Consider the following 52837-nt stretch of genomic DNA (forward strand, 5'->3'; position numbering starts at 1 on the left):
CGCCGAACTGTCCCTCGAGATCACTGAACACCTGCGTGGGGAGATCCGCCGCCATGGCCAGCACTGAAACGAAGGCGACAACGGACGACCTCGCGCGGCTGGAGGCCGGACTCGACGCCCTGGATGCCATCGAGGTCCGCCGCTCGCCGGTCAGGGAGATCCTGGTCGAGAAGGCGCTCCCGCCGGTCCTGGCCGTGGCACTGGTGCTCGCCGTGTGGCAGCTCCTCGTCTCCTTGGGCGTGACCGAGGAGAACAAGCTGCCCCCGTTGGCCGCGGTGTGGGACAGCCTGTCCGACATGTGGCTGAAGGGGACGCTGCTGGAGGTCATCTGGACCTCCGTCTCCCGCGGCCTGCTCGGCTTCCTGCTGGCCCTGGCCATCGGCACCCCCCTCGGACTGCTGGTCGCCCGGGTGAAGTTCGTGCGCGCCGCGATCGGCCCGATCCTCCAGGGCCTGCAGTCCCTGCCCTCGGTCGCCTGGGTGCCCCCGGCCGTCCTCTGGTTCGGCCTCAACGACGCCATGATGTACACCGTCATCCTGCTCGGCGCCGTCCCCTCCATCGCCAACGGCCTCGTCTCCGGCATCGACCAGATCCCCCCGCTGTTCCTGCGCGCCGGCCACACCCTCGGCGCCACCGGCCTCAAGGGGGTGTGGCACGTCGTCGTCCCGGCCGCGCTGCCCGGCTACCTCGCCGGTCTCAAGCAGGGCTGGGCCTTCTCCTGGCGCTCCCTCATGGCCGCCGAGATCATCGCCTCCTCCCCCGACCTCGGCCTGGGCCTGGGCCAGCTCCTGGAGAACGGCCGCAACAACATCGACCTCCCCGGCGTCTTCCTCGCCATCATCCTGATCCTCGTCGTCGGCATCGCCATCGACCTGCTCATCTTCAGCCCCCTCGAACGCCACGTACTGCGCAGCCGCGGCCTGCTGCTCAACAGCTGAACGACCGCCCAGTTCGCCGCCTACGTCGACACCACCGGCCGTGTCACGGAGGCCGAGGAGTTCGGCTCCTCCTTCGTCTTCGGCGGCTTCCTCTCCGACGAGGTCCGGAACCCGCCTGCCCAGCGAGGCCGAAAGCCTCCCCAACGTCGTCGACACGGCGGCTCATGCCCAAGCCCGGCAGCCCACCGGCAACATCGACTTCCGCGGGGCCGCGGGCGGCGCCACGCCCTCTTGACAGCGTCCGGACGCGGATCGACACTCCAATCGGCGAATCCTAGTGAACTGGTAGGAAATTACGGTCGCCCGCACCAAGGCGGCACCGCGCAAACCCAGGGAGACGCATGTCCGCCACGTACCCGAAAGCCGTGCCGTCGCCGTCCTTCCAGAGCAGGATCGGCCGCGACGCGCGCAGCGGCTTCCCGGCCGTTCCGCACCGCTACCGCCTCCACCTGACACCGTCCTGTCCGAGCTGTCTGCGGATCGCCGTCACGCACAGCCTGCTGGGCCTGCAGGACGTCCTCCCGATGACATCGCTGCCCGCCGTCCCGGACACATCCGACGGCGGGTACGCGGCGTTGCGTCCGCTGTACGAGGCCAGTTCGCACCTGTACCCAGGACCTGCGCTGGCGCCGGTCCTCAGCGACGGCTGGACCGGACGGATCGTCAGCACGCACGCCCCGGACATCGTCCAGGACCTCACCCGGCGGTTCGGGGTCTCCGGACCGTGCCTGTACCCGGAAGGCGCCGAGGCGCGCATCAAGGAGGTCGGCCGGCTCTGCGAGCACGGCATCAACACGGCGGCGCAACGAGCCGGCCGGTCCGGTGCCGACGCGGCGGAGCGGGACGTCGCGCTCACCACCCTGCTGCGCGGGCTGGGTGCACTGGAACGGCAGCTGGCCGCCGCCGACTACCTGCTGGGCGATCAGCTCAGCGCCGCGGACGTGGAGGTGTGGGTGACGCTGGTGCAGCTGGACACGGTGCACCGCTGGCACCTGGACGCGGCGGCGGTGTACCGCATCACCGACCACCCCCGTCTGTGGTCGTACGCGCGGCGACTGGCGGCTCATCCCGCCTTCGGGCCGCATCTCGACCTGGACGGCATCGCCCGCAGGCACCACGCGCACTGCCGGGGCAGGGAGGCGGCCGGTGCGGCCGTGCGGATCGTGGACTGGGCGCAGTACGCACCGGCCCGGTCGTGAAGGCGACGACCGGGATCCCCTCCGGTGCGGCGGAGAGCGGGGCGAGGCCGACGGCGGCCGCGGAGCCGGCGAGGAAGTGGCGGCGGATGGGCATGAGGTGGGCTTCTCGGGAGGTGTCTTGTCGATCAGGCCGGATCAGGGAGCAAAAGGCAGGACACCGCCGAGTCGTGTACGGAGTCCGATCACGCGGGGGGCACCGGCCCGGCGGCCGTGCACACGATATGCACCATGTGTGACGGCCCTCGTCCGTGATGTCGGCGGAGGATGCCCGCGCGGGTGTCAGGCCGTCGTACCCAGCCAGGGGATCTGGTCGGCGGAGTAGCGGTGTGCGCGGAAGACGGAGTTCTGGGCGCCGGCCGAGGACTCCAGGCCCACGCCGTCGCCGAACGACCGGAACTGCGGGACCACGAACTCCCACACCACGTGCCCGTCGGGGGTGACCTCGAAGAGCCGGCCGAAGGAGCCCTCGGCGATGAAGGTGTTGCCGCCCGGCAGGCGTTGGGCGCTGGACATGTACGGGCTGTAGAAGTTCTGCGGCGGGTTGTCCTGGTAGGACCACACCTCCTTGCCGGTGCGCGGATCCAGCTCCAGCACCCGCGAGTAGGGCACGGAGGTGGTGTCGCGGTAGGTGCCGTTGTCGAAGACGAGGATGTTGCCGCTCGCCAGCTCGTGCGGATGGTGCTGCTGTGCCAGGACGTCGGGGCCGATGTGCCACAGCACGGACCCGTCGGCGCGGTCGACGGCTACGGCGCAGGACGTGCTGCGGAAGCCCAGGACGATGGAACCGTCGGCGGTTTCGTTGACGGTGTTGGCCATGGGCCAGTGCTCCCGGGCGAAGTGCGGGTTGAGCGGGAAGTCCTCGGGGTCGAGGTGCTCGATGGCGGCCCAGCGCCACACCTCCCGCCCGTCCCAGGTCAGTTCGTACACGACGTCGCCGTAGATCACGCCGCCCGGGGCCTCCGAGCCGGGGATGCCGCCCCGGATGCGGGCGGCATCGGCGGGGGCGAGGGGTTCGACCACGGTGATGACGAGGTTGCCGTTGCGCAGCAGCGAGGCGTCGTGGTGGTGGAAGGGGTGCCGGACCTCGCGGACCACCGTGGAGTCGGGGGCCAGTTCCTGGAAGATGCCGCCGTGATACACGTCCCAAATGGGGAAGAGGGTCGGGCCAGCGGTGTCCTTGGCCGCGTAGAAGAGGTTGCCGTTGGGCAGGAGCTGCGCCTGGCGGCCGGGCGGGTGCGGGGAGTTCCAGGTGTGCGCGGTCCGGCCCTCGATGTCGACGAGGTGGATCTCGCCGGCGCTGGTGATCGGGGTGTAGAGGGTGTAGCCGCCGTAGCTGCGCTCGGGGTCGTGGGCGATCAGGCCGACGCCGCGGCGGCGCAGGGTGTTCTGGTCGACGGCCTCGGGGCTCGTGGGGGTCATGGTGATCGGTCTCCTTGTGGGGTGTGGTCAGCGAACGGTGACGGCGGCCGGGTCGACGGCCGTCAGGGGTCCGGGGTTCAGGTACCGCTGCAGCGCCGCGCGGTCGGCGTCGCCGGGCAGCCCCTGGGCGGCCTTGGCCCAGGCGGCCTCCTGCTCCAGCTGGGTCAGCAGGTCGGGTGAGAGGGTCGCTCCGTAGGTGTAGCGGGGCAGGTAGGTGTCGACGTAGCCGGCCTGGAACGCGCCCTTGGACTGGGCCACGACGGCCTGCCGTGCGCGCGCCGGGTGCTCGCCGATCTCGCGCTGGGCGCGCAGTACGGTGCGCAGGACGGCGGCGGTGGTCTCGTCGCTCGTCCTCGGGCCCGCGACCAGCAGGGTCCGAGCGGTGTATCCGGTGAACGCGAGCTCGGCGTAGCGCTCTGCGAGCGCGGTGCGCGCGGCTTCGTAGAAGCTGGGGAAGGTGACGCCGGCGTCGATGTCGCCGCGGGCCAGCGCGGAAGTGACCTGGTTCGGGGCGAGGTTGACGACGGTCACGTCCGCGGCCGTCAGCTGTACGGAGCCCAGCATCCGCGACAGGGCGTACTCGACGTTCGTGCCCTGTGGGACGCCGACCTTGCGGCCCTTCAGGGCGGCGAAGCCGGTGATTGCGCGGTCGGAGCGGGTAAGGAGCCGCCAGTCGGAGAACCGGGACAGGTCGGCGACGATCCGCAGGTCGCGTCCGCCCAGGGCCGCGGTCACGGCGGGCAGGTCTCCGACGACGCCGAGCTGCGCCTGGCCGCCCAGCACGGCGTTGAGGGCGTCGCGTCCGGTGGGCTGGGTGGTCACGGTGGCGTCGATGCCCTCGGCGGACCAGAGCCCGCGTTCCTGGGCGACGTGGAGGGGCGCTCCGCCGAGGTGGTCGCTGCCGACGACGGAGACGGCCGGGCGGCCGCCACCGCGGTCAGCGGAGCCGTTGCCGGAGCAGGCAGGGGCGAGCGTGCAGAGCAGGGCCGCCATGAGCAGGGCGGCGGCCGCGCGGGGTCTGGGTCCGGTCATCAGGGTGCCCTTCCGGGGACGGTGGGAGCAGGTGATCGGTCGGAGCCGAGGTGACGTGCGACGAGCGAGCGCAGGTCCGGGTCGGGGGGCCCGTCGGGGACGGCGTGGTCGGCGAGCACCCGCCCGGGGGTCCCGCCGAGGACGACGACCCGCTGGGCGAGGGCCAGCGCCTCGTCGATGTCGTGGGTGACGAACAGGACGGTGGTGCCGCGGCGCTGCCACAGCTCCCGCAGCAGTCGCTGCATGCGGGTCCGGGTCAGGGCGTCCAGGGCCCCGAACGGCTCGTCCATGAGCAGCACTTCGGGCTGGGCGGCCAGGGCGCGGGCCAGTGCCACGCGTTGCTGCATCCCGCCCGACAGCTGCGCCGGGTACTTGTCCGCGCCGTCGGTCAGGCCGACCTCGGCGAGGGCCTCCAGGGCGCGGCGGCGGCGTTCCGCGCGCGGCAGGCCGAGCCGCTTGAGGGCGAACTCGACGTTGCCGCGTGCGGTGCGCCAGGGGAAGAGCGCGTAGTGCTGGAAGACGACGCCGCGGTCCGGTCCCGGCCCGTGGACGGGCCGGGAGCCCGCTGTCACCCGTCCCGCGGCGGGCGGTACGAAGCCGGCGACGGCGCCGAGAACGGTCGACTTGCCGCATCCGCTGGGCCCGAGCAGGGCGGTGAACGACCCTGCGGGGAGTTCCAGGTCCGTCTTCTCCAGGACCGGGGCGGCTCCGTAGCGGACGGACAGCCCTTCGAGTCGTACGGCGAGGCTCATGACGTCCTCCAGTGCACGAACCGGCGGCCGATCGCGGCGAGTACGAGGTCCACGGCCACGCCGAGCGACCCGAGGACGAGGAGCCCGGCGAACATCCGGTCCACGCGCAGGAACTGGCCGTCCACCTGGAGCCGGTAGGCCAGGCCGCTGTCCGCGCCGCCCAGTTCGGCGGCCACCAGGGCGAGCAGCGCCACCGAGGCCCCGTAGCGCAGCGCGGCGAGGACGGCGGGCGCGGCAGCGGGCAGCAGGACCTCGACGAACCGGCGGTGCAGCGGGGCGCCCAGGGTCCGGGCCGCGCGCAGGTGGGAGACCGGGACCCGGGACACGCCGTCGTGGACGTAGAGCCATACGGCGAGCAGTACGGCGTAGGCGATCAGGAGCCGCTTGGCGGTCTCGCCGATGCCGAACCAGGCGGTCGCGAGCGGCACCAGGGCGATGGCCGGTATCGGGCGGAGGAAGGAGACGACGGGGGTGACGGCGGCGGAGAGCTTCGGCAGGTAGCCGGTCGCGAAGCCGAGTGCGCTGCCGATGAGGGCGCCCAGCGCGAAACCCTGTCCGGCGCGGGCCAGACTGGCGGCGAGATCGGCTGTCAGGGTGCCGCTGCGGGCCCCGTCCGCGAGCGCGGCCAGGGTTTCGGTGGGCGTGGGCAGGAGGGCCGGGGCCACCACGCCGGACCGGGCGAGCAGGTACCAGAGCGCGAGCACGGCGGCTGCCGCGCCCCCGGCCGGGCCCAGTCGGCCCAGAGCCGGGCCCAGTCGGCCGAGGGCCTGGGTCCGGCCGGGCGGTGAAGGGGTGGCGTGCACGGAGCGTCTCCTCGGTCGTCGATAAGTGAGGTCAATAATTGACCACGCTTATGACGGGAGTGTTGCGGCAGTGCGAAACCTCTCCGGGGCCTCCGGCCCTTGATCAGCGATGAGGTACGTTCACCAGCGTGTCTCGACCCGAACCCACGCCCGAGGCGATCGAGGTCGGACGGGTGATCCGGAGCTGCCGCAAGCGAAGCGGCGTCTCCATGGCCGTCCTCGCCGCCCGCTCAGGCCTCTCTCAGCCGTTCCTCAGCCAGCTCGAACGCGGCCTCACCACGCCCAGCCTCAGCTCGATCTACCGGATCGCGGAGGCCCTGGAGGTGAGCCCGGGCGCCTTCCTGAGGCCGCCCGCGCGCCCGGGTGCGGTCAGCCACGAGAGCGACCCGCAGGTGATCCGGGTGGAGGAGTCCGCGGGGCAGGTCGCACAGGCGCTCATCCCCGGCGGGCGCAGCGCGCTGATGGAGGCGTACGAGCACCACTTCGAGCCCGGCCAGGGCGAGCGCGGATGGTTCGAGCACCCGGGTGAGGACTTCCTCTACGTACTGGAGGGCGAGGTGGTCCTGGAGGTCGAGGGCGAGGAGCCGCTGACCCTGCGCGCCGGCCAGAGCGCCCACCACCGCGGCGAAGTCCCGCACCGCTGCCGCCTGTCGGGCCCGTCCCCCGCCCGCACCCTGCTGGTGATCGCGAACGCCTGACTCCGCCGCGGGGCGTGGCCGGGAGTACGGGCCGGGGCACGGTGCGGCTGGGCAGGGCCCGCTCATCACCCGGTCGGCGGCGCAAGGCAGTTGTCACGGGCCCGGGCCGGGGAGGTCGACCACCTGGCGGGCTGCAACGCGACGGACATCCAGTGCCGAAGGGCGGCGTCGACGACCAGGTGCGTTCCTCGTCGAGGCCGCGGAACACGGATCAGGGGCCTCGGGCTGCGGCAGGCCGAGCCGGCTGTGGAGGAGCGTGGCACTGGTCGGCACGCCGTGGCACTGCCGACTCCGGTCGGCAGCACCACGGTTGGCGGGCGCTTCTCAGTCGAGGCAGAACTCGTTGCCCTCGACGTCCTGCATCACGAGGCACGACTCGTTGTGCTCGTCCGCGGTGAGCAGCCGCACGCGTACCGCGCCGAGTGCGACCAGTCGTGCGCATTCGGCCTCGAGGGCGGCCACACGCTCCTCGCCCACGAGCCCGGTCGCGACGCGCACGTCGATGTGCAGGCGGTTCTTGACGGTCTTGCCCTCGGGAACGCGCTGGAAGAACAGCCGCGGGCCCACACCGGTGGGGTCGACGCACGCGAACGCCGAGCCCTGGCGCTCGGGCGGCAGGGCTCGGTCGAAGTCGTCCCAGCCGGCGAACCCCTCCGGTGGCGGCGGTACGACGTATCCCAGTACCTCGCACCAGAAGCGGGCGACGCGCTCGGGCTGTGCGCAGTCGAAGGTGACCTGGAACTTCTTGATCGACGACATCGGGCCATCGTAGGGACGGCCCGGGGCCGGTTGGCGGAGAATTTCCCGGTGACTCCCATATGGCGAAGCGGCGGCGGCTCCGCCCCGCGACCCGGCCGCCGTACGGATCCGTCCGGTGGCGGCCGCGGCCGCCGTGGTGACGGTCGGCGCGGCGCTCGGGCTGCGGGCCGCGGCGGCGGGCGCCGTGGCCGCGTACGGCGGGGACGCGCTCTGCGCTGTGCTGCCGCCGGCCCTCGTGGTGCTGGTCGCGCCGCGGTGGACGCCCCTGCGGGCTGCCGGGACGGCGCCGGCCGTCGGCTGGGCCGTCGAGCTGTTCCGGTCCGCGGTCGGCGCGGCGGGCGGCGGACCCCTGCACATCGCGATGAGCCGGCGGCGCCGGACCCCCGTGGTCGGTGACACTCCTCACACGTGTCGGGGCACGATGCGCCGCCGGGCCCGTATCGGCGGGGTACGGGCCGCCGGACCGGCCGATCGACCGACCGGGCATCCCGGACATATGACCTAGCCTGGATCGGAAATGGGAGATCGGGGGGTCGAGCGCAAAGGAAGAGCGCCTTCATGGGCATCACCAGCATCTCCGCCCGCCGCCTGCGGCGGACGGGATCCGCCGCCACGGCGGCCGTCCTGGGCATCCTGGCCGTGTCCGGTACCCCGGCCCTCGCCGCCACGGACGGCTCGGCGGACAAGGCTGCGGAAACGAAGCCCTCGGGTTCCGCCGCGTCGGCCGGAAACCCGGGAGCCGCCCGGAGCGCCTCGGGCATCCCGCTGGGGATCTCCCGGCTGGCGCAGGGCCCGGGCCGGGACGTCGCGATCACCATCGACGACGGGCCGGACCCCCGCTGGACGCCCCAAGTCCTCCAGGTGCTGCGGAAGAACCACGTCAAGGCCACCTTCTGCATGATCGGGACCAAGGCACAGAAGCACCCGGAGCTCGTGCGCGCGGTCGCCGCCGACGGTCACCGCCTGTGCAACCACTCCGTCGACCACGACGTGACCATGGACCACAAGCCCGTCGCCTTCCAGAAGCAGCAGATCCTCGAGGGCAAGGCCATGATCGAGAAAGCCGCACCCGGGGTGCCGGTCGGCTACTACCGCGCACCGGGCGGCGCCTTCACCCCCGACAGCCGGGCGATAGCGGCGGCGAGCGGGATGCGGCCGCTGGGCTGGAGCGTGGACCCCAAGGACTGGAGCCGTCCCGGTCTGCCGGCGATCATCTCGGCCGTCGAGGAGAAGCTTCCCCGGCAGCCGACCGTCCTCTTCCACGACGGGGGCGGCGACCGCAGCGAGACCGTCGCGGCCCTCAAGGAGTACCTGCCCTGGCTGACCTCGCAGGGCTACCGCTTCACCTTCCCCGTGCGCACCGCCCCGTAGCGGTCTCACAACGGCGGACGCAGGCCGCCCGTGCGGTGCGCGCCGACGGGTCCCGCGCCTCCTCCGGGCGTGGTGGGGTCAGCCCGGGGCGAGCGGGAACTTCACCGCGGCGTCGCGCAGTTCGGCCCGCTGCGCGTCGGTGGGCGCGCAGCGGCCGGTGCCGACCAACAGTGCGTCCCGGTCGGTGAACGACGCGGGGAACGCCGCCCCGGCGATCCGCTCCAGCAGGGCGCGGGAGCGGGCCAGGCCCTCCTCGGGCGGCCGGGTCCGCGCGTCCGGGAGGTGGGCGATCAGGTCGAGGTGGTGGAGCGTCCGTCCACTCCAGGACGTAGGCGCCGAGGTAGTCGCCCGCGGTGAGGACCTCGTCGCAGGTGCCCACGCGGGCCTGCGGATCGGCGAGTTCGCCGACGCCCTCGGCGACCGCCGTACGCAACGCCGTCCAGCAACGGTTGAAGAGGTCCACGCGGGCACCGTAGTGCGGCCCGCAACGGCGGACAAGCGCGGCGACCCGGTCGGACGGGACCGCCATCACGGGCCGGACACGGCCCCGGTGATCACTTGATCAGGAGGCCGCCGTGGCCTTGCGCAAGGTGTGGAGGCACGAGGAGATCGCGGTGTGGCGCGGCGTGCCGTAGTCCCGGGCCTGCATCCAGGCCGCGTACAGCAGGGACCACAGCACGTTCTGCAGCCACTCGGCGTCCGCCTCGGCGTCGACCGTGCCCTCTGCCTGGCCGCGTTCGATGAGGCGGACCAGGACCCGGTCGGAGTCGGTCTCCTCCTCGAAGCCCGCCCAGCTCAGGAACTGCGGCACGTCGAAGAGCAGCATGAGCCGGTCCCCGAGCTCGAAGTACTCCAGGCAGAGCCGCTCCAGCGCCTTCGGGGCCGGGCCCTCGTCCACCCGTGCGCGTACGGTCGCCTCCTGCAGCCGCTCCCGTACATCCGCCCCGAGCGCCGCCACCAGGTCGGAGCGTTCGGCGAAGTAGCGGTGGACGGTCGTACGTCCGACACCGGCGGCCTCGGCGACGTCCGCGAGCGATGCCGCGTGGTTGGCCGACAGGACGGTGACGGCGGCGTCGAGGATCGCGCGCCGCGTACGGGCGCGGGTGGCCGTCTCGGTGGCCGCCGTCGCGATGCGGTCTTGCTCCATGGGCGTACGGTAGCGCGCCGCCCGCAATGAAACTCACTTGACCGTATTGGAACGTCCGTGTTCCATTTTTGGCATGGCAGCCGACTCGACACCCCCGCCCCGTGCCGCGTTCGACGCGCCCCGCCTGCGCACCCTCTGGTCGTTCGCCCGCCCGCACCGCGGCACGCTGGCCGTCGGACTGCTCCTCGCCCTGGCAGGCTCCGCCCTCGGCCTTGCCACTCCCATGATCACCAAGTGGGTGCTGGACGCCCTGAACGACTCCGCCTCCCTCACCGGGCCCGTGACCGCGCTGTTCGTACTCCTCGTCGTCGGCGCCGCCGTGTCGTACCGGCAGTGGTGCATGCTCGGCGCGGTGGGCGAGCGCGTCGTGCTGGAGGCGCGCGAGTCGATGGTGCGGCGGTTCCTGCGGGCCACCGTGCCCGCCCTGACCCGCCGCCCGACCGGCGAGCTCGTCACCCGCGTGACCTCGGACACCGTCCTGCTCCGCGAGGCCGCCGCCCAGTCGTTCGTCGGGCTGGTCAACGGCGCCGTCATGCTGGTGGGAAGCCTGGTCCTGATGGGTGTGCTCGACCTGGTGCTGCTCGGCACGACCATGGCCGCCGTGGCCGTGACCGCCGCGCTCTTCGCCCTCCTCATGCCGGGCATCGGCGAGGCGCAGCAGCGCTCCCAGGAGCACATCGGCCGGCTGGGCGGCCTCCTGGAGGGCACGCTGCGCGCGATCCGCACCGTGAAGGTGAGCCGTGCCGAGGAGCGGGCCGCCGAGCGGATCATGGCCGACGCGCGGTCCGCGGCGGAGTACGGCATCCGGGCCGTCCGACAGGAGGCGCTGGCCTGGACGGTCGCCGGGTCCGGCCTCCAACTGGCCATCATCGCGATCCTGGGCATCGGGGCCTGGCGGGTCGGGGAGGGGAAGCTGGAGGTCTCCAGCCTGATCGCCTTCCTGCTGTACGCGTTCACGCTGATGGAGCCGGTCACCACGCTCAGCCAGAACCTGACCTCCCTCCAGGCCGGGATGGCCGCCGCCGAACGCATCCGGCAGACCTCGGACTTGACGGCCGAGGGCGAGGGCGAGGGCGAGGACACCACGGGCGCGCCGGGCGGTGGAGCTCCGACCGGCCGCCCGGCGGACTGCGACACCGGCACGCAGGTGCCCGTACTCGAACTGCGCGGCGTCAGCGCCGCGTACGGTCCCGACGCCGCGCACGCGGTCACCGACGTACGGCTGGCCGTCCCCCGGCGCGGACACACCGCGATCGTCGGGCCGTCGGGCGCCGGCAAGACCACCCTGTTCTCGCTCGTACTGCGGTTCCTGGAGCCGGTGGACGGCGAACTGTTCCTGAACGGACGGCCGTACCGCGACTACAGCCACTCCGAGCTGCGGGCGCGGCTTGCGTACGTCGAGCAGGACACCCCCGTCGTACCGGGCACCCTCCGCGACAACCTGCTGCTCGCCCGGCCGGATGCCACCGAGGAGGAACTCCGCCGGGTGCTGTGCGACGTACGGCTGACGGAGAAGGTCGAGGCGCTCGACGAAGGGCTGGACAGCCCGCTGTCGTCGGCGCACGTGTCGGGTGGCGAGCGCCAGCGCATCGCACTGGCGCGCGCCCTGCTGCGCACCCCCGAGGTCCTGCTGCTGGACGAGGCGACCGCACAGCTGGACGGCTTGACGGAGGCGGCGGTGCAGGACTGCATCCGCAGCCGCGCGGCGACGGGCGCGGTGGTGACGGTCGCACACCGCCTCTCGACGGTGGTCGACGCCGACCTGATCGTGGTCATGGAGGCGGGCCGGATCCGCGCCCGCGGCACCCACGAGGAGCTGCTGGAGACGGACGCGCTCTACCGCGAACTGGTGGCAGCCCTGCGCCTGGCCACCACCACCGGTGCGGAGGGGGCACAGGGGCCGGGGCCGAGCTCAGGCGGGCTGGTCGGGAGTGGGAGCGGGGGTGGCGCGGGCGATCAGGAGGGCCACGTCGTCGTGGACGCCCGGGTGGCGCATGGTGTCCAGCAGTAGGTCGCAGGTCTCGTCCAGGGGGCGGCCGGGGTCGTCGAGGGCGTGGAGGAGGACGTCGAGACGCTCGTCGATGGGATCGTCGCGGGTCTCGACCAGGCCGTCGGTGTAGAGGACGAGCTGGTCGCCCGCCCCGACGGGGAGGCTGACGGTGGTGAAGGCGACGCCGACGCCGCCCAGGGGCGCGCCGGTGGGCAGGTCGAGGAGTTCGCGGGTGCCGTCGTGTCGGAGGAGGACGGGCGGCAGGTGCCCTGCGAGGGAGAGGTGCCACCGCGCGGTGCGCGGGTCGTAGACGACGTAGACGCAGGTCGCGATGGTTTCGAGGCCCTCGGTGACGTGGTCGAGGTGGTGCAGGACCTGCGCGGGGTCGAGGTCGAGGTCGGCCAGGGTCCGGGTGGCGGTGCGCAGCTGACCCATGCTCGCCGCGGCCCCGACTCCGCTGCCCATGACGTCGCCCACGACGAGGGCGGTCTTGTCTCCGCTCAGCGGGATCACGTCGAACCAGTCGCCGCCGATCTCCATGGTGGCCTGGGCGGGCCGGTAGCGGGTGGCGACCTCCAGCCCCGGCCGGCGCGGCGGTGTGTGCGGCAGCAGGTTGCGCTGGAGGGTCAGGGCGGTGTGGCGTTGCTCTTCGACCGCCCGGTGCCGCTCGGTGACGTCGACGCTGGCGGTGGCCACGCCCAGCACGGTCCCGTTGGGGGCCTCGAGCCGGTAGAACGAGATCGACCAGGCATGGTCGTGGTCCGGATCGGCCGGGGTACGGCCGACGGTGTACTGGTCCACGATGGGCACGCCGGTGGCCAGCACCTCACGCATCGCCGCCTCGAAGGACGCGTCCACGGCGGGCAGCACCTCGTGGACGTGCCGGCCGATGTGCTCGGCGGCGGGCACCCCGTTGAGGCGTTCCTCCGCCGGGTTGACCGAGACGTAGCGCAGGTCCGTGTCGAGCACGCCCAGGCCGACCGGGGACTGGGCCACGAGCCGGGCCGACAGTGCGAGGTCCCGCTCGACCTGCCGTACCGTCGCCTGGTCCGCGGCGAGGCCCAGGGCGTAGTACTCCTGCTGGGAGTCCAGCAGCCGCATGTTGCGGAACTCGACCATGCGCGTGCTGCCGTCCTTGTGCCGGACGGGGAAGACACCGACCCAGCTGACCCCCGCCTCCATGACCTCGGTGAACATGTCCAGCACGACCGGGAGGTGCTCCTCGTGCAGCAGCAGGCGGCCCGCGTACTCCCCGAGGGCCTCCTCGGCGGTGTAACCGAACAGTTCCTCCGCCTGCGGGCTCCACAGGTCGATCCGGCCGTCGGCGTCGAGGAGGATGGCGGCCACGCGCAGCACGTCGAGCAGGCCGCCCGGCCCGGACGCGGCGGGCCGCGCCCCTTCCGGATCGCCGTGCGAGGGCTCGATCGCTGCCATCTGCGGGCTCTCCTTCCGGCCGCCGCCGGCTGCGGCCTACGCTCCCAGCCATCTCATCGTCCCCCTCCACGGGACACGCGTGCACGCCACGCGTCGGGGGATGGCGCTCACCACTACGGCGCACCCGATTCGCACACGCGCTCGACCATCTCGGCCTTCTCGACCATCCGCGGCGCGCGTCAGCCGCGCATCCGGCTCGTGGTGCCAACCCGGACGCCCTCGACGACTGCCTGCGCGGCGGCTTCGCCACACCGGGCCCGGGACGCTGCTCTGGCACACCTCCGCCGTCACGCCCGAGCACCTGTCCCACGCCCCGGCCCCGGACGGCCGGCCCTTCGACCTGTTCGGCGCCGTACTCGACGTCCCGGCCGAGCGTGGGGGTTCGGTCACCCGGGCGTGACCCGCCTTTCCCGTCGCGAGCCGTTCGTACGGTCGGGCAGGCGGAAGCCGTTGAAGAGGTCGTCCATGCCGCGCAGGGCCAGGCGGTTCGGGGTGGCGCGGACCGCCAGGTCGCGGGCAGCCGCCACGAGGGGATTGCGGAGGGCTCCCAGGCGGCCGACGCGGCGGGCGCGGCGCCGGACGGCGTCGGTGCGGGCGCGGCGGACCGCGGTGTACGCGGCGAGGGCGGCCGGGACGGCCTCGCCGTCGTGTCCGGTGCCTGCGGTGTCTCCGGCCGGGAGCAGGTGCGCGAGGACCACCGCGTCCTCGATGGCCTGGCAGCCCCCCTGGCCGAGGTTGGGGGCCATGGCGTGGGCGGCGTCACCGATCCAGGCGATCCGCCCGTGGTGGAGGCGGGGAAGCGGGGCCGCCAGGTCGTACAGGTCGTTCTGGAGGACATCGGCGGGGTCGAAGCGCCCGACGCGGTCCAGCAGGGCCGGGATCGGGTCGTGCCACGAGCCGAAGCGGTGGCGCAGTTCGGCGCGAGGGTCGGCGGACCGGGTGCCGGCCGGGGCGAGCGCGGTGGCGTAGAGGTAGAACCGGCCGTCGGCGAGCGGTGTCACGCCGAAGCGTTCGCCCCTCCCCCACGTCTCGCTCATGGACGGTATCCGCAGGTCCGGGGCGTGGACGAGGGTCCGCCAGGCCGTCTCGCCGATGTAGTGGAGACCGGGGTGTGCGGGAAAGTGGGCGCGGCGCAGGGGGCTGTGGATCCCGTCCGCGGCGACGACCAGATCGGCGCGCAGGTCCGGGCCTTCGGCCGTACGGACGGTGGGGCGGTCGGCGGCGTCGTCCACGCCGGTCACGGTGGTGCCGTAGCGGAGGGCCTGCGGTGGCAGGGCGGCGGCCAGGGCGGCGGTGAAGGCCGGACGCGGTACGGCGATCGGGGGCATGCCGTAGCGGGCCGCCATGTACGAGGTCTCGGCGCGGGTGAGCCACCGGCCGTCGGAGCGGCGTACGCCCATGGTCGCGGGCACGGCGCTGCCCGCGGCCCGGGCCGCGTCGACACCGATGGCGTCGAGTGCGCGCAGGGCGTTGGGGGCGAGTCCGATACCGGCGCCGGTGGTGGGCGGTTCGGGGGCGCGTTCGCAGACGGTGACGCGCCAGCCGCGGCGGTGCAGTGCGATGGCGGCCGTGAGGCCGCCGATTCCGGCTCCGGCCACCACCGCGTGCGGTCTCGTCATGGGACACCCCTCCGTTCGTGCCCGTCCGGGCCCTCTCGTACGTGCTAGTACGTGTCCTGGTCCTGGACCTGTTCCGACACTTCGAGGACTCCCTCACAGTCGGGGCAGGCGGCCCGGCCGAAGAGGTACGTCAGTCCGCGCGCCACTTCTCGTGCCCCGCCTCGGTCGCCGTGCGGTGCAGGCGGCCGGGCGGCGGGTCGAGGGCGGCCGGGTCCGCGGGCAGCAGCGGCGTCTTCACCGGGTCGGAGGTCACGTAGATCGTCCTTGAGCGCGGGCGGCACCTTCTTCAGCTCGCGCCCGGCCGCCGTACGGCAGCGGAGCACGGGCTTCGGGCCGCTCCGGGCATCGAGCGTCAGCTCGTGGTCCCCGGCAGCCCTCCATGCAGTGGTCGGACCCATCGCGTGTACCCCCGTGGTGCGTCGGTGCCCGCCCCTCACCGAACAGGCCCTGACAACGTACCGGGAGCCACTGACAACGCCCGGGCCGCCGGCGGCACGGTCACCGTCTGGGGCCGGCCACCGCGTAGGCGGCGGTGCCGGCCGCCGTGACGGTCACGGCGGTCCAGGGATGTCCGGCCAGCTGGCGGGGTTCAGTGCGGGAGGCGGGCCGTGTCGTAGCGGACCGGGAGTTCCGTCAGACCGCGGGCGCGCAGGGAAGGCCTCCAACGGGGCACGGAACTCGCGGCTTCGAGGGTGGGATAGCGCTCCAGGAGTGCGGCCAGGGCGATCTCGGTCTCGGCGCGGGCCAGGGGTGCGCCGAGGCAGTAGTGGATGCCGTGGCCGAGTGCGAGGTGGCCCGAGGTGTCGCGGTCCAGGTCGAGGTGGTCGGGCCGGGGGAAGCGGGCCGGGTCGCGGTTGGCCGCGGAGAGCGAGAGCAGGACCGTCTCCCCCGCCGGGACGGTGACCCCGGCGATGGTGATGTCCTCGGTCGGGAAGCGGCGGATGGCGAGGGGCGCGGGGCCCTCGTAGCGTGCGAGTTCCTCGACGGCGGCCGGGAGCCAGGACGGGTCCTTGCGCAGGCGCGCCTGTTCTTCCGGGTGCTCCAGGAGCGTGTGGATCGCGTTGCCGATGAGCTGGACGGTGTTCTCGTAGCCGGCGAAGAGGATGAGGAAGGCGAGCGACATCAACTCGTCCTCGCTCAGGCGGTCGTCGCCGCCCTCGCTCCCGCCTTCGCTCCCGCCTTCGCCTTCGGCGCCGTCCCGGACGGCGATCAGGTCGGACAGCAGGTCGTCGGCGGGGTGGCTGCGCTTGTGCGCCATGAGCTCGGTGAAGAAGCCCAGCATCGCCACCACCGCCTCCTTCGCGGCACGGGGCCGGCCGGGGTCCGGGGTGACGAGCGCGTCGGTCCACGTGTGGAAGTCGAGGCGGCGGTCCTCCGGAATGCCCAGCAGGTCGCAGATGACGATGATCGGCAGCGGGGCGGCGTAGGCGGACACCAGGTCGGCGGTGCCGGACGGCCCGAGGGCGTCGAGGAGGCGGTCCGCCGTCGCGCGGATGGGTGCGCGCAACTGCTCGGTGCGACGCGGGGTGAAGGCGCGGCTCACGAGCCTGCGGATGCGGGTGTGGTCCGGGGGATCCATGTTGAGCAGGTTGGCGTCCAGGGCCGGCGGCAGGGACATGCCCCGGTAACCGCCTTCGGCGGCGTGGGACTTGTCCAGGGACAGTCTGGGATCGGCGAGGGCGGCGCGTACGTCGCCGTACCGCGTGACCAGCCATGCCGGGGTTCCGTCGGTGCCCGTGATGCGGCACACGGGCGCGGTGTTGCGCAGCCGGTCGTACACGGAGTGGGGGTGCGCGAGCAGTTCGCCCTGAAGATCCATGAGGCCACTCTAGGGTCACGCGGTGTGCCCCTCCCGGGCGGCTGTGCGCAGTGCCGAAATGACGGCGGTGGTCGTCGGGTTCGCGTTCTCGGTGCGCCGGGTCGCGGCGAACAGCAGGCGTCGGACCGGGTGGTCCGCGATGGGGACCGCACGGATTCCGGGGGCGCTCGGGTCGAGGGCCGTGCGGGGGACGAGCGCGGTGGCGAGGCCGGCTCGGGCGAGGGTGATCTGGGCGGCGATGTCGGCAGTGATGTAGCGGGGTGCGGGGGTGAAGCCGGCGCGTCGGCAGCCTTGCAGGACGGCCTCTCCGCAGTCCGTGGTCGGCGGCGGTACGGCGAGATGGTGCGTGGCCAGTTCCCGCAGGGCGACGGGACGGTCGTCGCCCCGGTCGGCCGCGGTGACGACGAGCAGTGGATCGTCGAGCAGGGGTGAGACGTCGATGCCACCGGGCGTCGCGTCGGGCATGTGGGGATAGCGCTGTCCCAGCACCACGTCGACGGCGCCGAGTGCGAGTTCGCGTAGTTGCGCCTGGTCGGTGATGGAGCAGGTCACGGTGAGCTGGGGGTGGCATGAACCGAGTGCGGTGAGTGCGGGGGCCACGATCCTGGTGACGGTGGACGGCAGCGCGGCGAGCGCGGCGGTGGCGCCGACAGTGCCCTTGACCGCCGCCATGGCGCTTTCGGCCTCCTGCATGGCGGAGAGGATCCGGTCGGCGTGTTCGAGGAGGACACGGCCCGCCTCAGTCAGCGCGACGGTTCGCCCGTCGGGGCGCAGCAGGTCGACTCCCACCTCGCTTCTCAGGGCGGCCAGTTGCTGGGACACGGCGCCGGCGGTGAGCGCCAGGGAGTGGGCGGCCGCGGTGATGGAGCCCCGGGCGGCGACCGTCTTGAGCATGTACAAGCGGCGGACATCGAGCATGACTCGATAGCCTAGCTAAAGGGTCACCTCAGGAAACCTCCTCTTGACCTGCAGAGTCGGGGTGCCGGATCTTCAGGTCATGGAAATCTCTCAGTGCATGGCCGCCGTGGCGCGACCCATCCACGATTTCGGTGACGAGTTCATGTCCGACGGGGCGACCGCCGAGATCGGTGTGCGTGCCGGGTTCGCCCCGGGTCGCGGCTTCTACTGTCGCGGGCGGTTCGGAGTGCTCGGCGAGGCACCGGTGCCGGTGGTCCAAGCGGTACAGGGCTTCCTGGGCCCGGAGCTCGTGGCGACGGGCTGGCTGGCGGGACGGCCCGTGATGTCGGCGGAAGACGCTGCCGCCTGCTACGCGCAGGCCGTCCGAGCGTGGGGGCGCGCGCACATCTCCCCCGACATCGACGTGGAGCACTTCAACCATCTGGCGCAGCAGCTGATCGATGCCGCCGACCCCGACGCGCTGCCCCTGTTCGCCGGCTGGCGCGCGCAGCCGTACCCCGCCGACGACCCGGTCGGCGCGGCCATGCAGCGCGTCCACGTACTACGGGAACACCGTGGCGCCTGCCACCTGACGGCGGTGCGCAGGTGCGGGCTGAGCGCCCGGGCGGCCATGGTCATCAACCTCGGTGCCGAGCAGGCGGCCCGCTACGGCTGGCGCGATCCGCAGCCCGTCGACGCGGCCCAAATCCCGTGGTTGCAGCACGCCGAGCGGATCACCGACAAGATGCAGATGCCGCTCTACGCCTGCCTGACCTACCGGCAGCGCACGGAGTTCGCCCGGCTCGTCGACGCGCTGACCGCCCCGGTCCGTGCCTCTCTCGTCGCGGGGCCCACAACCCGGCTCACTCCGCACGCCGGTGCGTGACGGCGGCTACCGGCTGACGGATCGGCGCATTTCGGAGTCGACTCTCGGGTGGGCCTGCGGCTCATCAGGTCGATCACCGTGAGTTGGGTGATCGCTTCGGGAGTGGTGCGGGTGGATTTTGCAATCGCGGGCGAGGCGGCGCTGGTTCATGGGCCGGCCGAAGGCCCTTTCAACGACCCGGCGCCGCAGGATCGCAGGATGGCTTTGAAGCCCTTCGGGCCCGCGTCCGGGCGGGTGCCTCCACGTCGATGCCGAGGGTCGCGTGCGGGCCCGGGGTGCGGACCCGGGGTTACGCCGCCGTCCCGCGCCCGGAGCGGGAGTGCCCTTGGGTCTGCCGTTCGGACCAGGCCGGGCCCGGCACCGCGCCGCGAGCCGTCAGGCGGGGAAGGAGAAGTAGAGCGCCTCGCTGTAGAAGGACGCGAAGTGCCTCTGCCAGTCGGCACGGACCGAGGCCAGCCAGTCGTCGTTCTGGCCGGCGATCGCCGCCTCTGCCTTGGCAACGGCGTCGGGGATGTCATCGGACGCCAGACGCCGCACGCTCGCTGCCGGATCGTCGCCCGACATCGAGATGATCTCCCCGGTCTCGAGGACGAAGTACTTCGCCTGCTGCTTCTCAAGGTGGGCCGTGGTCCTGGCCACGCATTGGGCGAACTCGGCGTCGTCCTCCAAACCCTTGCCGACCGCGCGCAGGAGGTCGCGGAGCAGTGCCGTCCCGTCGGCGTAGTCCGCGGCGATGCCGATCGGAGGGTTCCAGATCATGGATGGGACGATCGTCGTTCCGCGCCCCACCATGAGCTTGTGCGCGAGCGGGATGTCCCAGTTGTGCTCGGATATGCATCGGATCCGCTTGGGGAGCTCTGCCTCGTTCGGCATCGAGTCCGCGGAGTAGAGGTATGAACGGTTCGCCATGGTGGCGACGTTAACACCGGGGGCCGACAACGCCGGCGCCGTCGGAATCCTGCCGCGCGGTCAGAACGCGCGGAGGGCCTCGGGCAGGGCCGGGCGGGCGTCGGCCCACTGCCGGTTCTGCAACTGGGGGGCCAACGGTGTCGCGGCCCTGCCGCGCGCGGTAGCCGGGGACTGGGGTGCCGCCCCGTGGGCCACAGGCATGAGTTCGGCAAGTGCCGCCACCGCGCTTCTTCCCCGCATGTCCCACCGTTCATCCAGTCACCCGCACCGCGCGGCGCGGCGCGTCGCATCCCAGGGCACCACGTAGTGAACGGCACCTACGACAAGTCTCCGATCACCACCTTCGGCGCCCCTGGCTGAGCATCCCGCCACAGAGCGGTCACTTGAGGCAAGCGTGCAGTGACGTGGTGTCAGGCCCAGGTGCTTTCATGGACCCGCTGTGCGGGGAGCGCAGCCTGACTGGAAGGGGACCGGGATGCCGTCTGTCCGGGAGCACTTACGGAACGGGTCGATCGTGCGGGCGCACTGGCGGAACCCCGCCGGTTCCAGCAAGCAGGTCGGTCTGCTCGTCATGTTCGTGCTGGCGATGTTCGCCCTTGGCAGCAAACCGATGGGCGGCGCCGCCCCGGTGGAACAGCGACCGGGGCCGCAGTCGACGGTGTACCCCATCAAGTGGCCCGGTTGGGACACACCGGTCGTGGTTCCGACGCCGACGGTCTCGTATCCGATCGTCTTCCCCAGCCCGGTGAGCACTCCCTGAACCGGCGTCCACCCGTGCGGTGTTCGAGCCGGAGCCGGCGTTCCCGCAGACGTCAGAACGCGGACCTGGAGAGGCTCGGACTGGTGCTGCGGTGGCCGGCCGTGCATCCGTGGGTGTGGTGGCGCTTGTATGTGGCGGCGGAGGGAGTCAGCGCAGTGGGCGGGCGCGCTCCCAGGGCCTGCGCTACGCGATCGAGCAGCTCGACCGGCTGCGCCATCGGCAGTTCGAGTCCGCCGTGCGGGACCTGATGCACCGCGACGGCTGCACAGACGCTCTCCGGGTCGGCGGCCGGAGCGACAACGGTGCGCACGCCCAAGCCACCGACCCGTACGGCCGGCGCTGGTCTGCCAACTGCACCTCGGTTGGGTCGTTGAGCGGGACTTGCACAGGGGCCTGCATTACGAGCTGGTCGAGGGACGTACCTACGCCGTGGCCGACGCTGCAGGCACCCTGGTCGCCCCAGTCGAGTTCTTCCTCAAGGACCTCGCCCTCGGCGCCGGTAGGCAGGCCCCGTCACTTCCCGTCGCAGCTCAGGGCGGTGCAGAGGCGTACCTCGGTGACGCCCGGCAGATTCTGGATCCTCCACTTGAGCCAGGATGTGCTCGCGGCGGCGCGGTAGTCGACCGTGAGGTAGGAGGGACCGCGCCAGTTCATGGTGTCGGTGTAGGTGTAGGTGGCCCCGTACTCCTTCAGCTTCTGCACCCCGCGGGTGAACTTCGCATCGCTGAACCTGTCGGGGGAATCGACCGTGGCCCGGTAGAACGTGCTCGGAGGCGGGAGCGTGTCGCCGCCGCCACTACCACCGTCGGGCGTGTAGAGCCCCAGGGCAACCAGCACCATCAGGACCACTGCGCCGCCGCCCCCGCCAAGCACGACCCACGCGCCCGGCCGGTTGCCGCTGTCGGCGAAGGCGGCGATCAGCAGCAGGACGGCCGCCGGGAGGAAGAAGATCATTCCGAGGACGGCCGCGACCAGCGACCAGCCGAGCAGCACGACACCGATGACCAGGCAGGACCGTGCGAACAGGTGCGGCGCACCCCGCTGGGTCAGCGGTATGACGGCGGGGATGGCCGTCATCAGGAAGAGGCCGCCCAGCGCGCTGGGTAGTGCTATCAACAGCCCAGGCAGCATCGTGGCCACCGCTGCCACGGCCCAGCTGGACTGCCGCGCGGACACCCTTTTGACGACGTCCTCTGCCATACCCGCCCCAAAATTTGAACTCGTTCACTTGAACTCGTTCAAGTTAGCAGCCCCTGACGTGGCCCGCCAGGGCCTTGCGGGCCTGCCCAATCTCGACACCACCATCCCCCCTTGGTGGAAAGCCACCGGTCTCATGTGGTCAGCGACCGGCCTCCGCGTGGAGAGCCCGCGCCATGGGAGAGACTCCGTCAGTAACGAAGGAACGGATCTGTGCCAGGTAGGCGTCCCGATCGATACGGCCGTCACCGTCCTCGTCCAGCGCGTCGAAGGCCGAACGGGCATTGGCCGCGGGGTTGCCCAGGGCTTGGCGCAACCGGGTGAACTCCGCCCGGTCCAGGTGGCCGTCGTCGTCGGCGTCGGCCAGGTCGAACAGTGATCCCAGGGCCGGCCTGCACACCTCGTCGAAGGCCCCTCCGCCCGCCCACGCCTCGTACTCGGTGAAGGTCACCCGGCCGTCGAGGTTCGCGTCCATCGAAGCGAACACCCTCTCGTGCGCGGTGCGTGCCAAGGAAACGAGCGGATCGTCGTCGGCCCGGCCCAGGGCCGCTGCCGCGCGTTCGGGCCGGGCAAGGTACTCCTGGCGGGAGATGACCCCGTCGCCGTCGACGTCCAGCATGGAGAAGATGTGCCGCTTGGCCGTGATGGTGTCCACCCGAACCCTCTTTCCTGCGCGAAGCCGGAGAACCAGCGGGCGCCGCTCTCACCCCGGAAACGATCGACCCGGCACCAGGTCACCGGGTCACCGGGTCACCGCAGTCAGCACGGGCGAGGTCGGCGGCAAGCATGGGCCGTTCGCCCGCCCCCGGCTCGGCAAGCCGGTCAGTCCTGGACCGGCTGGGGCCGGGGCGGCTGTGGGGTGAGCCGCTTGAGGCCCTTGCGGTCGTAGTAGAGGGTCATCGCGAAACCGAAGAGGAGCGCCAGCACCGTACCGAGCGCGATCATGATCCAGGAGCGGGTGAGGCCGGCGTCGCCGCGCGCGTCGAAGTAGAGGATCGCCCGTACGCCGTCGCTGAGCTGACGCATCGGTTCGAAGTGTGAGAGGAAGCGGTAGAAGTCGGGGACGGCCTGCAGCGGGACGGTCGCGCCCGACGAGGGCAGCCCCAGCACGATGAACACGAACATCGACACGAGCTGCCCGATGCCGCCGAACGCGGCGTTGATGGCCTGCACGCCCAGACCGACGGCGAGGGCCGCGCAGTACGAGTACACCCACAGCAGCGGCAGGTGGGAGGCGTCCATCCCCAGGATGCCGACGCACGCCACCATCACCAGCGTGGTGCTGACGAGCGTGATGCCGGCCGTCATCAGCATCTTCAGGAGCAGCGTCTGCGTCCGGTCGATCGGCACCGTCGGGCGGCGCGTGTGCCAGGGGCCGATCTCGTTGTCGGCGTAGCCGAGGGCGGTGTCCACGCCGTTGCTGATGACGTTGCCGCCCATGAATCCGGCCAGCACCAGCAGCAGGGTGTAGTAGAAGGCCGTCAGGCCCAGCCCGCTGCGGGTGCCGATCGGGTGCCCGACCTGTGTGACCACGTCCACCGGATCGGCGAGCAGCAACTTCGTGGCGGGAGCAGCGGAGGCGCCGGCGGCCGCCGTGAGCTGTTCGCCGACAGCGAGGGAGGCGCGGTGGGCGGCCTGCGTCGTGATCTGACCGGCCAGCGAGGATCCGAGGCTGCCCTTGCCGGGGTTGGTGAGCACGGTCAGCGTCGGCAGGCGGGTGGCCGCGGCCGTGGGCAGCGCCGTGACGGCGTCGGTGAATCCGGCGGGGACCACCAGCGCGCCGTAGACCTTGCCGGAGTCCAGCTGGTCCCGCGCCTGCGCGAGGCTCAGCTCGCGCCAGTCCGCCTTGCCGCCCGCCGGGTCGGCGGCGATGGAGGCGGTGATCTGCGCGCCCAGGTTCTGCCGCTGCCCCGGTGGCGGCTTGCCCGTGTCCTCGTTGACCAGGGCGATGGGGAGGTCCCGCAGCTCCGCGCCGGGATTGACGATGCCGCCCATGTAGAGGAGGGACAGCAGCAGGGCCAGCAGCCCCGTGAGGATCGTGGGCACCAGCCACAGCTGGGGGCGGCGCACGAGGGCCGCGGCGGTGGCTTCGGGGGCGACGGTCGGGGACATCGGTCTCCGTAGCTTCCCGGCGGGCCGGGCTCGAATGACGGTGGAGGCGGCGGCCGCGCCGCACGGGATCCCAGGATCTCCCCGTACCGGTGAAGGCCGCCGCGCACCTCGCGCAGCGTCCCCGAACCCGCCCGACGGACCACCGGAACAGCCCACCCCCTATCCGGCGGTGGCCGACGCCCCGGGGTGCTACCAGGTCCGGCGCAAGCCCGCCGCCGCGTGTTGCAGTGCCGGGACGAAGCGGTGGACCGAGCCTTCCGGGACAGGGCGACCGGCGTTTCGCCCAGGACCGCGCCGGCCCGGTGGTGCCGGACTGCCGCCGCGGCCGACTCCTTCGACGTCGCACCGCTGTCCCACCTCACCTCCCGGGCCGACCGGGTCGCCGCCCTCGCCCGGGCCGTCCGCGCGGGCCCGGGGCTCGTCATCGCCGGAATCAGCCGGTGCAGCCTCCTCCAGGACGGCACCGTGCACGTCGGCCTCACGCCGGCCTCACCCCTGAGCTGCGCCCACGGCGCATTCACCGGCGGGTCGGCGCGCATCCTCGTCAGGACTGCCCGGACATGAGTTCCCGTACGCCGGTGAAGCAGCGAGCCGCTTCGGCGGGCTCCAGCACCGCTTCGAGCGTGAGGCTGCCGGGCACGCGGGGCAGCAACCGTCCGGCCCGGTACTGGTGCCGGAAGACCGGCGGGGCGAGGACGAGGCGGCGCACCCTCTCGACCACGGGCATCCGGTCTCGGGTCGTGACACTCCACACCCAACGACCGGAGGGCTCCCTGAAGTTGCGTCGGTGTCGGAACCCGTCCCCTTGTCCGTGCCGGCTGGCATGCTCCTCCTCATGACGGATGAGAGCCTGCCCCAACTCGCCCAGATCACCGACGTCCAAGAGGTCGCTCCGGCACTGCGCCACCAGCTGATCGACTGTTGGATCGAGGTCACCAACGCGGGGGGCGCCGCCGGATTCCCCTTCCCTCCGGTCGACTGCGGCCACGTGGTACCGGTCGCGGACGAACTCCTGCGCCGTCTGCACCCGCAGCGGAGCCGGCTCGTCACCGCCGGGTTCGACGGCGTCCTCGCCGGTTGGGTCGTCCTCCGGCGTGCTCCCGACCGGCTCGTCGGGCACTGGGGTACGGTCCACCACCTCCAGACCCGTCCCGGGTTCCGTCGCCGCGGAGTCGCGTCCGCCCTCATGCGGGAACTGCGGAAGATCGCCCGCGACGAACTGGGGCTCGAACAACTCCACCTCGCGGCCCGTGGAGGAGAGGACCTGGAGGACTTCTACGCCGGGCTCGGCTGGCGTGAGGTCGGCCGCTGGCCCGGAGCCCTGCGCCTCGCTCCCGACGACACCCGGGACGAGGTCCTGATGCTCCTCGACACCCTCTGACCCGGCCCGGCCGACGGGACACCCCTCCAGCTTCGCGATGTCCTTCTGCTTCCCGTCCGCGCTGTCGTAGTCGTACGCGGCCGGGCGCACCTTGAGCGGAGGGCCGGCTCGGCCCTGACGACGACGTCGGACGACTCCCCCACGGTGGCGCCGTACACCCGGGCTCGGAGACGAGGCCGCCTGCCGCCTCCCGGTGCGGGACCGGGAGGCGGCCGGGCGTGGGGCGGTGGCTCAGCGGAACGGCACGGATCAGCGGAACAGCATGGACGCGTCCCCGGCCGGTGTGGTGACGGAGCCCGGGCACAGGAAGCTGCCCGAGGCCTTGGTGGCGGTGAAGGCCCGGTTGACGTACTTGCGGCTCGTACCGTCGCGGTCCCACACGATGTTCGTCGCCTTGTAGCGGCAGGAGATGAAGCTCTGCCTGCCGGTGATGTCGATCAGATCGGTCCGGGCCGTGCCGGCCGTGTCGTCGAACGTGAAGGCCGGGTTGTTGTTGAGGGAGGCGGCGATGCCGCCGCCGCAGGCGAGATTGCCTCCGGGCGTGTTGATCGTCGTGCGGTCGACGGTGAGGGCGTTCGGGGCTGCGGCGCTGGTGCTCCCGTTCGTCCAGCTACAGCTGTTGCCGGCGACCACCATCACGCCGTCGACCTTCTGGTCGGCGGCCGGGGCGGCGGAGCCTTGTGCGAGGGCGGTGCCGGTGCCGGCCAGACCCGCCGCGACGACGAGTGTCGCGATCCCGGCGGCGCGTCCGAGTCGGGTGGTGCGGGAGATGGGCGTGGTGTGCCTCATGGGTCGCTCCTCCATGCCACGTACAGGTGGGGGTGGGCGAGGCGCTGGGCCTCTCAGGGGGTGCGGAGTGCGTGCCGGGAGCGTCCCACAGCCACCTCGAAGTGTCAGGAGCCTGTCAGGTGCATGGGAATAATTGGCTGGAATTACCGGTCGGTACGACACACGGGCGGACACCCCGGGCGAGACAGCCGTGAGGTCCCCCTCCCCGATGACGGGCACAATGAGGGGAGACCTCGACGAAGGGGGACCTCTGATGCCATCGGACCGGCCCCGGGGTGCGGACGACGACGCCCTCGGTCCGATCCGGTCCGAGCCGGGGTCCCTGCTGGAACACGTGCCCGTGGCCGTGATCGGGCTGGACGAAGAGGAGCGGGTCCGCTATTGGGGCCCGGGTGCGCGCAACCTCTTCGGCTACGCTCCCGAAGAGGTCCTGTCCCGGCCCGCCTCGATGCTCTTCCCCGACCCCGCCCCCGGAACCCCCGGCGGGGCCGCCCAGCTGGTGGAACGCGGGCTGAGCCTCGGCTACTGGCGGGTGCGGATGCCCGCCCGGCACCGCGACACCGGGGTCTTCGACTGCGGATTCCGCGTGTTCCCGGTGACCGGGACCGCGGGCGACTCCGTGATCATGGGCCTGGCCAGCAGGGGCGACGAGCTCAACCGGGTCAAGACGAACCTCGCCTTCCTCGACGCGCTCTTCGAGACCTGCCCGATCGGCCTCGTCATGCTCGACGAGGAGCTGCGCTACGTCCACCTCAACCAGGTGCTGGCCGACATGGACGGTCTCCCGGTGCTGGAGCACCTGGGGCGGCGCATGTCCGACATCATGATCACGTCCGACGGGGGCGAGTACGAGCGGATGCTCCGGGCCGTGGCCGACCAGGGGCGTCCCCTCGTCGGCGCACTGGTGGGGCTGCGCACCACGGGCCGGCCCGACCGCGACCAGGTCCGCTCCGTGAGCTTCTTCCCGCTGAGCGGGGCGGGAGACACCCGGGCCGGGGTGGGCGGGCTGCTCGTCGACGTCACCGACCGCGAGCAGGCCCTGCTCGAAGCGACGGCCGCCCGACAGCGGCTGGACCTCCTGGACCGCGCGTCGGCCCAGGTCGGCACGACCCTGGACCTGGAGGTCACCGCCCGCGAGCTGGTCGACGCCGTCATGCCCGGCTTCTGCGACGCCGCCGTCGTGGAAATGGTCGAGTGGATGTACGAGGACGAGCGGTTCGACCCCGAGCTGCCCCTGACCGCGCGCCGGATCGCCACCGGCACCGTCCTGCCGCCGCCCGCGCCCGAGCTGGTGGGCGGCCTGGAGCGGGTCACGTACCCGCCGGGCTCCGGCATCCACGAGATGCTGAGCAGCGGCCGCCCGCTCCACGTCGTCGTCGACGAGGACTTCGCCACCCGCACCGCCGCCCACGCGGACCGTGCCCGCCTGCTGCTCGACAGCGGGCTGGGCGGCATCGTCATCGCCCCGCTCATCGCACGGGGCACGGTGCTGGGCATCGCGATGTTCGGCCGGTCCGCCACCCGCACACCCTTCATCGAACAGGACGTCACCCTCGCGGGCGAACTGGCCTCCCGCGCCGCGCTGTGCCTGGACAACGCACGCCTGTACGGGCGGGTCCACGACATCGCGCTGACCCTCCAGCGCGCCCTCCTGCCCAGCGCCGTGGCATCGGGCGCCCACGTCAGCATCGCCCACCGCTACCTCCCGGGGAGCCGGATCACCGAGGTCGGCGGGGACTGGTACGACGTGATCAACCTGCCCGGCGACCGGGTCGCCCTGGTCGTCGGGGACGTCATGGGGCACGGCGTACCGGCCGCCGCGTCCATGGGTCGGCTGCGCATCACGGCCAAGGCCCTCGCCGCCCACACCCGCACCCCCGAGGCGCTGCTCGCTGAACTCGACAAGTGCGCCCAGGAGGCCGGCATCCAGCTCGCCACCTGTCTCTACCTCGTCTACGACCCGCACACCGGGCGAGCCCGCATCGCGAACGCCGGCCATCCGCCGCCCCTGCTGCGCCACCCGGACGGGACCGTCCAGACCATCGGCGAGGGCCTGGGGATCCCGCTGGGCGTGGGCGGCGTCCCCTTCCGGTCGTCGGCGATCGACCTGCCCGAGGGCGCGGTGCTCGCCCTCTACACCGACGGCCTCATCGAGGCGCGCGGCCAGGACATCGGAGCCGGCCTGGACGCACTGCGGGAACAGCTCCGTACCGTGACGGGCCCGCTGGAGGAGTCCGCGGACCGCATCATCGGGAACCTGCTGCCCGACGAGGCCACCGACGACACGGTCCTCGTCCTGGCCCGCATCCGCCGCGCCGCCGTGTAGGGCTCCGGGCCGTAGATCGTGGCTACGGCCCGGAGGTCAGATCCGTGCCCCCGCCGGCCTCGATCAGCCACGACAGGGAACCGCTTCCGAAGGGCCGGCCGCTCACCGGGCTCGCGGCAGCGGCTCAGGGGGTCTTGGTCCCGCGCAGGACGCCGATCTTGTCGATGCGGTGTTCGGGGTTTCCCTGGGCGTCGCTCCAGAAGTTGCCCTCGGCGTGGTCCTCCGGGGTGGCGCAGGTCGAGATCGTGATCATGGCCTGGGTGGGGGTGGCGCCGGGCGAGCCGGGCACCGCCGCGCGCTGTTCCTGCAGGGAGCGCGCCGAGCGGAAGGAGGTCTTGCGGGTCGCGACGATCTCGTAGGTGTACTCCACCCCGCCCACTGTCACGCGGACCGTGTCGCCCGTGCCGACGGCGGGCAGGTTCCGCAGCGGACCGCCGGCCGACAGGCGGTGCGCGGTGACCAGGAAGTTCCCGACCTGGCCGGGGCCGACCCCGCCCCCCTTCCCGTACGGGCTGGCCGCGAGCCCGCGGTCCTGGATCCGGGTGCCGGGTACGTCGTCGGTGGTGCCCTCGTACGGGACCACGCGCAGCCCGGATATGCCCGCGGAGGGTATCGACAGCGTCGACTCCTGGGTGCGGTCGTCGACGGGGGCGGACCAGACGGGCGCGGACGAGACGGCGGCGGAAGCGGTGGTGGCCGCGGTAGCAGTGGCAGCGGCCGAAGCGGAAGCGGTGGTGGCCGCCGCCGCCGGCTGCGGCGGGGCCGCGGGGCCGGCGGCGGCCGAGGGCCCGCAGGCCGCCAACAGGGCGGTCACGGCTCCGGCCAGCACGACGGGGAAGGCTCGGGACGGGTACGGCAGGGACATGGGCGCATCCGTGGGGGTCGGTCGCCCGGGTCGAGCGGCAGGTGGGTGACCCGGTAGACGGTCAGGGTGGCATACGGAGCAAGAAGTCCATAAGGGTCCAGGTCTGTGACCTCCCTCCCCGGGGCCCGGGAGGGAGGTCAGGGCCTGTGGCCGGCTCGCAGCTCCAGGCGCTCCCCCCGGGAACCGGTGGCGGAAGCCGCGGTCGTGCGAGACCGCGACCACCGCTCCCCCCGGATACGCGGCGAGGGCCGCCTCCAGGTCCTCGACCAGGTCGAGGGCGATGTGCTTCGTCGGCTCGTCCAGTACGAGGAGCTTGGCCGGCCGGGTCACCAGGTTCGCGATCTGCAACCGCCGCTGCTGCCCCGCGGACACGCCGCGACCGGGACGTGCAGGTCCTCCTCGCGGAACAGACCGAGTGCCAGCAGCCCGTCCGCGTACTCCTCCGGCGGCCCGGGCCGTCCGGCCGCGTAGGCGGCGAGCAGCGGGAGCCGGGTGGAGCGGGCGGGCAGCAGCTCCTGCGCGAGGTGTCCGATCCGGTCGGGGCGGCACCCGGACCCCGCGTCGGGCTCGAGGTCCCCCGCCAGGACGCACGGCCGCGCCCCGCTCCCGGGGAGCGGGGAGGGGCGCGGCGCGGGACGACACGGGAACGGGCTATTCGACCTTGGCCCAGTCGAGCGTGCGCTCCACCGCCCGCTTCCAGCCCTCGTACCCTTCGGTGCGCCGCTCCTCGGACCACTGGGGGCTCCAGCGCTTGGACTCCTGCCAGTGGGTGCGCAGTTCGTCCGTGTCCCGCCAGAAGCCGGTGGCGAGGCCGGCCGCGTAGGCGGCGCCGAGCGCCGTGGTCTCGGCGACGACCGGACGGCTGACCGGTACGCCCAGGACGTCGGACTGCGTCTGCATGCACAGGTCGTTGGCGGTGACGCCGCCGTCGACCTTGAGCACGTCGAGGTGCACGCCCGAGTCCTGCTCCATGGCTTCGACGACGTCGCGGCTCTGGTAGCAGATGGCCTCCAGGGTGGCCCGAGCCAGGTGGCCGTTGTCGTGGTAGCGGGCGAGTCCGACGATCGCGCCGCGGGCGTCGGAGCGCCAGTACGGGGCGAACAGGCCGGAGAAGGCGGGCACGAAGTAGATGCCTCCGCTGTCCTCGACCGTCCTGGCCAGGCGCTCGCTCTCGCCGGCGTCGGTGATGATCTTCAGCTGGTCGCGCAGCCACTGCACGGCGGAGCCGGTGACCGCGATCGAGCCCTCGAGGGCGTAGATCGCGGGGCTGTCGCCGAACTGGTACGCCACGGTGGTCAGCAGGCCGTGCTGCGAGCGGACCAGTTCGGTCCCGGTGTTGAGGACCAGGAAGTTGCCGGTGCCGTAGGTGTTCTTCGCCTCGCCGGGAGCGAAGCAGACCTGGCCGACGGTGGCCGCCTGCTGGTCGCCGAGGACGCCCGTGATGGGAATGGCCTCCCGCAACGGCCGGGAGGTGCGCGTCCGTCCGTACGCCTCCGGGTGGGAGGACGGGTTGATGGTGGGCAGCATCGCCCGGGGGATGTTGAAGAAGCCGAGGAGCTCGTCGTCCCAGTCGAGGGTCTCCAGGTCCATGAGCATGGTGCGGCTGGCGTTGGTGACGTCGGTGGCGTGGACGCCTCCGTCGGGGCCTCCGGTGAGGTTCCACAGCACCCAGCAGTCGGTGTTGCCGAAAAGGGCGTGCCCCTGCTCGGCCGCCTCGCGCACCCCGTCGACGTTCTCCAGGATCCACTGGATCTTGCCGGCGGAGAAGTAGGTGGCCGGGGGCAGGCCCGCCTTGCGGCGGATGACGTCGCCCTGGCCGCCGCGCTCCAGTGCCGCGGCGATGGAGTCGGTACGGGTGTCCTGCCAGACGATCGCGTTGTAGTACGGGCGTCCGTTGCGGGGGTCCCAGACGACGGTCGTCTCGCGCTGGTTGGTGATGCCGACGGCCGCCAGGTCGGACGCGTCGAGGTTGCCGTGCCGGAGGGCGTTCTGGATCACCGAGTTGGTGCGTTCCCAGATCTCCACCGGGTCGTGTTCGACCCATCCCGAGCGAGGGAGGATCTGGGAGTGCTCCAGCTGGTGCCGCGCCACCTCGTTGCCGGCATGGTCGAAGATCATGAAACGGGTGCTCGTGGTCCCCTGGTCCACTGCGCCGACGAAGTCAGCCATGGGGTGCCGCCTTCTCTTGAGGATGCCGTGTGTGCGGGCCGAGGCCCGGACGGGCCCGTGGAGCCGGTACGGATCCACGGACCCGGGACCGGCCGGGACGGACGGGCCGTGGCGCGTCCGTCCCGGGTGCGGTCAGCTCTCATCCGGTGCCGGTACCCGTCCGGGAGGCTCCGGTTCGGCGGTCGGCAGGAACCGGCCGATGAGGAACTTGTAGGCGGCTGCTCCGAGCACGCCACCGATGAGGGGGCCGACGATCGGGACCCAGAAGTAGAGGTTCCCGTACTGATCTCGCCATGCCCCGCCGTATCCGGTGAAGAAGCTCGCCAGGCGGGGACCGAGGTCACGGGCCGGGTTGATCGCGTAACCGGCGTTGGTGCCCCACGCCATGCCGATCGCCACGACGATCAGGCCGACGATGAACGGTGCCAGGTTGGCGCCGGGCGGCGTGCTCAGCAGGTCGGTCACGGCGAAGATCAGGAACAGCAGGAGGGCGGTGCCGATGATCTGGTCGCGCAGTGCGCCCCACTCGGTCACCGGCAGGTTCGTGTTCCCGTTGGCCGGGAGCGTGGAGAAGACGCCCTGCGTCTTGATGGTGTGACCGGGGTCGGCCTTGGCCAGCGCCTCGGTGTAGTTCCAACGGACGAGCAGGGCGGCCACGAAGGCTCCGGCCAACTGGGCCAAGGCGTAGGGGGCCACGTTTTTCCACGGGAAGCCTTTGAACGCGGCCAGGGCGACGGTCACCGCGGGGTTGAGGTGAGCACCGCTCAACCTCGCCGCGACGTACACGCCCAGGGTTACGCCGAGACCCCAGGCCCAGGCGATGCTGTCGTGGTTCCCGAGACCGCCCGCGGGGTCCGTCAGGGCCCCGCCGGCGACCACTTGGGCCACCACACCACAACCGAAGAGGATAAGGATCATGGTGCCGGCGAATTCGGCGAAGAGTTCGCCGACCAGACCCGATCTATGGAGGCGCTCCGTCATGGGTGCCCTTTTCCGCCGGGCCGAAGGCCGGCTTCGACTGCCCCGAGTCCTCTGTTTGACCGCACCACGGAATGCCCCCGCGCGCCCGGAAGCCTGTCCGTCCTCACGCAGCGCACATCCCCGTGTGCGGGTACATCCATATTCCTCTTCCCTCCGCCTCCGCGCTCCTCAACCGGAGCCGTATGGGGCGTGACAGGGCCCGGCCGGGGTGACTACAGGCGCCGACCGGGCCCTGCGTGCGTGGGATTTTCGAGGTTCCTGTCCCCACGCTGACATACGCGGCTACTTTCTGCACTATTTCGACTACTGCGCGCAATGCGCGGCCGGTTCACACCCGGGGTCCGCGGCCCCCGGCGTCATCGCCCTCCGGCGTCTGCCAGGAGTCCTCGCGGCCCCGCGCCACGGGATTCTGATCGGCCGGCCGGGCGGGGGGCCGGCGCCGGGCGGCACGCCGGCTGCCGTACCAGAAGGCGCCGATCAGAAGAACGGCCACCACCACTCCGGCGAAAATGAGAAACAGGGCTCCTTGGCCTTCGGCCGCAAGAATCTCGGTGGGAATCATGGCCCGCGCTTACCCGCATTCGCCGGGCTTACAAGCTCGCCACGGGCTTTCACCGGCAACCGCGGCTGCGCCAGACCAGCAGCACGATCAGCAGGGCCGCGCCGGCCACGAGCAACGGCTTGTGGTTGGCGCGGGCCGTCGACGCGACCCGGCCCGCCGCGTCCAGGACCGGATCGGGCGTCGCGTCGTGCACGCGCTGCACCGTGTGCGCGGCCTTGTCGTGGATCCGGTCGGAGACCTGTGCGGCCTTCTCCTTGGCCTGCGCCTTGACGTCGGCCTTGCCCGCCAGCGCCTCGATGGTCTGCCCGAGTTCGTCACGCGTGTGTTCGACTTGTTCGCGCAGCTCGTCGGGGGTGGGTGCGCCGATGTCGGTTCGACGCTCGTCGGGTGTGTCAGGTGTGTCAGGTGTGTGGGATGCGTCGGTCATCGGTGCGCCTTCTCCCTCATCTCGGCCAGATCGGCCTTCACGCTGTCGATCGTCTGTGCGGGCACCGGGGAACCTGCCCTGGCCACCTGCTTCTTCCCTGCGGTCGCCATCACCGCGGCCACGATCGCCAGCGCCACCGCGATGATCAGGGCCGACGCCCACAACGGCAGTACCAGTGCCAGAGCCGCGATACAGGTCGCCGTCAGGGCCTGCGCCGCCAGGAATCCCAGCACGCCCGCCGCGCCGAAGAGGCCGCCGCCTTTCCCGAAGCGCTTCCCCTTCTGGGTCATTTCCGCCCGCGCCAGCTGCATCTCCTCGCGGACCAGTTCCGAGATCTGCCGGGAAGCCCGCGAGACGAGGACGCTCACGGATTCATCGGTGATGTGGGTCTGCCGTTCTATCGTGCTCATACGGAGCCTCCCCTTTCACGAGTACACGCACTGTCGAGGCGCGCCTACCCGATATACGCGCCGGCACCCGTTCCACCCGTCGGATCAGTGGTTCATACGGCGGCGGTCCTCGGCGGTCCACGCGCGGGTGTCGCGCGGACGGACATAGGGTTCCTCGCCCTTGGGCAGCCCTCCGGCCACCGCGCGCTGGCGGGACAGTTCCGCGTCGAACTCCAGCCCGAGGAGGACGGCGAGGTTGGTGATCCACAGCCAGATCAGGAAGACGACGACACCCGCGACGGTTCCGTACGTCTTGTTGTACGAGCCGAAGTTCGCCACGTAGAACGCGAAGCCGGCCGAAGCCGCCATCCAGATCAGCAGGGCCAGGAGGCTGCCCGGAGTCACCCACTTGAATCCGCGGCCCTTCGCGTTCGGCGCCGCCCAGTACAGGAGCGCGATCATGATGGTGACGAGGAGGACCAGGGCGGGCCATTTCGCGATCGACCACACCGTCAGTCCGATGTCGCCGATCCCGAGGGCGTCGCCCGCCTGCCGGGCCAGGCGACCGGTGAAGACCACGATCAGCGCGCCGGCGCACGCGAGAACCATCAGCGTGACGGTGAGCGCGAGGCGCAGCGGCAGGACCTTCCACACCGGGCGGCCCTCGGGCACGTCGTACACGGCGTTCGCGGACCGGATGAACGCGGCCACGTAGCCGGAGGCGGACCACAGCGCCACGACGAGACCGACGACGGCCATCAGCGATCCGACGCCGCTGCGGCCCTGCAGTTGCTCGACCGCGTCCGTGATCACGTCCCGGGCGGAGCCGGGAGCCAGTCGCTGCAGGTTGTCCAGCACCCGCACGGCCGTCGATGCGCCGGCCAGACCCAGCAGCGACACCAGGACCAGGAGGGCGGGGAAGATCGCCAGCACTCCGTAGTAGGTCAGCGCCGCGGCCCGGTCGGCCAGCTCGTCGTTGCCGAATTCCCTGGCCGTGCCGCGGAACACCGCTTTCCAGGAGCGTGCGGGCAACTCGGTGGGCTCGTCCGGGGCACGTTCCTCGACCAGCGCGCTCGGGCCGACGCCGGGCTCCCGCTCGGTGTCGGCACGCTCCCGCTCGGTGTCGGCACGCTCTCGGTCGCGTTCGCGCTCGCCGTCGTGGTCCTGGCTCGGTGGGCTCGGTGGAGTTCTCATACCGCTCGGCTGTCCAGCGCGGCCCCGGTCATGTCAGTCCGGCCCGGGCAAAACCGGGCCCGGCGCTGTGGGCAACGGCCGCCCTCAGAGCCAGCCGTTGCGTCGGAAGGCGCGGTAGAGGAAGCCCGACGCCGTCGCCATGAGGCCGACGGCGAGTGGGTAGCCGTAGCTCCAGCCCAGTTCCGGCATGTGCTCGAAGTTCATTCCGTACACGCCGGCGACCATGGTGGGAACGGCGAAGATCGCGGCCCAGGCGGAGATTCGCCTCATGTCGTCGTTCTGCCAGGTGCCGACCCGCGCCTGCTGGGCACCGAGAACCGCGTTGAGCAGTTCGTCGAGGGTCCGCACCTCGGTTTCGGTGCGGTGCAGGTGGTCGGCGACGTCACGGAAGTACGGCAGGACCTTCGACGGGCAGTGGTCCTCGCCGCTCAGGCTGCTCAACAGGCCGGTCAGGACCGGGACCAGCGGCTGGACCGCGTCCCGGAACTCGCGTACCTCCCGTTTCAGGGAGTAGATGTCCTCGGTGTGGTCGACCCGGGAAGGGGAGAAGACGCGGTCCTCCAGCCGTTGGAGTTCGCCGCGCACCGTCTCGGCGGCCTCGCTGTAGGCGTCGACGACGACGTCGAGTACGGCGTGCAGGACCGAGAGGGGGCCGGACCGCAGCATGGCCGGGTCGGCGGCCAGCCGGCCGGCCGCCTCGGCCGTCGGGTCCACTTCGCCGTGCCGGACGGTGAGGACGTAGCGGGGCCCGACGAAGAGCATCAACTCGCCCGTCTCCACGGCCGCTTCCTCCTCCACGTACCAGAGGGTCTTGAGCGCGACGGCCAGTACGTCGCCGAAGCGCTCCCGCTTGGGGCGCTGGCGTGCCTGGACGGCGTCCTCGACCGCCAGGCGGTGCAGGCCGAGTTCCTCGGCCAGCTGCAAGAGTTCTCCTTCCGCCGGATCCACCAGTCGCACCCAGCCGAATTCGCCGCCTTCCAGTCCCCTCAACCGTTTCAACACCAGCCGGCATGCCTCGTCGTCAAGGCCGCACTCGACGGTTTCCGACCGCCCGGACAGTTCCTCGTACACCACGCATTCCATGGGTCGCACCTGCCCGCATTTCCCAGCGGTGTGCAGTGACGCCCGTCGCTCGTGGACCCGGGCGCACCGGTCGAGCCAGCGGAACGAGTCGCATGACGTGCGACATCAATGCCGGGTGCGGGGGTAGCCGGGACACCATGGACCCCAACAGGAGCACTCCGCTGCGCGCTGTCGCGCTCGTCTGCACCCTTACCCCCTCCCCCGCTCCGTCCAGCTCCCAGCTGCTGGCGGAGCAGACGATGGCGGCGCTCGCCGAGCACGGCGTCACGGGCAAGACCATCCGTATCGCCGACCACGACGTGAAACCCGGCGTGCGGACCGACATGGGCGACGGCGACGCCTGGCCGGAGATCCGCGACACCATCCTCGGCACCGACATCCTGGTCCTGTCGACGCCGATCTGGCTCGGGCACCCGTCCAGCATCGCCCAGCGGGTCCTGGAGCGCCTCGACGCGGAGATCTCCGAGAGCGACGACGAGGGCCGCATGCTGACCTACGGCAAGGTCGCCGCGGTCTGCGTCGTCGGCAACGAGGACGGCGCGCACAAGGTCAGCGCCGACCTCTTCCAGGGGCTGAACGACGTCGGTTTCTCCCTCGCCCCGAACGCCGTCACCTACTGGGTCGGCGAGGCCATGCAGGGAACCGACTATCAGGACCTCGACAAGACACCCGAGAAGACCGCCGCCACGACGGCCACGCTCGCCGCGAACACCGCCCACCTGGCCCGACGGCTCAAGGGCGCCCCCTACCCGGCGAGCTGACCGGCGGTTGGGCCCCGTGCACGGCCCCGGCGGCCGCAAGGAGAAGGATCATGACGAAGAAGCAGGCAGCGAAGGTATCGAAGACACCGGAGGCCCCGCAGGCAGCCGCCACGGACGACTTGCCGGGCAAGCCGGGCCCCGTGCCGCCGCCCCTGTCCGAGCCGACGGAACCCACCGAGCCCCTCCCCCCGAAGGCCGACCAGGACGGCCCGGCCACGGTGAGCCCGACCGGGCAGGTCACGGGGGTGGAGCAGCAGAGCGTGGCGCAGGGCGGGGCGTTCCTGACCACGGCCCAGGGGACGCGCCTGCCCGACACCGATCACTCGCTGAAGGCGGGGGCGCGCGGTCCGGTCCTGCTTCAGGACCACCATCTGCGTGAGAAGATCACGCACTTCGACCACGAGCGGATCCCGGAGCGGGTCGTGCACGCGCGGGGCGCCGCCGCGCACGGCGTGTTCCTCGGCTACGGGACGGCCGGCGAGGTGTCGAAGGCCGCGTTCCTCGCCAAGGACGTGGAGACACCCGTCTTCGTACGGTTCTCCACGGTCCTCGGCTCGCGGGGTTCGGCCGACACCGTGCGCGACACGCGCGGCTTCGCGACGAAGTTCTACACCGACGAGGGCACCTTCGACCTGGTCGGCAACAACATTCCGGTGTTCTTCATCCAGGACGCGGTCAAGTTCCCCGACATCATCCACGCGGGCAAGCCGCATCCGGACCGTGAGATCCCGCAGGCGCAGAGCGCGCACGACACGTTCTGGGACTTCGTGTCCCTGCACACCGAGGCCACCCACCACACCCTCTGGAACATGTCCGACCGCGGGATCCCGAGGTCGTACCGGATGATGGAGGGGTTCGGCGTACACACCTTCCGCCTGGTCAACGCGGCCGGCGAGACCGCCCTGGTGAAGTTCCACTGGAAGCCGAAGCTCGGCGTGCACTCCCTGGTCTGGGAGGAAGCGCAGATGATCTCCGGGATGGATCCGGACTTCCACCGCCGCGACCTTTTCGACGCCATCGAGGCGGGCGCCTTCCCCCAGTGGGAACTGGGCATCCAGGTCTTCCCCGACACCCCGGAGCAGACCTTCGAGGGCATCGACCTCCTCGACCCCACCAAGATCGTCCCCGAGGAGCTCTCCCCCGTTCAGCCGATCGGGCTGATGACCCTGAACGCGAACACCAAGAACTACTTCGCCGAAACCGAGCAGGTCGCCTTCCACCCCGGCCACCTGGTGCCGGGCATCGACGTCACGGACGATCCGCTGCTCGCCGGCCGGCTGTTCTCCTATCTCGACACCCAGATCAGCCGGCTCGGCGGCCCCAACTTCGCCCAGATTCCGATCAACAGGCCGCACGCCCCCGTCAACGACATGCTCCGCGACGGCATGCACCAGAGCGCCGTGCACACGGGAACCGCCCCCTACCGGCCCAACAGCCTCGACGGCGGCTGCCCGTTCCTCGCCGGCTCCGACACCGCCGCGTACATCGAGGCGCCCGTACGGATTCCCCAGGCGGCCAAGGTCCGTGAGGCACCGGCGTCCTTCTCGGACCACTTCACGCAGCCGCGCCTGTTCTGGCTCAGCATGACGCCGCCCGAGCGCGAACACATCGTCGCCGCCTACACCTTCGAGCTGAGCAAGTGCTACGAACAGGCCATCAAGGAACGCCAACTGAAGGTCCTGGCGAACATCGATCCGCAGCTCTGCGAGCAGGTCGCCAAGGGCCTGGGGCTTCCGGCCCCCGCAGCCGAAGCACCGCTGGTCGAGACCGAACCCAGTCCCGCCCTCTCCCAACTGGGCGGTACATGGCCGACGGACGGGCGCGTGATCGGCATCGTCGCCGACGCCGCGGCCGACCTGGACGGCGTACGGTCGGCACGGCAAGCCTGCCTGGACGCCGGCATGGTGCCGCTCATCGTGGCCCCGACCGGTGGCACGCTGGACCCCGAAGGCAGCCCGGTGACGGTTCAGCGGACCTTCGCCACCGCCCGTTCCGTCGAGTTCGACGCCCTCCTGCTGGCCGGCGTACCCGAGGCCGGGGCGGACGCCTACGGTGCCCGCGACGCCAAGGCCGCAACGGCCCTGCCCCCTGAGGCACCCGATCCGCGCGTGCTGCTGCTCGTCACCGAGGCGTACCGGCACGGGAAGGCCATCGGCGGTTGGAACGGCGTGGAGGGACTCCTGGTGTCCGCCGGCATCACGGCGGACGAGCCGGGCATCGCGGTCGCCGACAGCAGCACGGCCGCCCTGGACGCGCTCAAGGCGGCGCTGGGCGAACACCGGGCCTGGGACCGGTTCCCCACCGCCCTGTGAGGCACACCGTACGACCCTGACCGCGCGGGTGCGGTCAGGGTCGTGCCGTGCGGTCAGGCGCGTGACGCGCGGCCCCCACTCAGCGAGCCGAGGGCGGCACGGAGAGGGCCGGCGAGCACTGGTGGCAGAAGGAGCGCAGCGACCGTTGCGGGCTGACGGACGGCGCAACAGGGAGGAGATCCTCGCCGCCGCCGCACGCGTGTTCACGGCGCAGGGGCTGGACACGCAGATGGACCGCATCGCAAGGAGGCGGGAGGGGGCAGCGCGACGCTGTACGGGAACTTCGGGGTCTACCGCAACGAGCTGCCGCACCTGTGCCAAAGCGGCCCCCGCTCTGCCGGCGCAGAACCCACAATGGAGGCCCTGCGCGCGATCGCCGCGACCGGGGGCAACCCGTACGGCCGAAGCCGGGAAACTGATCGGCTGGTGTGGAGCACCCCGGCCAGGCGGAGCGCCGGCTCGGACCTCACGCTGGACGGCCTTACGATCCGCCCGTGAGGTGACATGGCGGTGCCCCGGCCGCGTGATGGCGGGGGGAAGGCCATCACACGGCTCGGGTCCGCTCGGGAGGTCCGCGCCGCTCACCGCCGCGGACCCCCGTGAAGGCGCTTATGGCCGCTTTCCCCGGACGCAAACTCTCGGAACGCGCATTATTTTCTCCGCGTGGAGCCGGGCCTCCGCGGGCAGGCGCGCCGCCGAGGGGGATTCCTCGAACGCCTGGAGCCCGGAGGGATCCCTATGCACCGTTTCCGAACGAAGGAGTTGTCTCGCATGGCGGAGAACGTGTGGGCCTACCGCGCCGGCATCGACTACCTGGCGGCCGACCTCACCGGCTACGGGGTGGAGGCGCTCGACGGCGCCGTCGGCAAGGTCGACAAGCACTCCGACGAGGTCACCGACGCCTATCTCGTCGTCGACACCGGCGTGTGGATCCTCGGCAAGGAGGTACTGCTGCCGGCCGGCCTGGTGACCCGCATCGACCACACGGCGGAGAAGGTCTATGTGGACCGGACGAAGGACCAGATCAAGGCCGCCCCGGAGTTCCACCGGGACGAGCACCTCGGGAACGCCGAACACCGCGAGGCCCTGAGTTCGCACTACCTCTCCGGCATGCCCTTCGGCGTCCCGCCGGCGTGACCGTCGGGCTGACGTCGGCCTGGCGGGTGCCGCGCGGCACCCGTCACCGTCCGCGCGCCTCCCCCTCGGCGGCTGCCGCGATGGAGGCGAGCGGCGAGCCCGGGTCCCGTTCGACTTCCAGGTCGCCCAGGGTGACGATGCCGACGAGCTCGCCGCTCCCGGTCTGCACGGGCAGGCGCCGCAGTGCGTGCCGGCGCATGAGGTCGACGGCCTCGTCCACGTGGTCGTCGGGCCCGATCGTGAGCGGTTCGGTGCTGCATATCGCCTGCACGGTGGTCACGGCCGGGTCGCGGTCCTCCGCGAGCGCGCGGACGACGAGGTCCCGGTCCGTGAGGATGCCGCAGAGCCGGCCCTCTTCGACGACCAGTACGTCCCCGATGCCGGCGTCCCGCATCACCCGCGCCGCTTCCGCCAGTGAGGTCAGGCGCTCCACGGTCACCGGGTTGCGCGTCATCACCTCGTGCACTCGTCGGGTCATCGGTCCTCCGATGGTCGAAGCGGCAATGCGGCACGGCACCTGCCGCGCTGCGTCTCCCCCTCCTACGGCGAGGTAGGCCCTACGGTGTGCTTCCAGTATCCGGGTGAAAACGACAGAGCGCGTCGTGTGCGGGCGGCGGCCCCGGGTAACCGCATCCCATGCCGACACTCAAGAACCCCGCGTCCGTATGGACCGACGGCACTCTCCCGCTGCTGGCGCAGGGCTACGCCTGGCTTCCCGACCGCATGCGCGCTTCGCCGGACGGTACGGTCCGTACCCGCCTCCTCGGCCGCCGGACGGTCGCGCTGCGCGGCCCGGAAGCCGTCGCCTTCTTCTACGACGAGCAGCACGTCCAGCGGCGGGCCGCACTCCCGGACCCGGTGCTCGACACGCTGTTCGGGCAGGGCGCCGTGCACACTCTCGACGGGCTCGCCCACCGGGTCCGCAAGTCGATGTTCTTGTCCCTGCTGAAGGACGAGAAGGGCATCGAGTCGCTGCGGGAACACGTTCTCCTGCGTTGGCGAGAGGCCGTGGGCCGGTGGCGGCAGGAGCCGGAGGCGTCGGTGGTCCTCTTCGACGAGGCGGCCAGGGTCCTCGCCCTGGCGGTGTGCGACTGGACCGGCGTACCCGTCACCGGGGCGGGCGGCGCGCAGTTGGCACGGGACTGCGTGGCGATGGTCGACGGATTCGCGACGGCCGGGCCGCGCCATCTGCGCGCCCGGCACGCCCGCAAGCGGCAGGAGGAAGCGCTGGGGCACCTGATCGTCCGTGTGCGCGAGCAGCGGGAGACGGCTCCCGACGGCAGTGCGCTGGACGTGGTCGCCCGGCACCACGACGCCGACGGCGCCCTCCTGGACCCGCATGCGGCGGCCGTGGAGCTGCTGAACATCATCCGGCCGACCGTCGCGATCGCGTGGTTCGTCACGTTCGCCGCGCACGCCCTGCACCGGTGGCCCGAGCACCGCGGCCCGCTCCGCGGCGGCGCGTCCGGGCACCTCGCCACCGTTTTCGCCCACGAGGTCCGCCGCTTCTACCCCTTCGCGCCGTTCGTCGGCGGGCTAGCCGCCCGCGATGTGCAGTGGCGCGGCGAAAAGGTTCCGGCGGGCACGCTGCTCCTGCTCGACCTGTACGGGCAGCATCACGACCCGCAGCTGTGGGCCCACCCGTACCGGTTCGATCCCCACCGCTACGGAACCGGGGAGAGCCTGCGCAACCTCATCCCCCAGGGCGGCGGCGAGACGGCGGAGGGGCACCGATGCCCGGGCGAGGACGTCACGGTGACGCTGCTGGCGGCCCTCGTCACGGAGCTGGCCGGGCTCGATGTCAGCGTTCCCGACCAGGATCTGACCATCCCGCTGTCCCGGATGCCCACGCTCCCCCGCAGCGGCTTCCGCATCCGCCTCGCGTGAGCGGGGACACGAAGGCGTACAGGGAAGGCGTACGGCCAGACCGAACGGCAGTGGCGGAGCAGGCGTAGGGCCCCGACCGGCCGGGGGGGATGGCCGATCGGGGCGGCCCCAGCCGGCCGGGGGGGAAGGCGGGCCAGGGCGTTCACAGGCGGGGACGGGAGAGGCGTCGCCTCGCGGCTGAGGGCACTGCACCGGATCGGGCGGGGACACCGCCCCTCCCCGCACCCCACACAGGATGAACGGTCAAAGACCCCGATTTGTTCCCGCAAAGGGTGGCGCTCGGCGTGAAGATCAGAGAGGCTCCCACACATGGTTTCGATAGTGCAGAACGTGGCCGTCGACTGTGCGGATGCCTACGAGCTGGCTCGGTTCTGGAGCAGTGTGACGGGCCGGCCGCTGCATCCGGACGTCAAACCAGGTGACCGGGAGACCCTGGTGCTGCTGGCGGAGGGCCCGGTGCTGTACTTCAACCAGGTGCCCGAGCCCAAGACGATCAAGAACCGGATCCATCTCTGCCTGCGGCCCCGGACCACGCGCGACCAGGAAGTGGAGCGGCTGCTGGGCCTCGGCGCCACCTTCGTCGCCGACCACCGGGATCCCGACGGCTCGGGCTGGGCGATCCTGGCTGATCCCGAGGGCAACGAATTCTGCGTCCTGCGCGGCGATTGCGACCTGGCTGCCACAGAGACCCCCTGAGGTTGGGTGGTGTGTGTCCGGGTCCGGCGGACCCGGGGTCGTCCGACCAGGGTCCGCCGGACCCCTACATCGGGTCCATCGTGGCGCTTTCCGGGCCACCCAGCTCCTGGCACTTCGCGCGCAGGCTCACAGCCTTCTCCATCAGCCGCTCCCGCTCCGCGGGATCACCGGCCCGCTGTGCTTCCAGTTCCAGTTCCTCGGCCTGCTGCCGCAGCTTCCCGACCTCACTCGCCTGCTTGTCACCGCTCACGTTCAGTCCTCCTCCAGCACGTGTGGTGGGATCCGCCGGTCCTGCGCGTCGATCCCGGTGTAGCGGACGCGTTCTTGCTCCTGATGTGCCCCTGCCCTGCCCTTGCCGGGCCAACCGCCCACAGCGGAGGCACCAGCTGCGCCATACGTGTCCGCGGTCCGGGTAGACGCGTGGCGTGAATGATCCTCATCCCCACCGGCAGGCGTCCGACGACCTGCTCTCCGGCCTGAGCGTGGACGACCGCCGGCCGGAGCAGCCCGTCCTGCTGGACGCGTCCGGCGCGCCCATCCGTACCTGGCAGGAGAACTATCCGTACGACCGCAAGGTCAGACGACGGGAGTACGAGCGGACGAAACGGATCCTGCAGATCGAACTGCTGAAGATGCAGCGCTGGGTCCAGGAGACCGGTGCCCGGCTGGTGGTGATCTGCGAGGGCCGGGACGCGGCAGGCAAGGGCGGCACGATCCAGCGCTTCACCGAGCGGCTGAACCCGCGCGGGGCGCGCATCGTCGCCCTGGCCAAGCCGACCGAGCGGGAAGCGGGCCAGTGGTACTTCCAGCGGTACGTCGACCATCTGCCGGCCGCCGGTGAGATCGTCTTCTTCGACCGGTCCTGGTACAACCGCGCCGGCGTCGAGAAGGTCATGGGGTTCTGCACGCCGGAACAGTACGAGGTGTTCCTGCGGCAGTGCCCGGCCTTCGAGGCCATGCTCGTGGAGGACGGAGTGCTGTTGGTCAAGTTCTGGTTCTCGGTGTCGCGCGCCGAGCAGCGCACCCGCTTCGCGATCCGCCAGGTCGATCCGGTGCGGCAGTGGAAGCTGTCGCCCACGGACCTGGCCTCCCTGGACCTGTGGGACGCCTACACCGCTGCCAAGGTGGCCATGTTCCGTGCGACCGACACCGCTCACGCGCCCTGGACGGTGGTCAAGAGCAACGACAAGCGGCGAGGCCGTCTGGAGGCCATGCGCAGCCTGCTGTGGCGCATCGACTACGACCGCAAGGACGCGGATGCGGTAGGCCGTCCCGACAGCCTCATCGTCGGCGCCGCCGACACGCTCCTGGAGCCCGGCGAGGAACCCGCCGACCTCTCCCCCACCCCTCTGGCAGGCCCGACCCTCGGGCCCGGCCTGCACCCCGACTCCTGACTGCTCGGGCCGCGGTCGGATCGGCGCACCGGGCGCGGCCGGGTCGGGAGACCGCGTCGTTTTCCGGATGCCGCCCCGGGATCTATTCGCAAAGTGGCTTTTGCCGCGGGCGCCGGCTCGCTGAAGTGGATGCATGCAACCCACACAGGCCGTAACGGACGCCGATCTCCCGAAGGAAGCAGGCGACGACGAGTGCGAGCGGGTCAGGCGGGTCCTGTGCCGCGCCGGGTTCGACACCACGACGCCTACGGAGGACGGCCTGCGGGTGTGGACGGCCCCCGAGGGGGTGATGGTGGGGTGGGTAGCCCGTGAGGTGCTGCGGCCCACCGTCCAGATACACGGACATGAGGAGGATATCGGCCGGCTCACCGCCCTGGCCGGTCTGCACAAGGCGCTCCGGACGGCCCTCGCCGTGATCCTGCGCGAGGCGGGCCTCGACGCCTCCGTGCACGGGGAACACCTCGTCGTCGTCCGGCCCGCGGACGCCCGACCCCGGTAGACGCCGGCCGGACCGGTCAGGATCCGGCGAGCACGTCCCGGGGAGGGAGTCCGTAGGCCTCGCGGTAGGCGGCGGCGAAGCGCCCCTGGTGGTGGAAGCCCCACCGGTGGGCGATGGCCGTGACCGTGTCCCGTGTGGGATCCGCCGCGACGAGATCCGCGTGCGCGTGCGCCAGGCGTACGCGGCGCAGGTGGGCCATGGGGGTCGAGCCGAGGTGGCGTCGGAAGGCGTACTGGAGGGCCCGTGGGGTGACGCTGGCGGCGGCAGCCACATCGGCCAGGCCGATTTCGGCCGCGGGGTTCGACTCGATGAACGCGACGGCGCGACGGGCGGTCTCGGACGTCGCGTCGCGGGTGTCCGCGAGGACGGGCTCGGGGTCGGCGTCGGTGGGGAAGGCGGCCAGGACGGTGGCGGCGAGCAGCCTGACGGCGGCGTCGACCACCAGTGGTGCGCTGCCCGTCGGCAGGGCCAGGACGCTCGCTTCGACGTAGTCGACGGTCCGCTTCCACTGGTCGGCCATGGCGCGGGAGACGGGGGTGAAGCGGGTGAAGCGCAGCGGGCGGGCCTTCTGTCCGGTCGGGTGACCCGCGGCCTCCCGTACCTGTGCGAGCGGCACCGTCACGGCCCGCAGGTCGGCGTGGTAAACGCGGCCCGTGTAGGGGAGGTGGGGCTGCGAGATCGCCAGGACGTCGCCCGGGCCGGCCTGGGTGACGTCGTCCTCGCACTCCCGAACCATGCGGCCGCCGACGACGTGCGTGATGGCCACGGCGCCGAGGGGGTCGGTGGCGTAGGAGTACTCCGTCGGCAGTGCCAGCGTACTGAGCGACAGCGGGCCGACGCTGGTGCGGGAGTACTGGAACGGGCGGTGGGGTGCGGGCGTGCGCATGCGCAGGCTCGTGCCGTATGCCGTCTTCAACCAGTCGCAGGCGACGTCGACTTCGGTGGTCCGGAAGCTCTGCTCACCCGGCGACCTCCCCTGCAGTTGCTGTGGCATGGCAACGGACGTCCTATGGCGCGGCGGAGCGCGGCACGGATGAGCAGCGCGATATCAGGGTAGATCGGCCGGCGGACACGGCGTGCGGGTTCGAATCAACGGGATGTCCTGCTCCGGGTCGCACGGAAGGCCAAGACGCACGCGCGACGGAGTCGTGCGGCGCGCCGAGCCGGGCGGGGCCGTGCGCGCCGGCGGCTTCCCGCGTGCACAGCCCCGATACGGCCCGGCGTCCTGGGCGTGGTGTCAGACCTGGCCGCGCCACGCGCCGGAGGCGGAGCCGCGGTCCTCGATGAAGTGCTTGAAGCGCTGCAGGTCGCCCTTGACCTGCCGGTCGACGAACCCGAGCTTGTCCCCGATGTTCTCCGCCATCCCCTCAGGGTCGAAGTCCATCATCAGCGTGACCTGCGTATGGGACGGATCGATGGGCTGGAAGGTGACCAGGCCCGACTGCTCGCTCTGCCCGCCCACGGTCACCCAGGCGACTTTGGTGTCGGGGATCTGCTCGGTGATCTCCGCGTCGAACTCCCGTTCCACACCGGCGATCTTCGTCACCCAGTGCGTGAGCGTGTCACTGCGCTGCTCGATCCGCTGCACGCCGTCCATGAACTGCGGGAAGGACTCGAACTGCGTCCACTGGTCGTACGCGGTGCGGATCGGCACGTTGACCTCGACGGATTCCTTGACCTGCGACATTCTCTACCTCCTGGGTGTCTGCTGCGGCCCCGGACCCGGTGCCGGGCCACCGCCGGTTGCACGGCCGGGCACTCCCTCCATCCGTGCCCTGCCACGCCGCGCCTGCCCCACCCAGCGAACGGCACACACCGAACGTGCCGCTCCTATTGGGCCACACGGCCCGAGACCAGGAGGCCGGCGGTCGCTCCGCGACGGCATCATGTCCGCATGGACGCCGCCCCGAGCACCGCCGCCGTGACCGTGACCGTGACCGAACTCCTCACCGAGCGGGTGCGGTTGCGCGCGGCGCACGACGGGGACGTCCCGGACCTGATCACCCTCCGGACCGACCCGCGGATCCGCGCGCACCTCGGCGGCCCCCGCCCGCGCGCCGCCGTGGAGGCGTACTTCTCGGAACACGGCGTCGCGCCGCTCGCGAACACCCCCGGCGCCTACGTCATCGCCGACCGCCGGACGGACCGGCTTCTCGGCACCCTCACCCTCGACCGCCGCTCCGCGGACCGCCCCGGCCACGTGGAAGCGAACGGCTCGGAACTGGAGCTCAGCTACGTGCTCCACCCCGACGCCTGGGGTGCCGGGCTCGCGGAGGAGGCCGCCCAAGCCCTGCTGCGGGCAGCCGCGGGCGAACTGCCGGACCAGCCCGTCCTGGTCGTCTCCCAGACGGCCAACGAACGTTCCCTGCGGCTTGCCGCCCGGCTCGGGTTCCGGCCCGTCGGCGGCCTGGAGGAGTTCGGGGCCGCCCAGACCCTCGCCACGGCTCCCCTGAGCGCGTTCGCCGGCCGTCTGGAGGAAGGGGATCCGACCGAGGTGGCTTGAAGCACGTTCAAGGCATCGGATCCCGGGGGAGGCGCGATCCCCCTCGTGGTCACGGCCACGGCAGTTGCTCGCGGTACCCGTCAAAGCTGGCCAGCGGCTTCGACACATTCGCACGCAGGCTGACCCACCGTTCGGTCAGCTCAAACGCCGCCGCTGACGCACGTTTTCAGGGCGGCCGCGAACGGGCTCGACCGGTGTGCCGCCGAGGGCCCCGGCGGTCCTCGGGCGACCTGCGCGGTGAAGGTCCGGTGCCCGCGGATGGCGGAGCCGACCCAGCGATGCCGTACCGCGGTCACGCTCTCCTCGGTGGGATCCGGCACCAGGAGTTCGGCGCCGTCGGCGGGAGTTGAGCCTGCCGCCTTCCGGTTCAGGACGAACGGGTCACGGAGCCGTGGGCCGTTCCCCGTCCGCTCGGTTCCCGATGGCTGTCGCCCAGGCGCGGAAGGCGTCCCGCTCCCGCTGCGGGATCCGCAGTTCTGCGGGGACCGAGGTGCCGAAGGCCGCGTCCAGCAGGTCGGCCAGGCCGAGGTGGCTCCAGTCCCAGTGCACGGCGTTGTTAGGCCGCCATGAGCGGCCGCAGCCTGGCCCGGTGGGCGGCCGACACGAAGCGTGAGCAGGCGGGGCCCTCCGCATAGGGACGGCCGGCCGGCGTTGTCGACGTGCTCACGAGAGCGGGCGCTCCATGGCCAAGTACCCCTCCCCGGAGTGGGGTTCATGGAATCACTCGGGACGTTGTTCATGGCCGCGGCCGTGGGGGTCCGCTGGCAGGCATGCTGGGCGGTGTGATCGCCGTTGCGGCCGCCACACGCCGGCGCCGCCGGGTGATCAGCGCTCTGGAGAGCACTGATCACGAGAGAGGCGTCTGATCGATCGCCGACCGCGGGCGGAGGCAATGCCCGTCGCCTCGTCGCCCGTCGGCGGCCAGGTCCGCAGGGCTGCCGGTGACTGTATCCCTGTCCCGCCACCCTGCTGGCGCGAGCGGCCGCAATAGGGGCGAAATGCCCGTAGTAAGGGCTCCGGGATCAGGTTGATTTCTTAGCATCAGAGGTCAACAATTCTCCCGGCCACCACCCGGGCGACTACAAAGGAGCCCATCGAACCGGACCCGACACCGACGGGGTGATAAACCCGTGGGCGATCGGAATGATGGCGAAGGTGGTGGTGTGCATGCGCGAGTGCAGCACGATCGAAGCGATTGCGGTCAGATTACTCACTGAAAGCCCGAGTCCGGGACCTCTCCCCTGAGGGGCCGGACATGCTGATGCCGATCCTGTTCTCCCCGGCACAAGCCTCGGCCGACGAGTACCGCTCCCTGACGTCGACCATCCGGTCGAAAGCGGAAGATGCGCAGGGATTCTTCGGCGGAGACGGGCGCAAGGAGGGCGAAATGCCTCACCTTCCCCTCCATATCCAATTGCGGGGGCTGTTCATCGAGCTCTTCATCGAGCTCCGCCCGCGCAATACGAGCCTCCGTATCTCCGGGTTCCGGAAACTCTTCGAGAGCGGCCAGGCACCGCCTGAGGCGTCCGTCCATCACGTGCGGGACTCGACTGCGCCGCAGGAACTCCCCCGTACGGAAACCCTGCCGTTCGGCGGAAGCCGTGCCGACCTGGAGACGGCCGCCGCCGTCCGGCGTGCCGGGATCCTGATCGGGCGCCGGCCCCTGAGCCTCGCGGTGATCCGGTTGCACCAGAACTGCGATCCGCGGAGCACCGCTTACGGGATGCTCGTGCTCTCGGAGATGCTCTGTGAGGCCGCCCGATACCCCGCCCTGGCCGATGCGATGTCACGCCTCTGGGTCACCGGAGGACGACTGTAGTCCGCCACGGCCCCTGCGTTCCCCCTGCACCCACTGGCCGGAGGCGTTGGGGCGCCGAAGGAGAAAGAACGCCGCTGCTCGGCAGGCCGGGGCGCAACGCGCCGCCCCGGCCTTCGCTGTCCGCACCTCGTTGCGCGAACAAACGGGCCGCGGTGTCCACCGGCTCCTGCCGGCTCAGGCCGACGGCACGGTGTCGTCTGCGTCATGCCGGTGAGCATGGCCGGATGCAGGGGGCTCGGGAACTTCCACGACTTCCACGACCTCCGCGTCCACAACCCGGTGCGTCGGTTTCGCCAGGTCCAGGCCGGACAGGTGCCGCTTGAGTCTTTTGGCCATGGGCAGGTAGGTCGCCAGAGTCAGCCCGCCGGAAACGACGGCCCCGACGACGGGGATGGCCTTCGAGACGGTCTTCGCGAAGGTTTGCTTCGTCATCTGGACGCCGAGATAGCCGGCGACCTTCTTCACGATGGGATAGATGACGCCCTGGGTGAGTGCCTTCTGCGGCAGCTTCTTCGCGACCTCCTTCGACATCATTCCCGCGACCTTCCCCACGGCGGCGTTCGCCGATTGGGTGCCGAACATCACGCCGATGAAGAGCGTGAGCACTCCCTTGGTCGCGTCATCGAGGTCGTCGTTCTCTCCGGAGAACAGATCGGGCCAGCTGTAGAGGTAGGCGAGCTTCTGCGCGATGCGCAGCATGTGGCCGAAGTACTGGGCCGCGTCGGCAGGCACAGTGGCGGGTAGGAAGAGCAGGCCAGGTATGCCTGCAGCCGCGGAAAGGGCGCTGGCCTTGGTGGTTTCGTAGCTGATCGAGTCGTTGGCCGCTTTGTCCAGGACCTCGACAGGGATACCCGCCGCTGCGGGGGTCTCCTCGATTGCTCGACGGATTTGTTCCTCGGAGCATTGGCGGCCCAGTGCCTGCCGGAGGTACACCTCCCTGCTGATACGCACGCCGGGTAGGTTCGCTGCCCGCACCAGGGCTGCGGAAAAGCGCAGCTCCGGGTTTTCGATGCCTTTGCTCGTGGCCATGGCAGGAACCTACAGCAGCCGGGGGACGCGGCGCGGCCTTTCCAATCACCCCGCCGTGTGCGGCAGTTGTGTCCCCTACGGTCAGGGCGGCTGATGCGGGAGTGAGCTCTTTCCAACTTCACGCTGAGCTGGTCAGATGTAGGGCGAGGACGGCTTGGACGAGTGCAGTGATGCGGACCGAACGGCGGCGTGCACGAGCGCCGAGTGGGTCACGGGTGGACGCCCGCCTGCGCAGCCAGATACTCGGCGCCGCGGTGGCCGGACTGCTTGGACACGTGGACGTGGACCGCGTGCCGGCCGGACAGCAGTGCAGGGTCGGCATGGTCGCCGCGGAAGGCGACCTGTACCGCGTCGTGGCGGGAGCCGTGCAGGCCGTGCTCGGGTCTGTCCGGCCAGCGACCTGACCATACGAGGAAGACCGCGTTGCCGTTGTCGCCCAGTGCCGCGATGACCCGGCCCTCGGCCGTCCCCCGTGCGAACCGTGCCGACATTTCGAGCGGCAGGTGTGCCTCCAGTTCACGGTCGTCCATGACCGGCACGTCCGGTTCGCAGCCGCCGGCGCCGCAAGAGGGTCGGGCGCCAGGGTAAGGATGGTGCACAAAGCGGGAGTTCGGTAGCGCCGCCGCCATTCGGCGGACCTCGTCGACGCTCTCCAGGTGCGTCAGCAGTTCCGCCTCGTCGCCGCGGTGTTCCATCAGCGCGCACAGCCGCATGGCCTGGCGGTACGCGTCGGCGGCGTCAGCGGTGACGTGGACACAGCGTGTGTAGCCGGCCAGGCAGTCTTCGCACATGGCCGAATGGTGCCACCCGCTGGCCCGGACTGTCACCCGGAATGATCGGCGGACTCCGATGGCGAGGGGCTGCCGTCGGCATGGCTCCCACGATGCCTTGCCGAGCAGGGCGCACAAGCGGTGCAGGCCGATGGAGTCCAGGTGGAGAAAGGCCGTCGCGAGCAGGCCGCCGACCTGGGTCTGAGGAACTGAATCAACTCCCAACTGGCAACCGTGTAGGCCAGTTGGACTGACAGACGGTCGAAGCCCCTGCTAGACGGGTCTTCGACCGAGGAATCCGTCTTCTACAGAGGCTTCGCGTGCTTGTGTACCCGTCCGGGGTCGACGTGTCCAGCTCTGCCCTGCGCTTCCTGTCCGCCAAGCTCCGCCAACACCGCCGGGAGCTCGGCACCCGGTGGCGACGCCTGAGCCCAGGCCGGCAGGCCCTGCTCACACTCGCCCACCTCCCCAACGGCCACCCCTACGCCCAGCTCGCGGCCGGGTTCGGCGTCGGCACCACCACCGCCTACCGATACGTCGCCGAGGCTGTGGACCTCTTGGCCGCACTTGCCCCGACCCTCGAGGAGGCTGCCCGTACGGCATCGAGGAAGGCGTTCGTACTGCTGGACGGCACCCTGTTGCCGATCGACCGCATCGCCGCGGACCGTCCCTTCTACTCCGGCAAGCACAAGGAACACGGGATGAACGTGCAGATCCTGGCCGACCCCTCCGGCCGGCTGCTGTGGGCCTCACCTGCCCTGCCCGGAGCCGTCCACGACGTCCGGGCCGCCCGCCGAACACGGCATCGTCCGCATGCTCACGGACGCCGGCATCAAGTGCTGGGCCGATAAGGGATACCGAGGCGCCGGAGACATGGTCCACATCCCGTACTGGGGACGCTGGGAGACACTCTCCCAAGGCCAGAAGGCCGTCAACCGGTCCCACGCCAAAATCCGAGCCCTCGTCGAGCAGGCCGTCGCCACCCTCAAGTCCTGGCGACTCCTCCGTAAACTGCGGTGCTCGACCGCCCGCATCACAAGCCTGGTCCAAGCCGTCCTGACCCTGTATTTGGCCAGCTCAGACCGATGATGGAAGGAACTCAGTGCGTCGGGTGGAGGGAGCGCACGCAGGCGGCCAGCGCCCGGCCAGCTTCCGCCCGGGCCTCGTCGCTGCGGCCGAGGCCGTGCAGGGAGGTAACCCTGCGGAGCCCCAGGTGCCCGGCGGCGTACGGCGGCGGCTCGGGAAGGGCCTGCGCCCCCAACGACTCCGCCAGTGCCTCTTCGTGGCGTCCAGCCCCTGACAGGCTGCGGAGCACCACGGTCCGGAGTGTGAGGGTACGAGGTGGTCCTCATCGGCTCGCGGCGGGCCCCGGCTCAGCCCCGGCCTCGGCCCCGGCCTCCGCTCGTGCAGTTCCCGGCTCTCATCCCGACCACCAAGGAGCCCGGCCATGTCCGGCATCCCTCTCGGGGCCCTCGCCCCTGGCCCGGTCCCGTCCGGTTCCAGCGCCGCCGAGGCCTTCCACTACAGGCATCGACCCTCGCGCGGAAGACCGCCGTGGTGCTGACCCTGACCGCCGCGGCAATGAGCACCACCCGGCTCGGCTCCCGGGCGCCGTCCAGCTCGGCCACGCCGCCGCGCTGTCGGCGGTCGAGGACCGCCCCCGGCGCCAGGACCACGCCGAGCAGGTCGGCGACGTCCTCGCCCTGCTGCGCGGTGCCTACCGCACCCGGAGGGCATGGAGGCGCACGCCGTTTCCGGCGAGGGGGCCGACGTACCGGTGTGGATCCTCGGCAGCGGCGGCGGGGTCAGGGGTGGCCGTGGCCGTACGGCTGCGCACCGACCGCCGCCCCGGGACGGTGGGGCGGCGGCTCAGCCCCGCCCCCACTCATACGTTCAGCATGATGGCGTAGGCGAGGAAGAAGAGGGCGCAGGCCAAGGCCACCACGCAGATCAGTACGAGGGGGCCCTTGCCCCAGCCGCGCGTCAGGGGGCGGTACGGCCCCGCGCCGGAGCCGGTGCTCGACTCGCCGGCCGGTGTCTCGCCGGGCGGCACCCCGCCGGAGGGCCGGGTGGTGTTGCGCGGGTCTGGGTCCGGAACAGGTGCGGACATGTCTGCCTCCCTC

General features: G+C 71.6%; 55 protein-coding genes and 4 pseudogenes. 22 read left to right on the forward strand and 37 right to left on the reverse strand.

Going from position 1 to position 52837, the window contains the following annotated elements:
- Positions 1–53 precede the first annotated feature (53 nt).
- From ACZ3X1_RS27450 to ACZ3X1_RS27460, 3 genes and pseudogenes are all read left to right on the forward strand, one after another.
- A complete protein-coding gene (locus ACZ3X1_RS27450) occupies positions 54–938 on the forward strand; it encodes an ABC transporter permease (RefSeq protein WP_467281328.1) in 885 nt (294 codons plus the stop codon).
- Positions 939–1071, forward strand: a pseudogene (locus tag ACZ3X1_RS27455) (formylglycine-generating enzyme family protein); the annotation flags it as partial. It abuts the gene before it with no gap.
- Between the two features lie 208 nt (positions 1072–1279).
- Complete coding sequence (locus ACZ3X1_RS27460; RefSeq protein WP_467281329.1) at positions 1280–2137, forward strand: glutathione S-transferase C-terminal domain-containing protein; 858 nt, start codon at positions 1280–1282, stop codon at positions 2135–2137.
- 279 nt (positions 2138–2416) lie between these two features.
- Here the strand turns inward: ACZ3X1_RS27460 and ACZ3X1_RS27465 are convergent, their stop codons facing one another.
- From ACZ3X1_RS27465 to ACZ3X1_RS27480, 4 genes are read right to left on the reverse strand one after another with little or no spacing between them, the layout of a single operon-like run.
- The gene (locus tag ACZ3X1_RS27465; RefSeq protein WP_467281330.1) at positions 2417–3556 is read right to left on the reverse strand and encodes an aryl-sulfate sulfotransferase; all 1140 of its coding nucleotides are present in this window, start codon (positions 3554–3556) and stop codon (positions 2417–2419) included.
- 27 nt (positions 3557–3583) lie between these two features.
- Complete coding sequence (locus tag ACZ3X1_RS27470) at positions 3584–4588, reverse strand: ABC transporter substrate-binding protein (protein WP_467281331.1); 1005 nt, start codon at positions 4586–4588, stop codon at positions 3584–3586.
- Positions 4588–5340 carry an ABC transporter ATP-binding protein gene (locus tag ACZ3X1_RS27475; RefSeq protein WP_467281332.1) on the reverse strand — a complete coding sequence of 251 codons (753 nt, stop codon included), beginning with the start codon at positions 5338–5340 and terminating at the stop codon, positions 4588–4590. The genes ACZ3X1_RS27470 and ACZ3X1_RS27475 overlap by 1 nt, the downstream gene beginning before the upstream one ends.
- Positions 5337–6143, reverse strand: a complete 807-nt coding sequence (locus tag ACZ3X1_RS27480) for an ABC transporter permease (RefSeq protein ID WP_467281333.1) — start codon at positions 6141–6143, stop codon at positions 5337–5339. Before ACZ3X1_RS27480 ends, ACZ3X1_RS27475 begins: the two co-directional genes overlap by 4 nt.
- Before the next feature lie 128 nt (positions 6144–6271).
- On the opposite strand from ACZ3X1_RS27480, the gene ACZ3X1_RS27485 reads away from it, so the two are divergent.
- Positions 6272–6841 carry a helix-turn-helix domain-containing protein gene (locus ACZ3X1_RS27485; protein ID WP_467281334.1) on the forward strand — a complete coding sequence of 190 codons (570 nt, stop codon included), beginning with the start codon at positions 6272–6274 and terminating at the stop codon, positions 6839–6841.
- A 324-nt stretch (positions 6842–7165) separates the two neighbouring features.
- Here the strand turns inward: ACZ3X1_RS27485 and ACZ3X1_RS27490 are convergent, their stop codons facing one another.
- Complete coding sequence (locus ACZ3X1_RS27490; protein WP_362632307.1) at positions 7166–7600, reverse strand: VOC family protein; 435 nt, start codon at positions 7598–7600, stop codon at positions 7166–7168.
- A 115-nt stretch (positions 7601–7715) separates the two neighbouring features.
- On the opposite strand from ACZ3X1_RS27490, the gene ACZ3X1_RS27495 reads away from it, so the two are divergent.
- Positions 7716–8105, forward strand: a complete 390-nt coding sequence (locus tag ACZ3X1_RS27495) for a hypothetical protein (RefSeq protein WP_467281335.1) — start codon at positions 7716–7718, stop codon at positions 8103–8105.
- 53 nt (positions 8106–8158) lie between these two features.
- On the forward strand, positions 8159–8971 hold the full coding sequence (locus ACZ3X1_RS27500; RefSeq protein WP_390080134.1) for a polysaccharide deacetylase family protein: 813 nt from the start codon (positions 8159–8161) through the stop codon (positions 8969–8971).
- A gap of 78 nt (positions 8972–9049) precedes the next feature.
- On the opposite strand, the pseudogene ACZ3X1_RS27505 reads toward ACZ3X1_RS27500, so the two are convergent.
- A pseudogene (locus ACZ3X1_RS27505) lies at positions 9050–9374 on the reverse strand (maleylpyruvate isomerase N-terminal domain-containing protein); the annotation flags it as partial.
- A 159-nt stretch (positions 9375–9533) separates the two neighbouring features.
- Entirely contained in the window at positions 9534–10118 is a 585-nt protein-coding gene (locus ACZ3X1_RS27510; protein WP_390080132.1) for a TetR/AcrR family transcriptional regulator, read from the reverse strand.
- A 73-nt stretch (positions 10119–10191) separates the two neighbouring features.
- Between ACZ3X1_RS27510 and ACZ3X1_RS27515 the strand changes: the two genes are divergently transcribed.
- A complete protein-coding gene (locus ACZ3X1_RS27515; protein WP_467281336.1) occupies positions 10192–12129 on the forward strand; it encodes an ABC transporter ATP-binding protein in 1938 nt (645 codons plus the stop codon).
- Here the strand turns inward: ACZ3X1_RS27515 and ACZ3X1_RS27520 are convergent.
- The 5 genes from ACZ3X1_RS27520 to ACZ3X1_RS27540 all read right to left on the reverse strand — a co-directional run bounded on the left by ACZ3X1_RS27520 (position 12031) and on the right by ACZ3X1_RS27540 (position 17898).
- Positions 12031–13542 (reverse strand): PP2C family protein-serine/threonine phosphatase, encoded by a 1512-nt coding sequence (locus ACZ3X1_RS27520; protein WP_467281337.1) that lies wholly within the window; start codon positions 13540–13542, stop codon positions 12031–12033. The genes ACZ3X1_RS27515 and ACZ3X1_RS27520 overlap by 99 nt on opposite strands.
- Positions 13543–13928: 386 nt before the next feature.
- Entirely contained in the window at positions 13929–15161 is a 1233-nt protein-coding gene (locus ACZ3X1_RS27525; protein ID WP_467281338.1) for an FAD-dependent oxidoreductase, read from the reverse strand.
- A 130-nt stretch (positions 15162–15291) separates the two neighbouring features.
- Positions 15292–15414, reverse strand: a complete 123-nt coding sequence (locus ACZ3X1_RS27530; protein ID WP_390080124.1) for a hypothetical protein — start codon at positions 15412–15414, stop codon at positions 15292–15294.
- A gap of 336 nt (positions 15415–15750) precedes the next feature.
- Entirely contained in the window at positions 15751–16980 is a 1230-nt protein-coding gene (locus ACZ3X1_RS27535) for a cytochrome P450 family protein (protein WP_467281339.1), read from the reverse strand.
- 15 nt (positions 16981–16995) lie between these two features.
- Positions 16996–17898 (reverse strand): LysR family transcriptional regulator, encoded by a 903-nt coding sequence (locus tag ACZ3X1_RS27540; RefSeq protein ID WP_467281340.1) that lies wholly within the window; start codon positions 17896–17898, stop codon positions 16996–16998.
- 79 nt (positions 17899–17977) lie between these two features.
- Here ACZ3X1_RS27540 and ACZ3X1_RS27545 point away from each other — a divergent pair, with 79 nt between their 5' ends.
- The gene (locus ACZ3X1_RS27545; protein WP_467281341.1) at positions 17978–18763 is read left to right on the forward strand and encodes an SCO6745 family protein; all 786 of its coding nucleotides are present in this window, start codon (positions 17978–17980) and stop codon (positions 18761–18763) included.
- Positions 18764–19138: 375 nt separating this feature from the next.
- Here ACZ3X1_RS27545 and ACZ3X1_RS27550 read toward each other — a convergent pair whose 3' ends face one another.
- Complete coding sequence (locus ACZ3X1_RS27550) at positions 19139–19672, reverse strand: DUF7822 domain-containing protein (protein ID WP_467281342.1); 534 nt, start codon at positions 19670–19672, stop codon at positions 19139–19141.
- Between the two features lie 475 nt (positions 19673–20147).
- On the opposite strand from ACZ3X1_RS27550, the gene ACZ3X1_RS27555 reads away from it, so the two are divergent.
- The gene (locus tag ACZ3X1_RS27555; RefSeq protein ID WP_467281343.1) at positions 20148–20432 is read left to right on the forward strand and encodes a hypothetical protein; all 285 of its coding nucleotides are present in this window, start codon (positions 20148–20150) and stop codon (positions 20430–20432) included.
- A 52-nt stretch (positions 20433–20484) separates the two neighbouring features.
- On the opposite strand, the gene ACZ3X1_RS27560 is transcribed toward ACZ3X1_RS27555, so the two are convergent.
- From ACZ3X1_RS27560 to ACZ3X1_RS27575, 4 genes are all read right to left on the reverse strand, one after another.
- Entirely contained in the window at positions 20485–20742 is a 258-nt protein-coding gene (locus ACZ3X1_RS27560; protein ID WP_467281344.1) for a hypothetical protein, read from the reverse strand.
- A gap of 203 nt (positions 20743–20945) precedes the next feature.
- Entirely contained in the window at positions 20946–21632 is a 687-nt protein-coding gene (locus ACZ3X1_RS27565) for a hypothetical protein (protein WP_467281345.1), read from the reverse strand.
- A gap of 139 nt (positions 21633–21771) precedes the next feature.
- Positions 21772–22284, reverse strand: coding sequence for an EF-hand domain-containing protein (locus ACZ3X1_RS27570; RefSeq protein ID WP_467281346.1), 513 nt, complete (start codon positions 22282–22284; stop codon positions 21772–21774).
- Positions 22285–22451: 167 nt separating this feature from the next.
- Positions 22452–23741, reverse strand: coding sequence for a YhgE/Pip domain-containing protein (locus ACZ3X1_RS27575; protein WP_390080106.1), 1290 nt, complete (start codon positions 23739–23741; stop codon positions 22452–22454).
- Between the two features lie 243 nt (positions 23742–23984).
- Here ACZ3X1_RS27575 and ACZ3X1_RS27580 point away from each other — a divergent pair, with 243 nt between their 5' ends.
- Entirely contained in the window at positions 23985–24305 is a 321-nt protein-coding gene (locus tag ACZ3X1_RS27580; protein ID WP_467281347.1) for a hypothetical protein, read from the forward strand.
- Here ACZ3X1_RS27580 and ACZ3X1_RS27585 read toward each other — a convergent pair.
- Positions 24286–24468, reverse strand: a complete 183-nt coding sequence (locus ACZ3X1_RS27585; RefSeq protein WP_467281348.1) for a hypothetical protein — start codon at positions 24466–24468, stop codon at positions 24286–24288. The two genes, ACZ3X1_RS27580 and ACZ3X1_RS27585, sit on opposite strands and share 20 nt — an antisense overlap.
- Before the next feature lie 108 nt (positions 24469–24576).
- Here ACZ3X1_RS27585 and ACZ3X1_RS27590 point away from each other — a divergent pair, with 108 nt between their 5' ends.
- Positions 24577–25122, forward strand: a complete 546-nt coding sequence (locus tag ACZ3X1_RS27590; RefSeq protein WP_467281349.1) for a GNAT family N-acetyltransferase — start codon at positions 24577–24579, stop codon at positions 25120–25122.
- Between the two features lie 249 nt (positions 25123–25371).
- Here the strand turns inward: ACZ3X1_RS27590 and ACZ3X1_RS27595 are convergent, their stop codons facing one another.
- Complete coding sequence (locus ACZ3X1_RS27595) at positions 25372–25911, reverse strand: hypothetical protein (RefSeq protein WP_467281350.1); 540 nt, start codon at positions 25909–25911, stop codon at positions 25372–25374.
- A gap of 253 nt (positions 25912–26164) precedes the next feature.
- Here ACZ3X1_RS27595 and ACZ3X1_RS27600 point away from each other — a divergent pair, with 253 nt between their 5' ends.
- Positions 26165–28237 carry a SpoIIE family protein phosphatase gene (locus tag ACZ3X1_RS27600; RefSeq protein ID WP_467281351.1) on the forward strand — a complete coding sequence of 691 codons (2073 nt, stop codon included), beginning with the start codon at positions 26165–26167 and terminating at the stop codon, positions 28235–28237.
- A gap of 124 nt (positions 28238–28361) precedes the next feature.
- Here the strand turns inward: ACZ3X1_RS27600 and ACZ3X1_RS27605 are convergent, their stop codons facing one another.
- From ACZ3X1_RS27605 to ACZ3X1_RS27645, 9 genes and pseudogenes are all read right to left on the reverse strand, one after another.
- A complete protein-coding gene (locus tag ACZ3X1_RS27605; protein ID WP_467281352.1) occupies positions 28362–29102 on the reverse strand; it encodes a sortase domain-containing protein in 741 nt (246 codons plus the stop codon).
- Positions 29103–29239: 137 nt separating this feature from the next.
- A pseudogene (locus ACZ3X1_RS27610) lies at positions 29240–29689 on the reverse strand (ATP-binding cassette domain-containing protein); the annotation flags it as partial.
- 64 nt (positions 29690–29753) lie between these two features.
- The gene (glpK, locus tag ACZ3X1_RS27615) at positions 29754–31271 is read right to left on the reverse strand and encodes a glycerol kinase GlpK (protein WP_362632269.1); all 1518 of its coding nucleotides are present in this window, start codon (positions 31269–31271) and stop codon (positions 29754–29756) included.
- A 132-nt stretch (positions 31272–31403) separates the two neighbouring features.
- Complete coding sequence (locus tag ACZ3X1_RS27620) at positions 31404–32252, reverse strand: MIP/aquaporin family protein (RefSeq protein ID WP_467281353.1); 849 nt, start codon at positions 32250–32252, stop codon at positions 31404–31406.
- Positions 32253–32580: 328 nt separating this feature from the next.
- The gene (locus ACZ3X1_RS27625) at positions 32581–32814 is read right to left on the reverse strand and encodes a DUF6479 family protein (protein ID WP_362632265.1); all 234 of its coding nucleotides are present in this window, start codon (positions 32812–32814) and stop codon (positions 32581–32583) included.
- 49 nt (positions 32815–32863) lie between these two features.
- Complete coding sequence (locus tag ACZ3X1_RS27630; protein WP_390080090.1) at positions 32864–33241, reverse strand: DUF3618 domain-containing protein; 378 nt, start codon at positions 33239–33241, stop codon at positions 32864–32866.
- Positions 33238–33651: a phage holin family protein gene (locus ACZ3X1_RS27635; protein WP_362632261.1), complete on the reverse strand. Its 414-nt coding sequence runs from the start codon at positions 33649–33651 to the stop codon at positions 33238–33240. The genes ACZ3X1_RS27630 and ACZ3X1_RS27635 overlap by 4 nt, the downstream gene beginning before the upstream one ends.
- Before the next feature lie 84 nt (positions 33652–33735).
- Positions 33736–34824: a YihY/virulence factor BrkB family protein gene (locus tag ACZ3X1_RS27640; protein ID WP_467281354.1), complete on the reverse strand. Its 1089-nt coding sequence runs from the start codon at positions 34822–34824 to the stop codon at positions 33736–33738.
- Between the two features lie 84 nt (positions 34825–34908).
- A complete protein-coding gene (locus ACZ3X1_RS27645) occupies positions 34909–35907 on the reverse strand; it encodes a magnesium and cobalt transport protein CorA (RefSeq protein ID WP_390080085.1) in 999 nt (332 codons plus the stop codon).
- Between the two features lie 137 nt (positions 35908–36044).
- Between ACZ3X1_RS27645 and ACZ3X1_RS27650 the strand changes: the two genes are divergently transcribed.
- The 3 genes from ACZ3X1_RS27650 (at position 36045) to ACZ3X1_RS27660 (ending at position 40117) form a co-directional block, all read left to right on the forward strand.
- On the forward strand, positions 36045–36668 hold the full coding sequence (locus ACZ3X1_RS27650) for a flavodoxin family protein (RefSeq protein ID WP_390080083.1): 624 nt from the start codon (positions 36045–36047) through the stop codon (positions 36666–36668).
- Between the two features lie 50 nt (positions 36669–36718).
- Complete coding sequence (locus tag ACZ3X1_RS27655; RefSeq protein WP_467281355.1) at positions 36719–38980, forward strand: catalase; 2262 nt, start codon at positions 36719–36721, stop codon at positions 38978–38980.
- A 771-nt stretch (positions 38981–39751) separates the two neighbouring features.
- Positions 39752–40117: a PRC-barrel domain containing protein gene (locus tag ACZ3X1_RS27660; RefSeq protein WP_390080079.1), complete on the forward strand. Its 366-nt coding sequence runs from the start codon at positions 39752–39754 to the stop codon at positions 40115–40117.
- Positions 40118–40160: 43 nt separating this feature from the next.
- Here ACZ3X1_RS27660 and ACZ3X1_RS27665 read toward each other — a convergent pair whose 3' ends face one another.
- Complete coding sequence (locus ACZ3X1_RS27665) at positions 40161–40595, reverse strand: CBS domain-containing protein (RefSeq protein ID WP_390080077.1); 435 nt, start codon at positions 40593–40595, stop codon at positions 40161–40163.
- Between the two features lie 158 nt (positions 40596–40753).
- Here ACZ3X1_RS27665 and ACZ3X1_RS27670 point away from each other — a divergent pair, with 158 nt between their 5' ends.
- On the forward strand, positions 40754–42004 hold the full coding sequence (locus ACZ3X1_RS27670; RefSeq protein WP_467281356.1) for a cytochrome P450: 1251 nt from the start codon (positions 40754–40756) through the stop codon (positions 42002–42004).
- Positions 42005–42313: 309 nt separating this feature from the next.
- Entirely contained in the window at positions 42314–42700 is a 387-nt protein-coding gene (locus ACZ3X1_RS27675; RefSeq protein ID WP_467281357.1) for a VOC family protein, read from the forward strand.
- Between the two features lie 64 nt (positions 42701–42764).
- Here the strand turns inward: ACZ3X1_RS27675 and ACZ3X1_RS27680 are convergent, their stop codons facing one another.
- Positions 42765–42950, reverse strand: coding sequence for a DUF6381 family protein (locus ACZ3X1_RS27680; RefSeq protein ID WP_362632243.1), 186 nt, complete (start codon positions 42948–42950; stop codon positions 42765–42767).
- Between the two features lie 175 nt (positions 42951–43125).
- Here ACZ3X1_RS27680 and ppk2 point away from each other — a divergent pair, with 175 nt between their 5' ends.
- Positions 43126–44094 (forward strand): polyphosphate kinase 2, encoded by a 969-nt coding sequence (gene ppk2 / locus ACZ3X1_RS27685; RefSeq protein WP_390080070.1) that lies wholly within the window; start codon positions 43126–43128, stop codon positions 44092–44094.
- Positions 44095–44227: 133 nt separating this feature from the next.
- Positions 44228–44593 (forward strand): hypothetical protein, encoded by a 366-nt coding sequence (locus ACZ3X1_RS27690; protein ID WP_467281358.1) that lies wholly within the window; start codon positions 44228–44230, stop codon positions 44591–44593.
- Between the two features lie 16 nt (positions 44594–44609).
- Here ACZ3X1_RS27690 and ACZ3X1_RS27695 read toward each other — a convergent pair whose 3' ends face one another.
- Positions 44610–45587, reverse strand: coding sequence for a helix-turn-helix transcriptional regulator (locus ACZ3X1_RS27695; RefSeq protein ID WP_467281359.1), 978 nt, complete (start codon positions 45585–45587; stop codon positions 44610–44612).
- Between the two features lie 243 nt (positions 45588–45830).
- Complete coding sequence (locus ACZ3X1_RS27700; RefSeq protein WP_467281360.1) at positions 45831–46280, reverse strand: SRPBCC family protein; 450 nt, start codon at positions 46278–46280, stop codon at positions 45831–45833.
- A gap of 207 nt (positions 46281–46487) precedes the next feature.
- Between ACZ3X1_RS27700 and ACZ3X1_RS27705 the strand changes: the two genes are divergently transcribed.
- Positions 46488–47096, forward strand: coding sequence for a GNAT family N-acetyltransferase (locus ACZ3X1_RS27705; protein WP_467281361.1), 609 nt, complete (start codon positions 46488–46490; stop codon positions 47094–47096).
- Between the two features lie 381 nt (positions 47097–47477).
- Here the strand turns inward: ACZ3X1_RS27705 and ACZ3X1_RS27710 are convergent, their stop codons facing one another.
- Positions 47478–47645, reverse strand: a complete 168-nt coding sequence (locus ACZ3X1_RS27710) for a hypothetical protein (RefSeq protein WP_467281362.1) — start codon at positions 47643–47645, stop codon at positions 47478–47480.
- Between the two features lie 706 nt (positions 47646–48351).
- Between ACZ3X1_RS27710 and ACZ3X1_RS27715 the strand changes: the two genes are divergently transcribed.
- Positions 48352–48915, forward strand: coding sequence for a ribosome-inactivating family protein (locus tag ACZ3X1_RS27715; protein ID WP_362632229.1), 564 nt, complete (start codon positions 48352–48354; stop codon positions 48913–48915).
- A gap of 174 nt (positions 48916–49089) precedes the next feature.
- On the opposite strand, the gene ACZ3X1_RS27720 is transcribed toward ACZ3X1_RS27715, so the two are convergent.
- On the reverse strand, positions 49090–49944 hold the full coding sequence (locus ACZ3X1_RS27720) for a hypothetical protein (protein ID WP_467281363.1): 855 nt from the start codon (positions 49942–49944) through the stop codon (positions 49090–49092).
- 209 nt (positions 49945–50153) lie between these two features.
- On the reverse strand, positions 50154–50735 hold the full coding sequence (locus ACZ3X1_RS27725) for a hypothetical protein (protein WP_467281364.1): 582 nt from the start codon (positions 50733–50735) through the stop codon (positions 50154–50156).
- A gap of 299 nt (positions 50736–51034) precedes the next feature.
- Between ACZ3X1_RS27725 and ACZ3X1_RS27730 the strand changes: the two are divergent.
- Positions 51035–51803, forward strand: a pseudogene (locus ACZ3X1_RS27730) (IS5 family transposase).
- Between the two features lie 10 nt (positions 51804–51813).
- Here ACZ3X1_RS27730 and ACZ3X1_RS27735 read toward each other — a convergent pair.
- On the reverse strand, positions 51814–52032 hold the full coding sequence (locus tag ACZ3X1_RS27735; protein WP_390078103.1) for a hypothetical protein: 219 nt from the start codon (positions 52030–52032) through the stop codon (positions 51814–51816).
- Between the two features lie 567 nt (positions 52033–52599).
- A complete protein-coding gene (locus ACZ3X1_RS27740) occupies positions 52600–52824 on the reverse strand; it encodes a DUF6480 family protein (protein WP_467281365.1) in 225 nt (74 codons plus the stop codon).
- Positions 52825–52837 lie beyond the last annotated feature (13 nt).

The sequence above is a fragment of the Streptomyces sp. NPDC023541 genome, from assembly GCF_055559995.1.

What these genes read in the sequence shown, in the direction of transcription:
- ACZ3X1_RS27450 (WP_467281328.1), top strand. Translation starts at nt 54, where the DNA reads ATGGCCAGCACTGAAACGAAGGCGACAACGGACGACCTCGCGCGGCTG.
- ACZ3X1_RS27460 (WP_467281329.1), top strand. Translation starts at nt 1,280, where the DNA reads ATGTCCGCCACGTACCCGAAAGCCGTGCCGTCGCCGTCCTTCCAGAGC.
- ACZ3X1_RS27465 (WP_467281330.1), bottom strand. Translation starts at nt 3,556, where the DNA reads ATGACCCCCACGAGCCCCGAGGCCGTCGACCAGAACACCCTGCGCCGC.
- ACZ3X1_RS27470 (WP_467281331.1), bottom strand. Translation starts at nt 4,588, where the DNA reads ATGACCGGACCCAGACCCCGCGCGGCCGCCGCCCTGCTCATGGCGGCC.
- ACZ3X1_RS27475 (WP_467281332.1), bottom strand. Translation starts at nt 5,340, where the DNA reads ATGAGCCTCGCCGTACGACTCGAAGGGCTGTCCGTCCGCTACGGAGCC.
- ACZ3X1_RS27490 (WP_362632307.1), bottom strand. Translation starts at nt 7,600, where the DNA reads ATGTCGTCGATCAAGAAGTTCCAGGTCACCTTCGACTGCGCACAGCCC.
- ACZ3X1_RS27500 (WP_390080134.1), top strand. Translation starts at nt 8,159, where the DNA reads ATGGGCATCACCAGCATCTCCGCCCGCCGCCTGCGGCGGACGGGATCC.
- ACZ3X1_RS27510 (WP_390080132.1), bottom strand. Translation starts at nt 10,118, where the DNA reads ATGGAGCAAGACCGCATCGCGACGGCGGCCACCGAGACGGCCACCCGC.
- ACZ3X1_RS27515 (WP_467281336.1), top strand. Translation starts at nt 10,192, where the DNA reads ATGGCAGCCGACTCGACACCCCCGCCCCGTGCCGCGTTCGACGCGCCC.
- ACZ3X1_RS27520 (WP_467281337.1), bottom strand. Translation starts at nt 13,542, where the DNA reads ATGGCAGCGATCGAGCCCTCGCACGGCGATCCGGAAGGGGCGCGGCCC.
- ACZ3X1_RS27525 (WP_467281338.1), bottom strand. Translation starts at nt 15,161, where the DNA reads ATGACGAGACCGCACGCGGTGGTGGCCGGAGCCGGAATCGGCGGCCTC.
- ACZ3X1_RS27535 (WP_467281339.1), bottom strand. Translation starts at nt 16,980, where the DNA reads ATGGATCTTCAGGGCGAACTGCTCGCGCACCCCCACTCCGTGTACGAC.
- ACZ3X1_RS27540 (WP_467281340.1), bottom strand. Translation starts at nt 17,898, where the DNA reads ATGCTCGATGTCCGCCGCTTGTACATGCTCAAGACGGTCGCCGCCCGG.
- ACZ3X1_RS27545 (WP_467281341.1), top strand. Translation starts at nt 17,978, where the DNA reads ATGGAAATCTCTCAGTGCATGGCCGCCGTGGCGCGACCCATCCACGAT.
- ACZ3X1_RS27550 (WP_467281342.1), bottom strand. Translation starts at nt 19,672, where the DNA reads ATGGCGAACCGTTCATACCTCTACTCCGCGGACTCGATGCCGAACGAG.
- ACZ3X1_RS27555 (WP_467281343.1), top strand. Translation starts at nt 20,148, where the DNA reads ATGCCGTCTGTCCGGGAGCACTTACGGAACGGGTCGATCGTGCGGGCG.
- ACZ3X1_RS27565 (WP_467281345.1), bottom strand. Translation starts at nt 21,632, where the DNA reads ATGGCAGAGGACGTCGTCAAAAGGGTGTCCGCGCGGCAGTCCAGCTGG.
- ACZ3X1_RS27575 (WP_390080106.1), bottom strand. Translation starts at nt 23,741, where the DNA reads ATGTCCCCGACCGTCGCCCCCGAAGCCACCGCCGCGGCCCTCGTGCGC.
- ACZ3X1_RS27585 (WP_467281348.1), bottom strand. Translation starts at nt 24,468, where the DNA reads ATGCCCGTGGTCGAGAGGGTGCGCCGCCTCGTCCTCGCCCCGCCGGTC.
- ACZ3X1_RS27590 (WP_467281349.1), top strand. Translation starts at nt 24,577, where the DNA reads ATGACGGATGAGAGCCTGCCCCAACTCGCCCAGATCACCGACGTCCAA.
- ACZ3X1_RS27595 (WP_467281350.1), bottom strand. Translation starts at nt 25,911, where the DNA reads ATGAGGCACACCACGCCCATCTCCCGCACCACCCGACTCGGACGCGCC.
- ACZ3X1_RS27600 (WP_467281351.1), top strand. Translation starts at nt 26,165, where the DNA reads ATGCCATCGGACCGGCCCCGGGGTGCGGACGACGACGCCCTCGGTCCG.
- ACZ3X1_RS27605 (WP_467281352.1), bottom strand. Translation starts at nt 29,102, where the DNA reads ATGTCCCTGCCGTACCCGTCCCGAGCCTTCCCCGTCGTGCTGGCCGGA.
- glpK (WP_362632269.1), bottom strand. Translation starts at nt 31,271, where the DNA reads ATGGCTGACTTCGTCGGCGCAGTGGACCAGGGGACCACGAGCACCCGT.
- ACZ3X1_RS27620 (WP_467281353.1), bottom strand. Translation starts at nt 32,252, where the DNA reads ATGACGGAGCGCCTCCATAGATCGGGTCTGGTCGGCGAACTCTTCGCC.
- ACZ3X1_RS27625 (WP_362632265.1), bottom strand. Translation starts at nt 32,814, where the DNA reads ATGATTCCCACCGAGATTCTTGCGGCCGAAGGCCAAGGAGCCCTGTTT.
- ACZ3X1_RS27630 (WP_390080090.1), bottom strand. Translation starts at nt 33,241, where the DNA reads ATGACCGACGCATCCCACACACCTGACACACCTGACACACCCGACGAG.
- ACZ3X1_RS27635 (WP_362632261.1), bottom strand. Translation starts at nt 33,651, where the DNA reads ATGAGCACGATAGAACGGCAGACCCACATCACCGATGAATCCGTGAGC.
- ACZ3X1_RS27640 (WP_467281354.1), bottom strand. Translation starts at nt 34,824, where the DNA reads ATGAGAACTCCACCGAGCCCACCGAGCCAGGACCACGACGGCGAGCGC.
- ACZ3X1_RS27645 (WP_390080085.1), bottom strand. Translation starts at nt 35,907, where the DNA reads ATGGAATGCGTGGTGTACGAGGAACTGTCCGGGCGGTCGGAAACCGTC.
- ACZ3X1_RS27650 (WP_390080083.1), top strand. Translation starts at nt 36,045, where the DNA reads ATGGACCCCAACAGGAGCACTCCGCTGCGCGCTGTCGCGCTCGTCTGC.
- ACZ3X1_RS27655 (WP_467281355.1), top strand. Translation starts at nt 36,719, where the DNA reads ATGACGAAGAAGCAGGCAGCGAAGGTATCGAAGACACCGGAGGCCCCG.
- ACZ3X1_RS27660 (WP_390080079.1), top strand. Translation starts at nt 39,752, where the DNA reads ATGGCGGAGAACGTGTGGGCCTACCGCGCCGGCATCGACTACCTGGCG.
- ACZ3X1_RS27665 (WP_390080077.1), bottom strand. Translation starts at nt 40,595, where the DNA reads ATGACCCGACGAGTGCACGAGGTGATGACGCGCAACCCGGTGACCGTG.
- ACZ3X1_RS27670 (WP_467281356.1), top strand. Translation starts at nt 40,754, where the DNA reads ATGCCGACACTCAAGAACCCCGCGTCCGTATGGACCGACGGCACTCTC.
- ACZ3X1_RS27675 (WP_467281357.1), top strand. Translation starts at nt 42,314, where the DNA reads ATGGTTTCGATAGTGCAGAACGTGGCCGTCGACTGTGCGGATGCCTAC.
- ACZ3X1_RS27690 (WP_467281358.1), top strand. Translation starts at nt 44,228, where the DNA reads ATGCAACCCACACAGGCCGTAACGGACGCCGATCTCCCGAAGGAAGCA.
- ACZ3X1_RS27695 (WP_467281359.1), bottom strand. Translation starts at nt 45,587, where the DNA reads ATGCCACAGCAACTGCAGGGGAGGTCGCCGGGTGAGCAGAGCTTCCGG.
- ACZ3X1_RS27700 (WP_467281360.1), bottom strand. Translation starts at nt 46,280, where the DNA reads ATGTCGCAGGTCAAGGAATCCGTCGAGGTCAACGTGCCGATCCGCACC.
- ACZ3X1_RS27705 (WP_467281361.1), top strand. Translation starts at nt 46,488, where the DNA reads ATGGACGCCGCCCCGAGCACCGCCGCCGTGACCGTGACCGTGACCGAA.
- ACZ3X1_RS27715 (WP_362632229.1), top strand. Translation starts at nt 48,352, where the DNA reads ATGCTGATGCCGATCCTGTTCTCCCCGGCACAAGCCTCGGCCGACGAG.
- ACZ3X1_RS27720 (WP_467281363.1), bottom strand. Translation starts at nt 49,944, where the DNA reads ATGGCCACGAGCAAAGGCATCGAAAACCCGGAGCTGCGCTTTTCCGCA.
- ACZ3X1_RS27725 (WP_467281364.1), bottom strand. Translation starts at nt 50,735, where the DNA reads ATGTGCGAAGACTGCCTGGCCGGCTACACACGCTGTGTCCACGTCACC.
- ACZ3X1_RS27740 (WP_467281365.1), bottom strand. Translation starts at nt 52,824, where the DNA reads ATGTCCGCACCTGTTCCGGACCCAGACCCGCGCAACACCACCCGGCCC.